Below are 56420 nucleotides of genomic sequence, written 5' to 3'. Positions count from 1 at the left end.
GTGCTGGATCTCACCACCGAGGAGTACACGGTGCTGCTCGCGGCGAGCCGTGCCTGGGACGCGGCCGCAGCCGGCGGAGCCGCCCGCAGGGTGCGCTCCAAGCTGCTGAGCCTCGGCCATGATGCCGACCCCGATCTGCTCCGGCGCACGCCGCGCGGCGCGGTCGAGTCACTGCCCGTGCTCTCGCCGCTGCTGGACTCGGTGGTGGGCGGCAGGACCGTCCGCTTCACCTATCGCGCCACCCACGGCGCCCCGTCGGAACGTCGGGTGGAGCCCTGGGTGGTCGGTGTGCACGAGGGGCATTGGTACGTCTACGGCTGGGACCTGGACCGTTCGGCTCCGCGTCTCTTCCGCGCCTCCCGCATCGAGTCCTTCCCTGCGGATATCTCCGCGGCCCGGCAGCCCCGTCCCGAGAACACGGATCTCTCGGGAGTGCTCGAGCGCATGCTCGACAGCGATGATCGTGACGCCGCCGTGCTGCGTGCGGCGCCGTACAAGGCGCTGTCGCTGCGTGACCGGGCCGGCGCGGCGCTCGAGGCGGAGCACCTCACCCTGCCGAGCCTTCCGCGTCCCGCCGCCCGGCGCCTGCTGCTGGGCGACATCCGCTGGGTCGAGCTGCTCGAACCGCATTCCTGGCGGGCTGAGCTCGCCCAGGTCCTGAGCGCGATCGCGGATCTGCACGAGCAGGAGCCGCAGCTCTCAGAGCTCGAGTCGGCGACCGGTCGCCCGACGCCCAGGATCCGGCTCACCCCGCAGAGCGGCGATCATCTCTCGCGACTGATCTCCGCGGCTTCCTATGTGCTCAGCCGTGGCGAGGCCGATCTTGCGGAGCTCGCCGAGGCCCTCGCCATCACCGAGAAGCAGCTGGTGACCGATCTGCAGGTGCTGTTCGTCTGCGGTGACATGGGCGACGGCTGGGAGGACCTGATCGAAGCGGAATGGGAGCACGGGACCGTGCGGGTGCGCAACGCCGAGCCGCTGCGCCGTGCCCTGAGCCTCAGCGCGGTGGAGATCACCGCGCTGCTGGCAGGGTTGGCGGCCCTCGAGCCTGTCGCAGGTCAGGCCGAGCAGACCGTGGCCGCGGCGCGAGCCAAGCTGCTGGCCGGCGCAACCGGCGGCCCCGCCGATTCCGTGGCGGTGCCCACCTTCTACGACCTGGCCGATGCGATCTCCGCGGACGAGATGGCAGCCCGCACCGCGGACCGTGCGGAGGCGGTCCTGGCCGCAGTGCACGCAGCGCTGCGTGCGGAGCCCGGCGCAGAGGACGGACAGCTCGTGATCCGCTACTCCTCCTCCGACCGGCCCGGCACCAGCGTGCGCAGGATCCGGCCGCTGCGCATCGAGAGCGATGGTGTGCGCTCCTACCTGCTCGCCGAGTGCGAGCTCGCCGGTGCCGAGCGCCGGTTCCGTCTGGATCGCGTGGTCGAGATCCTGCCCGCCGGCACCCCGATGAGCCGCGCCGGCGCGGGGGAGCAGCAGGCCCTGGCCGGGCGCGTCGAGGGGGAGGTCTGGTTGCGGCTCGAACCCGCCGGACACTGGATCGCCGAGTCGTTCGGGGCGGTCGAGATGCGCGACGGCGGGGACGGCGAGGCCTTCGCCCGGCTGGACTCGCCGGTGCTGGCGCCGCTGGTGGACGCGGTGCTGGAATCCGCCGGCGCGGCCGAGGTGCTCGTACCGCGTGATCTCAGAGACACGATCGTGACCGTTGCGCGGGACGGCGCGGTACGTCACACCTCGTAGGAGCCGCTACCCTGGGACGACCCGCCGTGCGGTGGGCCGAGTCGCCACCGTGGCGACCCGTCCGGCGCCCAGTCCGCTGTGGGATGATAGGTGCGCCCGCGCTGTCTCGTGGCGCTGTTGAAAGGGACTTCCATGAACTTCTTCCGCAACCCCTGGGCGATCGTTCTGCTGATCGTGCTGGTGATCCTTCTGTTCGGGGCCAACAAGCTTCCGGGCCTCGCCCGCAACATGGGCAAGTCGATGCGCATCTTCAAGAGTGAGGTCGAGGAGCTGCGCGGCGAGGAGAAGCCCGCCGACGAGGACGAGGAGGACGATCGTCCGGTCCGCTCCACGCGCTCGCGTGAGGACCGCGGCAGCCGTTCCCGCGATGACCGCGAGTACAATCCTCGCGATGACGCGGACCGCGACCGTGGCCGTGAGCCGATCCGCGCCAACGACGACGACGATTCCTACCGTCGCGACTGAGCATCTCGGCGCAGAGCGCGCCGTCGACAACGGGTCCGGGCGGGAGACCGTCCGGGCCCGGAGCGCTGGGAGGAAGCAGATCCGTGGCGAGTGATACGCAGGGACGCGGGCAGACCGAATCGGAGTCCGCGCAGAAGTCACGCAGGGACCCCGAAGGACGGATGTCGCTCGGCGAGCATCTCGTCGAGCTGCGCAACAGGCTGATGATCAGCGCGATCACGGTGCTGCTGCTCTCCATCGTGGGCTGGTTCCTGTTCCCGTGGGTCTTCGACGCCGTCAAAGCGCCGATCGAGGCCGCCAGCGAGGACTCCGACCTCCAGTCGCTGATCAACTTCCAGGGCGTGGGCCAGGGCTTGAACGTCAAGCTGCAGATGGCCGCCTACATCGGCCTGATCCTGTCCTCTCCGATGATCATCGCCCAGATCTGGCTGTTCGTGATGCCCGGGCTGCACAAGAACGAGCGCAAGTACGCGATCGGTTTCTTCGGAAGCGCGATCCCGCTGTTCTTCGTCGGTTGCGTGGCAGGCTACTGGGCCGTCAGCCAGCTGGTGCCGGTGCTGATGAGCTTCACGCCCACCGAGGGATCGGTCTCGCAGATCATCCCCTACGACCAGTACCTCGCGCTGCTGATCAAGACCATGCTCGCCTTCGGCGTCGCCTTCGTGATGCCGGTGGTGATGGTGCTGCTGAACTTCATGGGTCTGATCAGCGGCAAGGCGATGCTCAAGGCCTGGCGCTGGATCATCTTCCTGAGCTTCGCCTTCACCGCCGTCATGGTTCCCACCCCGGAGCCCATCACGCTGATCGCGATGTCCGCAGCGATCGCCAGCCTCTTCTTCGCGGCGATCGTGATCTCGCTGATCCACGACCGGCGCAAGGCGCGCAGATCCGGCGACGAGGACCTCGACGATGACGAGGCGAGCAGCATCGATGACGAGGTGGAGAAGATCGACGGCCCGTCCCGCCTGGACGACGCCGCCGAGGACGGACGGTGAGCAGGCTCCGTGTGGGTCTGCTCGCGAATCCCACCGCCGCGCAGGGAGCCGCACACCGGGTCGGCCGCCAGGTCGGCCATCTGCTGCGGCTGGCCGGGATCTCCGTGGTGGACCTCTCCGCCACCTCCGCCCACCTCGCCCGGGCCCGCGCCGAGGAGATCCGCGACTCCCTGACCGCGCTCGTGGTCGTCGGCGGTGACGGCACCGTCTCGCTCGGTGCCGAGATCGTGGCCGGCTCCCCGGTGCGGCTCGGGATCGTCCCTGCCGGCAGCGGGAATGACTTCGCGCGCGCCCTCGGGCTGACGATCAACGACCCGGAGGAGTCCACCCGGGCCCTCCTGCACGCCCTGTCGCGCCCGGTGGTGACCATCGACGCGATCGAGATCATCGCCGCCGGCGAGCAAGCTCTGCCGCACCGATCGCTCGCCCTGGGCAACGTCAATCTCGGCTTCGACGCCCTGGTCAACGCACGCGCCAACGGCTCCCGGGCACGGCACACCGTCCGCTATGCGGCCTCTCTGATGCGCGAGCTGCCGGCGTTCACCCCCCTGCCGTACTGGATGGAGATCGATGGTGGTGAGCGGATCGAGCTGGATGCCACGATCCTGACCCTGTGCAGCTCCGGGATCTTCGGCGGCGGGATGCGGATCGCCCCCGAGTCGCGGATCGATGACGGCACGCTCGAGCTCGTCACCGTCTCCGGGATCGGCCGCAGCCAGCTGCTGCGCTTCTTCCCGCGCGTCTACCGAGGCACCCACACCGCCCTGGAGGCCGTCGACATCCAGCCCGTGCGCGAGGTGACCGTCGGCCTGCGCCACGGCCGATCGCTGCGCGCCTACGCGGACGGCGAGCCGCGCTCGCTGCTGCCGCTGACCGCCCGGGTGCTGCCCGGAGCGGTGCGACTGCTCGCGGAGCTGCCGGATGCCTCGGAGACCGCCGACGACAGCGGAGGAGCGCAGTGACCTCTCCCTCCGAGCGCTACGCCCAGTGGAAGAAGGAGCAGCAGCAGGAGCAGTCCTCCCACGAGCTCACCGCCTTCACCGCCCGCTATCCCTTCGACCTCGATGAGTTCCAGCTGGCGGGCGGCCGGGCGCTCGAGGGCGGCAGCTCCGTCCTGGTCGCCGCCCCCACCGGTGCCGGCAAGACCGTGGTCGGAGAGTTCGCGGTGCATCTCGCACTGGCCCGAGGCCACAAGGTCTTCTACACCGCGCCGATCAAGGCGCTGTCCAACCAGAAGTTCGGTGAGCTGGTGGACTGGCTGGGTGCCGAACGTGTGGGTCTGCTGACCGGCGACACCTCGATCCGCCCCGATGCCGAGGTGGTCGTGATGACCACCGAGGTGCTGCGCAACATGCTGTACGCGGACTCCGACCTCCTGCAGGGACTGGGATTCGTGGTGATGGACGAGGTGCACTATCTCGCCGATCGCCTGCGCGGACCGGTGTGGGAGGAGGTCATCATCCACCTCGACCGCTCGGTGCAGCTGGTCTCGCTCTCGGCGACGGTCTCCAACGCCGAGGAGTTCGGTGCCTGGCTGCAGGAGGTGCGGGGAAGCACCGAGATCATCGTCTCCGAGACCCGCCCGGTGCCGCTGTGGCAGCACGTGATCGCGGGCGACGAGCTCCTGGACCTCTTCGTCGACGCCGATGGCGAAGCTGTCGTGTCACAGGGACCGGGCGCCCGCAGCGACCGCCAGGTGAACCCCGAGATCGAACGCATCACCTCGTTCTCCCTGCCGGTCGACGAACGCACCGGCGGCGCGCGAGGCAGGGACTTTCGAGGCAGGAAGGGCACCGGCGGGCGCCACCGCCCCCGCGGCTCCGGGCAGCACCGCCCGCCCCACAAGCGCAAGGGTCGCGGCCCGGGCCCCGGCACGCCTGCTGGCGCCTACGGCGGCAGCGGCTACGGAGGGGGCCGGAGCGACGGGAGTGGTCCGCACGGCGAGGATGGCCGTCGCCATGACGGGCGCGAGGACCCTCGCAGCAGGAGCCACGGCGGCCACGGGCCCGGGATGCCGCAGCGCACGATGCGGCGGCCCGAGGTGGTGGAGCTGCTGGACCAGGCGGCCCTGCTGCCCGCGATCATGTTCATCTTCTCCCGCGCCGGCTGCGAAGCTGCGGTGCAGCAGTGCGCCCGGGCTCGTCTGCACCTCACGGATGACCGCGAGCGACGGGAGATCCGCGCTGTGCTCGACGAGCAGCTGGCCGGCATCGGGATCGAGGACGAGGAGGTGCTCGGCATCGCCTCCTTCCGCCGCGCGGTGCTCGATGGCTTCGCCGCCCACCATGCAGGAATGCTGCCGCTGCTGAAGACCGTGGTCGAGCAGCTCTTCGCACGGGGACTGATCAAGGTCGTCTTCGCGACCGAGACCCTCGCCCTGGGCATCAACATGCCTGCCCGCTCCGTGGTGCTCGAGAAGCTCGTGAAGTTCAACGGCATCGAACATGCCGACCTCACTCCGGGGGAGTTCACGCAGCTGACTGGCCGCGCGGGGCGGCGCGGCATCGACACCGAGGGCCATGCGGTGGTCGTCGCCGGGCCCCGGTTCGACGCCCCCGCCGTGGCCTCGCTCGCGTCGAAGCGCACCTATCCGCTGCGCTCGGCGTTCCGCCCGACCCCGAACATGGCCGTGAACCTGCTGGATCGTTTCGATCTGGCCCGGGCACGCGAGACACTCGAGACCAGCTTCGCGCAGTTCCAGGCGGACCGCTCCGTGGTGGGGCTCGCCCGGCGCGCCCGGGAGCTCGAGGACACGATCGCGTCGTACCAGGAGGCGGTGACCTGTGAGCGTGGGGATCTTCTCGAGTACGCGCAGCTCCAGGAAGCCGTCTCCGAGCGGGAGAAGACCTTGGCCCAGGCTCGCGCGGCCGCGGACCGGGACCGCACCCGCTCGATCCTCGGGGACCTCCGTCGTGGTGAGGTGATCGCGCTGCCCGGTGGGAAGCGACGCGGGTATGCGGTGGTGCTGGAGGTGGACCGTGCCGTGCTCGGAGGGCCTCAGGTGGACCTGCTGGACACCGAGGGCCGACGTCGCAGCCTGCGCCCGGGTGACGTCCCCTCCCCGCCCGCTGTGATCGACACCCTCCGCCTCCCGCGTCAGGATGCCCTGGGCAGCGGGAAGGTGCGCAAGGACACCGCGGCCGCGCTGCGGCAGCGACTGGCCGGGCAGGGCGACGCCGCCGGCCGCGAGGCGCGACCCCGGACCGGCCGCACGCCGTCCGCCGCCGCCACCGACGAGCAGCTGCTCGCCCTGCGCGAGCAGCTCAGCGCTCATCCCTGCAGCGAGTGCCCCGACCTGGAGTCCCATCTGCGCTGGGTGGGCCGCTGGCGGAAGAGCCGCGGGGAGCTCGAGGGTGTGCAGCGCAGGATTCGAGGACGCACCAGTTCTCTGGCCCGCCAGTTCGACCAGCTCAGCGGTCTGCTGATCGAGCTGGGCTATCTCGAGCAGGTCAGCACCGAACAGGTCAGCACTGAACAGGTCAGCACCGAACAGGTCAGCACCGACGCAGCCGATGGTCTCCCCGGCGGCCCGGCGGGCCCTGGCCCCGTGGAGCTGCGCCCGACTGCGACCGGCCTGCGCCTGCGTCGGCTGTTCAGCGATCGGGACCTGCTGATCGCCGAGTGCCTCGAGCACGGGGCGTGGTCGGGGCTCTCCGCCGCCGGACTGGCTGCCGTGGTCTCCGCGGCGGTGCATGAGTCCCGCCGGGACGATCGCGCCCCGGAGCAGATCCCCGAGCCTGCCGTGGGGGACGCCCTCGAGGCCTCTGCCCGCGTCGCAGCGCGTCTGCAGGCTGCGGAGACCCGGTATGGGATCACCCCCACCAGCGCCCCCGATCCGGCGATCGCCGCGATCGTGCACCGCTGGGCGGAGGGCCTGCACCTGGCCGCCGCGCTGGAGGGCAACGATCTGCCCCCCGGGGACTTCGTGCGGCACTGCCGCCAGGTGATCGACATGCTCGATCAGCTCACCGCGGATCCCGAGCTGGGACAGCTCGCGCGCGAGGCGATCAGGGCCGTGCGCCGTGGTCTGGTGGCGCAGGAGATCGACCGATGAGCTTTCTCCCAGGCGGACGCGAGAAGCTTGGCCCCGTGAGCGAGAACGACCTTCATCAGACCCCTGCGGCCGGGCAGAGCGCCGCACCGATGCTCTACACCGGGATCGTGCTGTACAGCGCCGGCGACCCGGAGGCCTCAGCGATGCTGGTCGCTGACGGCCTCATCGCCTGGACCGGCCCGGAGGACACCGCGCAGGTGCTCCACGGCGATGCCCAGCAGGTCGATGCGACCGGCTGCCTGATCACCCCGGGCTTCGTGGACGCCGCCGCGACCGCCGACGGCTCCGAGCCCGACCCCTCGGAGGACGCCGCAGCGGCCGCGCTCGGCATCGTGCTGCGCCTGCCGGGCCCCACCGGGGTCCGGGAGGGGGTGCGCATCGTCGCCCCGGTGAGCGAGAGCGCCGACTATCTCGATCTGCTCGCCGAGGGCACCCCGCTCGCCTTCGCCTCCGCGGGAGAGCCTGCGGCGGCCGATCCCTGGGACTGGGTGCGCGGCGCAGCCCGCACCAGCCCCGCCGAGCAGCGCATCAGCGACCGCGCCGCCTTCCTCGCCGCCACCCGCGGTGGGCAGCGGGTGGCCGGCAACCGTCATCCCGGATCCCTGCAGACCGGCATCCCGGCGACCTTCGTGGTGTGGGAGCCATGGGACCTCACCGTCCGCTCCCATGCCGAGCGGGTCGACAGCTGGTCCACCGACCCCCGCTCCCGCACCCCGTTGCTGCCTGACCTGGACCAGGGGACCCCGCGCGCCCTGCGCACCGTGGTGGAAGGCCGCATCCTCCACGACCAGCTCGGGCAGGACGGCGGATGACGGCGACCACCCGGCCCGCGACGTCGCGCGAGCGCAGCCGTCGACCCCAGGACGAGTTCTCTCCCACGCCCTGGCCGGTCGCGCTGCTGTGCGGTGCAGCGGGAGGCTTCTGCGCGCTGCTCGCCTTCCCTCCCTACGGCATGTGGATGCTGCTGCCGGTGGGGATCGCGCTGCTCGGGGCGGGGCTGCTGGTCCGCTCCGCCGGGCTCGCGGTGCTCGTCTCGCTGGCCTGGGGACTGGCGTTCTTCGTCCCGCTGACGCAGTGGGCGAGCACCTACGCCGGCGCGATGCCCTGGATCGCGCTGGGCGTGTTCGAAGCGCTCTACATCGTGCTCTTCGGGCTGCTCGCCCGCACGGTGATGGTGCGCCGCGGCCTGTGCATCTCCAGCGCGCTGATCGTCGCGGCGCTCTGGGTGGGAGTGGAGACCCTGCGCAGCGCCGCCCCCTGGGGCGGCCTGCCCTGGGGAGCCAGCGCCTTCGCACTGGCCGACTCCCCGCTGCTGAACCTCGGCCCCTGGATCGGGATGGCCGGACTCTCGTTGGTGACCGCCCTGCTGGGACAGCTGCTGCTCTTCGGCGCGCTCGCTCTGCTGGGCAGGCGCCGTCGCGGCCTGATCGGCTTCTCCGGTGTGTGGCCGTGGGCGATCGCGGTGTCCCTCGTGCTGGTGACCGTGGTGGTCCCCTACCCGAAGAACCGCGCGCCGGTGGACCGTCCGTCCATGACGATCGCCGCCATCCAGGGCTCGATGGACGAGATCGACCCGATCTCGTTCACCATGCCCGACGACGTCTTCGACAACCACCTCGCCATGACCCGGCAGACGATCGAGCAGACCGCAGAGGACGGCACCCAGCTGGACCTGATCGTCTGGCCCGAGGACTCCACCGGCCGGGATCCTCGACAGGACCCGGTGCTGGCGGCGCAGCTGACCTCCGCGGCAGAGGACGCCGGTGCTCCGATCCTGATCGGTACCCAGGTGCGGGTGGGGGAGACCGAACGGCTGAACCAGTCGGTGCTGTTCACACCCCAGGAGACCACGCCCTACCAGTACTCCAAGCGCCATCCGGTGCCCTTCGGCGAGTACATCCCGATGCGCGGGCTGTTCAGCCAGCTCACCGACAAGGTCGACCTGGTCTCCCTGGACATGATCCCGGGGGAGGAGGTCGGAGTGATGGATCTGGCCACCCTCGACCAGGGCGAGGGCAAGGTGGGCATCCTGATCTGCTTCGAGATCGCCTACGAGTCCCTCGTGCACGACGTCGTCGATGAGGGCGCCGAGGTGATCGTGGTGCAGTCCAACAACGCGCTGTTCGGAGACTCCCACGAAGCGATCCAGCAGCTTGCCCAGGCGAAGGTGATGGCGGTGATGTCCGGCCGCAGCGTCGTCCATATCTCCACCGTCGGCCATTCGGCGATCTTCAGCCCCGAAGGACGCCAGATCGACTACGTCGACCACTGGGAGGAGGGTGCGCTGATGGCCGACGTCCCTCTGCGCACCGGCATCACCCCGGCGGTGGCGGCTGGTCCCTGGATCTCTGTCGCGATCGCCGCGGTGGGACTGCTGGGGCTGCTGTCCGCCCTGGCCACCGACCGCCGGGCCCTCGTCCGTACCGCCTCGACCCGCAGCACCTCGCGCCGCACCGCATCATCCCGCACCGCACCATCCGGCACCGCCGCCCGTACCCGTCGAGGACAGTGACATGCATCCCTCCAACGCCCCGCTGCCGCCCACCCTCATCGTCATCCCGACCTATGACGAGCGGGAGGCGCTGCCGGGCACCTTGGCACGGCTGCGCGCCGCCGTGCCCGCGGCGGATGTGCTGGTGGTCGACGACTCCTCTCCGGACGGCACGGGCGCATGGGCGGAGGAGAGGGCCGCGCAGGACCCGGCGGTGCACGTGCTGCACCGCGCCGGCAAGCAGGGGCTGGGGCCGGCCTATCTCGCCGGCTTCGCCTGGGGCCTCGAACACGGCTACCAGCAGCTGGGCGAGATGGATGCGGATGCCTCGCACCGCCCGGAGCAGCTGCCCGGGCTGTTGGAGGCGGTGCGGCGAGGCGCGGATCTCGCGATCGGCTCGCGCTGGATCCCCGGTGGGGCGGTGCATGACTGGCCGTTGCACCGGCAGGTGCTCTCCCGGGGCGCGAATGTCTACGTGCGCGCGCTGATGGGGCTCGGAGTCTCCGATGCGACGGCCGGGTTCCGGGTGTTCCGCGCGGAGCTGCTCGAGCAGGTGATCGCCGAGGACATCGCCTCCCAGGGCTACTGCTTCCAGGTGGACATGACCCGCCGCGCCCGTGACATGGGCGCAGCGATCGCCGAGGTGCCGATCGACTTCGACGAACGGACCGAGGGGGCCAGCAAGATGTCCTCGGAGATCGTCCGCGAAGCGCTGGTGAAGGTGACTCTCTGGGGACTGTCACGGCGTGCCCAGGCGCTTCGCAAAGCCCTGGACTAGGCTGGACGGGTTCGTCACCGCAGGAACCACAGGGAGGAAGTCGCCATGGCCGCACGGCAGCGCAGTACCTCAGGGGCTTCCTCAGGCTCCTCCACCGCTGAGGGTGCGCAGGCGTCTCTGCGCTCCGACTCGACCTCACGCTGGGGGACGCTGGTCCCGCTGGGGGTCGTCCTGCTGGGCCTCGTGGAGCTCACGATCCTGGTCCTGATCGGGATCAACACCAGTCTCTGGTGGGCGGTCCTCGCCATCGCCGTGGGCTGGGTCATCGGCATCGCGCTGCTGGTCGCCGCCGGTCAGCAGTCCTTCGTGCGCCTGCGCTCCCTGGTGAGAGCGGTGAGCGGCCGCGGAGACGTGCAGGAGCATCTGTCCCGCCCGGCCTTCACGCTAATCTCCGCGCTGTTCTTCTTCTTCCCGGGGATCCTCACCGATCTGATCGGGTTCATCCTGCTGCTCACCCCGGTGCAGCGCCGCTCCGTCAAGGCGATGGGGCTGAGCAGCGGCTCCGAGGGAGCGCGCAAGGTGCTCTACCGCCGCTCCGGCACCGGCGTCATCGATGGCGAGATCATCCTCGACAACCGCTCGACCGGCCGGCCACGGGATGACGGCAGCACGCCGCCCACCCTCACCCAGGACTCCACGCACCCCCAGGGTTAGAGATGGGCGGCCTGGAGAGGGGCGGGCTGGAGCAGTGCGAGGAGAGGGCTTGAGGGACCGGCCCGGAGGGAAGCCGTGACGCGGGGGCACCCACCGACTGGTGGATGCCCCCGCGTCACTGCTGCTCCATGCCAGGAGCGGTGCTGTTCAGAGAATGCTCACAGATTGCGACGCTGGTGGAGCTTTCCGGCACGCAGCAGCGCGAGGCGCTGATCGAGGAGGACCTGGAGGTCCTCCTCGCTGCGACGCTCGAGCAGCATGTCCCAGTGGGTGCGCACGGGCTTGCCCGGCTTCACCTCGGGCCGCTCGTGGTCACGCAGCAGTGCGGAGGCGCCGCATCGGCACTCCCACACGGCGGGCACGTCGGCCTCGACCGAGAAGGGGAGGACGATGGTGTGGCCGTTGGGGCAGTCGTAGACGGACTCCTGGCGCGGTGCTGCGAGGACGCCCTCGTCGGTCTCCATGGAGAGGGAGCCCAATCGGGTGCCTCGGAGGCTGCGGCTGTTCATGCGGTTCTCGCTTCCTGCCGGGGATGGCGGCCGGACGGTGTGCCGTCCGGTGAGGTGTGTGGGGTGGTGGCACTCGAAGGTGCCAACGCGCACGGGGCCGGTTCTGTTCCCGGACCCAGGTGGGGCCCTCGCGTCTCAGAGGCTGCCGGGAGAATTCGTGAGCAGCTCGGAGAGCAGATCGACCCGATTGGTGATAATACCATCCACCCCCATGACCAGGAGCTCCTGCATGGTCGGGGCATCATCGATGGTCCAGACATGCACCTCGCACCCGGCCCGGTGCGCAGCGGCGACATTCGCCGGGGTGACCACCGGGATCCCCTGGTAGACGGGAGGCACCTGCAGCGCGCCGTAGGGGGCGAGGATCCTACGGATGACGGGCGCGGGCGCCTCCACGGCACGGGCCGCGAGGAAGCTGCCGATCACGCCGCGGGAAGGGCTGCGCACCGGCAGCGTCCCGGTGGCGGCCTGGATCGTGGCGACGGTCTTGCGGACCACGTCACCCTCGAAGCTCGCCACGCAGACCCGGTCGGCGCTGCGGGTCCGCGCGATCGCAGCGACTGCAGGACCGATGGCGGCGGCATTCTTGATGTCCACATTGATCGGGACGTCGCGGAAGGTGTCCAGCACGTCCTCGAGCATCGCCAGCGGCTCGTCACCGGCGAGCCGCACCGCGCCGGCCTCCTGCGCGCTGAGCTGATCGATCCGGCGCTCATCTCCGGCGACCCGGATCAGATCCTCGTCGTGGAAGGCCAGGGCCAGCCCGTCACGGGTGGCGCGGGTGTCCGTCTCGAGCATGTCGGCGCCGGCCGCCAGAGCATCCTCGAAAGCGCGCATCGTGTTCTCCGCCCCATCGAGGGCGAATCCGCGGTGGGCGATGCGTCGCGGCCGGGGGCCCGGCAGGAACCGGGACCTCGGGTCGCTGCGACGCTCAGGGCGCTCAGGGCGCCTGTTGATCGATGAGGGCATCCTCTTCCTCCTCGTCCTGGCCCCGACGCCGACTGTGCGTCGCACGGCGGGGGCGGTGATCGGTGGGCCGACGGGTCGAACGTGCCGGGTCAGCAGCGGTCTCGCTGCCCGGCTCCGTCTCCTCGTCGTGGTCATGGCGGGTCAGCGGCGCCGCCGCTGCGGGACCGGGCTGTCCGGTCGCGGAGGCCTGCTCCTGCTCCTCGTCCTCAGCAAGTTCTCGGAAGAGCTGACGGGTGCGGTAGATCAGGGCAGCAGGGAAGAACAGGGCGAAGATCCACCACTGGAAGGCGTAGGACAGGTGCGGTCCGAGGGAGGTATCGGGCGCGGGGAGCGACGCGGGCCGCTCTGAGGCAGGGTCCTCCGCCACCAGCTCGCCGTAGGCCCGGGCGACCAGCTCCTGATCCTCCAGCCCCATCAGTCCGGCGGACTGCGCGGGGTTGACCGAATGGGTCTGCCCCGGCGGTGGCTCGCGGTCCAGGACCGGCTCGGCGGGACGCAGACGCACTGTGAGGGAGAGCTCGCCTGCGGGAACCGGGGCGAGCTGTGCGGGGGCGCCGGAGTCGGGCTCCTGCGGCACCCAGCCACGCACCACCAGCATGGTGGTGCCGTCATCCGCCTGGAACGGCACCAGCTGCCAGTACCCCACTTCACCGGAGAGCTGGCGATTGCGCACGTACAGCTCGCAGGCGCCCTCGGTGCAGTAACTGCCGTGCAGGATGACCGGCGTCCAGACGTCCTCGGCGCTCAGCGGTGCCTGCGGGTCGGGCATCACCTGGTCGAGCACCACCGGGGCGGACTCATAGTTGGCCTCCACCACGGCCGCCTCATCGCGGCGGTCCTCGTACCGCCCGAACTGCCACATGCCCAGCAGCACGCAGATCGCGGCCAGGAGCAGCACGGCAACCAGCCCTAGCAGGGTCTCGCGGCTGAACAGGATGCGTCGACGGGCGGAGCGGTCGGTCATTCGGCGACCGGTGCCGCGGCACCCGCCTCAGTCACCGGGGCGACGGTCTGCAGGTGCCCTGCGGACTCCGCCATCATCCCGGGCAGATCCTCGACCGCGAAGTCGACCAGCTGCACGAACATGACCGCGGTGAGCGCGGCGACCACGAACCCCAGAGCGGTGACCGAGATCGTCACCCCGAGCCGCAGCCGTGGCCGCTCCTTACGGGGCTTCGCCGGAGGGAAACCATAGTCCTCGGACTGCAGATGGTTCTCCGCCCACATGCCGGGGTTCAGCACGGCGACGGGATACTGCTCCACTCGCGACCGCGGGCGGGCGCCGCTGGCAGGGACATCCTCGGAGTCCTGCAGCGGCGCCTCGCCGTGGCCCGCGGGCAAGCCTTTCAGCCAGAGCCTCCATCCCGCCGGTACCGGACCCCAGGCGTGCTGGGGTCGGAAGTCCGCCGGCGGGATCCATCCGTCATGCGGAGGTTCCGGCCAGTGGGGCGGCGGATTGAAGCGCTGGCGCTGGGTCACGCAGGGACATCCCAGGAGTACTCATCGGCACGGGAGTCGAAGACCAGCTTGTTGCCGCCAGCACGCTTCACATCGAAGAGGAGCGTCTGCGTGTACTCCTCACCGGCCTGGAAGTCTGTCGGGCCGTCGGTCCCGGAGCCCTTGAGGCCGAAGCTCGCGGTGGCCGGTTCCACGGCGCCGCCGTAGGGGGTCTGGATGTCGAACTGGAACGGGTTCATGGACAGCTCACCTTCGGTGACAGTCATCTTGGCGGTGAGCACGACGTACTCGCCCTGCTCCGCGTCCTCGACAGCGCCTCCGTAGCTCCGCTCCAGCTCACTGCCGGGCATGTAGACCATGTGGACGGCCATGGTGCCGGTGCCATCCGGTCCCACGATGTCGATCGCCTCGGCCGCGGCGGCCGGATCGATCGTGTTGAGATCGGTCGGGATCGGAATCTCTTCCTCGGTGGTCTCCTCCTCGGCGGGCTCTTCCTCGGTGGTCTCCTCGTCCGTGGGTTCGTCCGTCGTCGGATCCTCCTCCTGCGTGGTGGTGGGATCACCGCCACCGGCCTCGTCGCTGCCCGCGCGGTTGAACAGGAAGATGCCGCCGACAGCGATCAGTGCGAGCACCAGCATGATCACGATCAGGCATCCGACCCACCAGAAGCGCTGGATGATGCCCTTCTTCGGCGGCTCGCCAGCGCCCGTCGACGCGGTCCAGCCGGAGCCGGTGTCGATGCCCGGTGAGTTCTGGCCGTAGCCCGGTGCGGGGTACTCCGAGGCAGAGCCCTGGCCCGGGTAGTCGGGGGCGGAACCCTGGCCGTAGCCCTGTGCGGGGGAGGCCTGCCCGTAGCCCTGCGCGGGAGAGGCCTGGCCGTAGGCGGGGGCGGCCGCATCCTGGCCATAGCCCTGGCCTGCGGACTGCTGGCCGTACCCCTGGGCAGGGGAAGCCTGTCCATAGGGCTGGCCGGAAGCGTCCTGCTGGCCGGAGGCGGCGGTGGCGCCGGCAAACCCGCCGGCAGCAGCGGCACCGGCTGCCATGCCGAAGCCGGCACCCTGGGAGCCGTCGGCGTTCTGGCTGCCGTCGCCGGTGGCGACAGGCTCCGCAGACTCATACGGTGCCTGCTGTGCGAGGTCTGCCTCGAGATCGGGGCCCTCGTACTCGGCGGTCTCGGAGGAACCCTCCGCCTGCGCAGCCTCGGAGCCGCTGGCGTCGGGCGTGATGCCATCGCGCTGCCCGGAGTCTGCGACGTGGGTGGCATCGTCGTGAACAGCCGCTGCCGGCTCCGTGCCGACGGCGGGCGCCGCAGCGATGTCGGGCTCGGCACCGACTGACGGCTCTGCCGCGTGGCGACCGGTCGACCCGGTCGGAGCGGAGGCGCTCTGGTCATCGGTCAGGGATGCGGGTGCGCCGTCGACGGACGGAGCGGCATCCTGCGCTTCGGGGTCCTGCCCGTAGGGGTTCACCGAGCCGTACTGCCCGGTGGATGCCTGCTGACCGCCGGCCCCCTGCTCGGCGGCGGGAGACTGCTCGGCAGACGGGGCCTGCTCGCCGGTGGAGACCAGGCGGGTGGCGTCGTCGTCTGCGGGAGAGGAAGGTGCCTGCTCATCGGTCGACGCGACGTGGGTGGCATCGTCCTCGAGGGGAGCTGCCGGCTGCGGTGCCGGTGCCTGCTCGGACGCGGTCCAGAAGTTCCAGCCGTCGGGAGCGGGGCCCCACGCGGGATCCGGCTGCCAGCCGGGCGGCGGGCTCCAGTTGGCATCGTCGATCGGCCAGTTCGGCGGAGGATTGAATCGATATGCCATCGGGCAGCACCTTCCGGGGCGAAGTTCGTGGACGGGTACCCCCCATGGATCCCGACGCTCTCTCGCCCCGTATCGTAGAGCACGAGCACATGCCGAGGCGTTCTCCCTCACCGCATGACATCGTCCTCTTGAGGGCATCCGCCCCGCCCCTCTCTCATCCAGGAGTCTGAATGTCCGACGCCACCACCGAACCGCGCAGTGTCCTGATCACCGGAGGGAACCGGGGGATCGGCCGCGCCATCGCCGAGGAGTTCCTCCGCCGCGGGGACAAGGTCGCTGTGACCAGCAGGTCCGGGCAGGGCGGGCCGGACGGCGCGTTGACCGTCGCCGCCGATGTCACCGATGGGGAGAGCCTGGATGCCGCCCTCAGGACGGTCGAGGAGGCCCACGGCCCGATCGAGGTGCTGGTGGCGAACGCCGGGATCACCGACGACCAGCTGCTGCTGCGGATGAGCGATGATTCCTTCGAGTCCGTGATCGATACGAACCTCTCCGGTGCCTTCCGCACCGTCAAGCGGGTCATCAAGTCGATGATGCGCAAGAAGAAGGGCCGCATCGTGCTGATCAGCTCGGTGGTGGGTCTGTACGGCTCGCCCGGACAGGTCAACTACGCGGCCTCGAAGTCGGGGCTGATCGGCATCGCCCGCGCACTCACCCGTGAGCTCGGCTCCCGCGGGATCACCGCGAATGTGGTGGCACCCGGATACATCGACACCGAGATGACGCAGGCGCTCTCCGAGGACCTCCAGGCCACCTACCGCACCGCGATCCCGGCCGGCCGCTTCGCGGATCCCTCGGAAGTGGCGAAAGCCGTGGCCTTCCTCGCGAGCGACGATGCGGCGTACATCTCGGGAGCCGTGATCCCCGTCGACGGCGGCCTCGGCATGGGACACTGACCCAGAACCCGCACCATCGATCCCGTAAGGCGTGAACGCATCTCCATGTCATCTTCCGACCCCGACAGTCGTCTGCTGCTCCTGATGCGTCATGGGAAGGCGGAGAGCGGATACGGCCAGCCGGATCACGCACGCGCCCTGGCCGAGAAGGGCGAAGCTCAGGCCCGCCTCGTGGGGGAGTACCTCGCTGCGCAGAGCGTGCAGGTCTCCCGGGTGCTGGTCTCCGACGCCCTGCGGACCACCCAGACCTGGGAGTCGGTGGCCTCGATGATGCCCGGCTTCGACGGCGAAGTCTCCTTCCATGAGGAGATCTACGCGGGCGGTGCCGCCGAGCTCCTCGCCCTGGTCCACGGTGTCGACGCCCGCCGTTCGGTGGTGCTGGTGATCGGCCATGAGCCGACGATCTCGACCCTCAGCGCGGTGCTGGCCGACGACGACTCCGACGCCGGCGCGGTCGCCCAGGCCCGCATCGGGATGCCGACCGGCGGCCTGGCCGTGCTGTCGAGCGGGGTGGACAGCTGGGACGAGCTGCAGGAGGAGTCGGCGACCCTGCACACCATCGTCCGCCCCTGATCTGAGCGAGGAGGGACCTTCACTCCCCGATCCGTGAGGCCGGGTGGTGAAGGTCTGACCTCAGCGACGGATCATCCGAAGGCGGTGGTCCCCGCAGCGCTCTCGAGGTGCGGCCAGGCGTCCAGGAGCGACTCCCCGTCGATCTCCACGTCGGCGATCTCCCGCAGTGCGGGCTTGGCCCGGAACGCGATCCCGGTGCCGGCCGCTTCCAGCATCTCGCGGTCGTTCGCACCGTCGCCCAGGGCGATGATCCGGGCGGTGGGCACCTGATGCTGCGCCGCGAACTCCTCGAGGGCGCGACGCTTGGCCGTGCCGTCGATGATCGGTCCGGACACCCGCCCGGTGAAGCGGCCGCCCGTGATCTCGAAGCGGTTGGCGCGCACGTGATCGATACCGATCTCCGCGGCGAGCTCATCGATGACCTCGTGGAAGCCGCCGGAGACCAGCGCCGTCACCCAGCCGGCCGCCTTCGCACGACGCACCAGCTCGAGCGCGCCCGGGGTCGGGATCAGCACTCCCCGGACAGCGGCGAGCACCGACTCGTCGAGCCCCTCGAGCAGCGCCACCCGGGCGCGCAGGGACTGGGCGAAGTCGAGCTCGCCGCGCATCGCCGCGGTGGTGATCTCCTCGACCTGATCCCGCACCCCGGCATGCTCCGCGACGAGCTCGATCACCTCCTGGGTGAGGAACGTCGAATCGACGTCGGAGACCAGCAGGCCGGTCACCGGGCGGGCGGTGGGATCGGTCGCCGCCGCAACGGTCACGGAGTGATGACCGTGCCCTTGCCGAGCACCGTGATGCCCGACTCCGTGACCACCCAGCCGCGCGCACGATCCTTCGCGGGATCCAGACCGATCTGGGTGCGCGGGGGCACCACGATCCCCTTGTCGAGGATCGCGCGGTGGATCTGGCAGTGGCGGCCGACGATCACATCATCCATCAGCACCGAGTCGGAGACGTTGGACCACGAGTTCACGCGCACACCGGGGGACAGGATCGAGCTGGAGACCTGCGCACCGGAGACGACCACGCCGGGGGAGATCACCGAGTCCACGGCGGAGCCGACGCGACCCGGCCCGGCATGGACGAACTTCGCCGGCGGCTCGTTGCGGTGGCCGGTGAAGGTGGGCCATTCGGAGTTGTAGAGGTTGAAGACGGGATGGATCGAGATCAGATCCATATGCGCGTCGTAGAAGGCATCCAGCGTGCCGACGTCCCGCCAGTAGTCGCGGTCCCGCTCGGTGGAGCCGGGCACGACGTTGTGGATGAAGTCGTAGACGGCCGCGTCGTTCTTCGCCACGAAGGCGGGCACGATGTCTCCGCCCATGTCGTGCTTGGAGGAGTCGTCTTCGGCATCGCGGGTGACCGCCTCGACCAGGGCGTCGGCGGTGAAGATGTAGTTGCCCATCGAGGCGAGGATCGAGTCGGGGTCGTCGGCCAGCCCCTCGGTCTCCGTCGGCTTCTCGACGAAGGCCTTGATCGTCGTGGGATCTGACGGGTCGGTCTCGATGACGCCGAACTGGTCGGACATCTCGATCGGCTGCCGGATCGCTGCGACGGTGCAGGACTTCCCGGACTCGATGTGGGCGTCCAGCATCTGCGAGAAGTCCATGCGGTAGATGTTGTCGGCACCGACCACCACCACATACTCGGGCTTCTCGTCGTGGATGAGGTTCAGGGACTGGGCGATCGCGTCGGCGCTGCCGCGGAACCAGTGCTTGCCCATGCGCTGCTGCGCCGGGACGGGTGCGACGTAGTTGCCCAGCAGCGAACTCATCCGCCAGGTCTGGGCGATGTGCTTGTCGAGGGAGTGCGACTTGTACTGCGTGAGCACCACGATGCGCAGAAACCCGGAGTTGGCGATGTTCGACAGGGCGAAATCGATGAGGCGGTAGATGCCGCCGAACGGCACCGCGGGCTTGGCCCGATCAAGGGTCAGCGGCATCAGCCGCTTCCCCTCGCCGCCGGCGAGGACGATGGCGAGAACCTTTTTTGACCACATGGTGCGAGGATAGTCCAGAAGTGGCACCTATCACGCCGGACTTCGTCCTTCGGACTGCAAAGCATCCTGGACGCTGTCCGACGGCCTGATCCTGCCCATGAGAACCCGTTCCAGCCCATGAGAAGGAGCCTGACATGCGTGTCGATCTGCTGACCAAGGAGTATCCGCCCGAGGTGTACGGCGGTGCCGGCGTCCATGTCGCCGAGCTGACGAAGGTGCTGCGCCCGCACATCGAGGTGCGCGTGCGGGCCTTCGGCGCCCAGCGTGACGAGGAGGGGACCACCTCCTACTCGACCCCTGCCGAGCTCGCGGGCGCCAATGCCGCGCTCTCGACGCTGGGCACGGACCTGCTGATCGCGGCGGACTGCGCGGGCGCAGACCTCCTCCACTCCCACACCTGGTACGCGAACTTCGCCGGCCACATGGGCTCGCTGCTGCACGGCGTCCCGCATGTGCTCTCCGCCCATTCCCTCGAGCCGCTGCGGCCCTGGAAGGCCGAACAGCTCGGCGGCGGCTATGCGGTGAGCTCCTTCGCCGAGCGCACCGCCTACGAGGGAGCCGCTGGAGTCATCGCGGTCTCGGCGGGGATGCGAGAGGACATCCTGCGGTCCTATCCGAGGGTGGATCCCGCGAAGGTCCACGTGGTCCACAACGGCATCGACATCGAGTCGTGGTCCCCGAACCCGGAGACCTCCGCGCTGACCTCCCGCGGGATCGATCCCGAGGCGCCGACGATCGTGTTCGTCGGCCGGATCACCCGCCAGAAGGGGCTGCCCTACTTCCTGCGCGCGGTGCGGGATCTTCCCCGCGACTACCAGGTGGTGCTGTGCGCCGGCGCCCCGGACACCCCGGAGATCGCACAGGAGGTCAGCACGCTGGTCGAGGAGCTCGCCGAGGAGCGCGGCAACGTGCACCTGATCACCGAGATGCTGCCCCGGCACGAGCTCACCCAGATCCTCACCCATGCCACCACCTTCGCGTGCCCGAGCATCTACGAGCCGCTCGGGATCGTGAACCTCGAGGCGATGGCCTGCGGCATCCCCGTGGTCGCCTCCGCCACCGGCGGCATCCCGGAGGTGGTGGTCGACGGCGAGACCGGCTACCTGGTCCAGCTCGAGCAGGTCACCGATGGCACCGGCACCCCCGTGGACCCCGAGAAGTTCATCGCGGACACCCGCGATGCGCTGGTGAAGATGGTCTCCGATCCCGTGCGGGCGAAGGAGATGGGCGAGGCATCCCGACGCCGGGCGGCCGAGCACTTCTCCTGGACCTCGATCGCCGAGCGCACCCTGGAGGTCTACCGGACGGTGCTCGCACAGAGCTCCTGAGCGCGTTCGCCTATGAGCGCCTCTGTCCCGGATGGCGGAGGGTCGGACGGCCGCAAGTGCGGCTGTCCGCCTCTCTGCTGCCCTCGGGGCGCGGTCAGCCCGTCTCCGCGGCGACGATCCGCTCGATGGTCTCGACGAGGGCATCACGGGCCGCCTCCTGCAGCTCATCGAGCAGACCGCGCCGCGCGAGCGCTTCGGCCAGGCCCACGGTGTGGCCGTGACCGTCGTCGATTTCCGAGCGGGTGAGCAGCAGAGTACGGGCCGCGAGCACCAGCAGATGCGCGGCCGACGGGTCCAGGTGCAGGGGGAGCGCGGTCGAGATCCAGCTGGGCGGGATGCGGGCCGGCTCGACCGGCTCGTCGGGCACCAGGTCCAGCTCGATGCTCCCCCCGGCGGCGCGGCGCAGGGCAAGCAGCAGCCCCTCCCGGGCACTGCCCGAACTCGCAGCGGGCGGGACCTGCGCCCCGAGCGGGGCGGGAACCTTCAGCCAGGTCACAGCGCTGACCGGCCGTCCCTCGACCTCGATATCGGTGAGCAGCGGGATCAGCGTGTGGTCGGCGATCCCCGCGGCGGTGACCACGAGCGCCTGCTCCGCCTCGAGCGCAGGTCCGATCGCCGCAGGCGGTCCCACCAGCCCGGCGAGCCGGCCGGGGACGGGCAGCACCAGTCGCAGCTGGGCCAGGGGCAGGCGGCGCAGGCCGCTCATCCACTCGAAGAGGTCCTCGCCCTGGCCGCTGGGACCGGAGCGGCCCACGCCGTAGCTCATCTGCGCCGCATCATCCGGCCCCAGGTCGCCGCGGAGATAGGTGGCGGTCCAGAGCATGAGGACCGCTGCACGAGGCAGGGCGACGAGTTCGCGGCCGGCGGCCGCTTCGGTCACGCCCGGTCTCCGTCGGCCGCTGGCGCGTCGGCCGCGACGAACTCGACCCGGCGCGTGGCCTGATCCACCGATGCCAGCCGCACCCGCACCCGCTCGCCGACCATCGCATCCATCGGCACCCAGGCGGTGACGGGCGGATCGGTCAGCTGCACCTCGACGCGGGTCGGGGCGCCGTCGCCGTTCTCCGACTCGGTCGCCTCGCGGCGCTCGATGACCGAGGCGTCGAGCTCCTCGCCTTCCCACGCGGCGAGCGCCATCGCCTCGACCAGCTCCAGGGCGGCCCGTTCAAGATTCCCGGCCTGTGCACCGGTGGCCCGCATCGCCCCGGGAATCTCCCCGAGCGCGGCGAGCAGCTCGGGCGCGGGCGCGGTCCCGCTCGCGTGGGCATGGCAGACCAGCAGCACGAAGCGATCCACCAGGCGACGCAGCGGCGCGGTGGTGTGGGCGTAGGGCGCGGCGATCGCCGACTGCGTGTGATCCTCGGACAGTTCCTCCACGGTGGTGAAGGCGGCGTAGGAAGCCCCGCGGAAGAGCGAGGTGGCCTGGTTCAGCAGCGCCAGGTGCACCGGCTCGCGCCAGTCCAGCGAGCGCAGGAAGTCGCCGTAGGTCTGCTCGGCGGGCCAGGGGTTGCCGAGCGCCTCTGTCTGACGGCGGAAGCGGTCCACGGCGGACTGCTCCGCGGGAGGCATGGTGCGCAGGATCCCCGCTCCGTGCTCGATCATCAGCCGGGCGGCGGCCATGCCGGTCATCAGGGAGATCTGCGCGTTCGCATCCTCGATCGGGTTCGGGCGACGCCACTGCAGGCGCACCTGACCGTTCTCCGCGACGACCTCCTGCTCGGGGACGTTGAGGCTCGCACCCCCGCGCTCCGCCTCGAGCGCGGTGCGCAGCGCCCCGATCTCCTGCAGCAGGAGCATCATCGGGTGCCCCTCGCCGCGGTCGATCTCCTCCTGCACCGTGTCATAGGCGAGCTTCCGGATCGAGCGGACCTGGGCCCGCTCGAGATCGATTCCGGTCAGCTCGCCGGCGGCGTCGAGGTCGAGCACCCAGACGAAGGCGGGGGTGGGCTGCTCGGGCAGCAGCGAGGCGACCCCCTCGGAGAGCACCTCGGGGTGCAGGGGGATCCGACGGTCCGGGAGGTAGAGGGTCTCGCCGCGACGGCGCGCCTCGTGGTCGACCGGGCCGTCGAGGTCGACGAACCACGGCACGTCCGCGATCGCATAGAGCACCCGGAAGCCGCCGTCCGTGCGCTCGAGGTGCATCGCCTGGTCGAGATCCGTGGAGGACTCGGGATCCAGGGTGAGGAAGGGGACGTCCGTGCGATCGGTGCGCTCCTCGAGCGAGGTGGCGCGGCCGGCCGCCTGCTGCGCGGCAGCGAGCACCTCCGGAGGGAACTCGAGCGGCACCCCACCCTCCTGGTCGGCGAGCAGGGCATCGATGCCTGCACGCAGCGCATCAGCCGCGACCGATCCACGTGGGGCGAGCAGGGAGACGGGTCGATGCGGCACGGGGACCTCCTGTGTGCGGTGGCTCAGGCCCGGTCAGTCTATGGGCGGCGCCACCGGCGAGTAGGCCGGATCGGGGCACCGGAACCGATAGGCTCGGGGCCATGTCCGTCGCCGCAGCTTCCTTGAACGATGTCACCGTCCGCCGCAGCGGAGCACCGATCCTCGATGAGGTCTCCCTCGAGGTCAACGAGGGGGAGCGCTGGGCGGTGCTCGGCCCCAACGGCGCCGGGAAGTCCACGCTGGTACGGCTGCTCTCCGCCCGTATGCATCCCACCAGCGGGACCGTCGACATCTTCGGCGAGCGGCTCGGCAGGGTCGACGTCTTCGAGCTGCGGCCCCTCATCGGGCTGGCCAGCCAGGAGCTCGCCGACACCATCCCGGCCGACGAGACGGCCGAGAACGTCGTCGTCACCGCCGGATACGGCGTGGTGGGCCGCTGGCGCGAGGAGTACGACGAGATCGATCTGGACCGTGCCCGCACCCTGCTGGCCGCCTTCGGCGTGGGCGACCTGGCCGCGCGGAGGTTCGGGACCCTCTCCACCGGCGAGCGCAAGCGCGTGCTCGCAGCCCGCGCCCTGATGACCGATCCCGAGCTGCTGCTGCTGGACGAGCCCGCCGCCGGTCTCGACCTCGGCGGGCGGGAGTCGCTCGTGCGCACCCTCGGCCGGCTCGCGAAGGATCCCGCGACCCCGGTGACCGTGCTGGTCACTCACCATGTCGAGGAGATCCCGCCCGGCTACACCCACGTCGCGCTGCTGCGCGAGGGCGCCGTGGTCGCCGCCGGCCCCATCGGCGAGACCCTCACCTCCCAGAACCTCACCCTCACCTTCGGGCTGCCCCTGATCGTCGAGCAGCGCGGCGAGCGGTACACCGCCCGCTCGCTCTCCCTGAACTGACCCGGCGGTGGAGCACCCTCAGCTGCAGCAGGTCACCGACCTCGCCGATCCGGCGCTGGACGACTACCTGCGGATGACCGACGTCCGCCTGCGCTCCCGCGTCGAGGTGGAGCGGGGCCTGTTCATGGCCGAGAGCTATGAGGTGATCTCCCGGGCGATCGAGGCCGGGATGGCGCCGCGCTCCTTCCTCATGAACGAGAAGTGGCTCGCGAAGTTCGCCCCGCTCTACGAGCAGTTCCCCGACGTGCCCGTCTACGCCGGGGAGGAGTCGTTGGTCGCCCAGCTCACCGGCTTCAACCTGCACCGCGGGGCGCTCGCGTCGATGCAGCGGCCCGAACTGCCGACGGCCCGCGAGCTGCTGCGCACTGCGCGCACCGTCGCGGTGATCGAAGACATCGTGGACCACACGAACGTCGGCGCCATGTTCCGCTCCGCCGCCGCGCTCGGAGTCGATGCGGTGCTGGTGACCCCGCAGTGCGCGGACCCCCTGTACCGCCGCTCCATCCGGGTGTCGATGGGCACGGTGTTCCAGGTGCCGTGGACTCGGGTGGAGGCCTGGCCCGCTGCGGGGGTGGACCTCTTGCACGAGGCGGGCTTCGACGTGCTGGCGATGGCCCTGACCGAGGGTGCCGTCCCGCTCGACGAGGTCGACCTGGGCGCGGACCGCAAGGTCGCCTTCGTGCTCGGCGCAGAGGGTCACGGCCTGAAGCCCGCGACGCTGGAGGCCGTGGATCAGCATGTCGTGATCCCGATGGCCGGGGGAGTGGACTCCTTGAACGTCGCCGCGGCCAGCGCCGTGGTGTTCTGGCAGCGGCGGTCGGTGCTCAGCTCCTCCGACGCGCCAGCAGGCTGAGGGCATTCGGCAGCCGACCGCCCCAGGCGGCGGCCGGCTCCTCGTCCTCGGGCCTCCAGAACGGCTGGGGATGCTCCGCCAGATGCAGCAGCTCGAAGCCGACGCCCTGCACCGTCATCACCATCTCGGCCAGCGTCCGCTGATGCTCGGTGGCCCCGCGGGCCGGGAAGGTGTCGTTGACGTGGTGCGCGGCGAAGTAGCTGCGGTCCTCTCGCACCCGTGCCTCGTCGTGATCCCAGGCCCACAGCGGCACCAGTGGATGCGCCTCGTAGACGAACAGATGTCCACCGGGACGCACCAGTCGATGCATCTCCGCCGCCCAGGCGTCGAGGTCCTCCATCCAGATCAGGGCACCCTTGCCGGTGTAGACCAGATCCGCAACCTGCCCGGGCAGCCCGGTATCCGGCAGCTCGGCCACCTCGTAGCGGCACGGGACGTCCAGTTCGTCGGCCCGGCGCTGCGCGGCGGAGACCGCCGTCGGGCTGTAGTCCAGGCCCCGCACGCTGCGCGCTCCGATTCGGAGGAGCGCGTGGTCGTCGAGCCCATGACCGCTCTGCGGGTGGAGCACCTCGACCCCGCCGATCAGGGGCCGCAGCAGCTCCTCCTCGATCGGCAGCAGCCGTGCAGTGCGGGCCTGCTCGAGGTGCTCCGCGTACTCCCGCACATGCTTGGAGGACGCGTCATCCCACGCTCGCCGGGTGTCGTCGTAGGTGCTCATCGCTTGAGGCTAGCTTCCATGACGCATGCTGGCATGCGCATTACGACAACCGTTGGACGCTGTTACTTGCCGGACTGCCTTTGGGTGTTGTCGGGCGAGAGGCCGTGAGCCGGATCGTCACGTCCACAGGCGGCTCGTGCGCCGTTGACGTCGGCCGCGGGATGATCGCCCCCATCCCGTGCCGGCATCAGCCCTTGTCCGACTCCTGCTCCTCGTGCAACAGGGAACCCAGGTAGCGGGCGATGTGCCGGGCGGCGGGGACTTCCAGAGATGCCTCGACCTCGGGGTTGTAGTTGGTGTTGGTGTTGATGTCGTAGGTGACGGTGCGGCCGTCGACCGTCGTCATGTACTCGATCCCGGCGATCTCGATACCCAGCTCGGCCAGCAGTGCTTGGTACCGGCGGATCAGAGGTGTATTTGCGGTCACTTCAGGGCGGATCCGGAACATCGGCTCCGCCGCGTCGTCCTGGCCGGGAACGGCGCAGGCCTCAGCGGGGCACAGCTCGAAGGCCCCACCGGAGGTGTCCACTCGCACCGCGTAGACGAACTCGCCGCCGACGAATTCCGCACGGGTGATGGCGGGCTCGTCGGCGATCAGCAGCTCCTGCAGCAGGGTGATCCCGTCGGCGGCGTCCTCGAAGTCGTCGCCGTGCACGTAGTCGGCGAAAGTGGCGTGGTCGTCGAAACGACGCACTCCGAGCCCCTTGCCGCCCTGGTTGTGCTTGGTCAGGAACGGAGCGCGGAAGCCTTCGGCCACCTCGATCAGCCCGTCACGCCCGAAGACGGCGAGGGTGCGAGGGACGTCGAAGCCGGCGCGACGCAGCTGAGCGTGCTGGATGACCTTGGAGACCTCGAGGTCCGCGACGTGCTGGCCGTTGACCACGCGGCGACCCCAGGAGGCGGCCCAGGCCGTGATCGAGCGGGCGGCGTCCTTGGCGAGCGGGGCGTTCCGGGTGTGCGAGGAGGCGCTCAGGCGCGACCAGATCACTCCGCGGGGCGGTTCGGAGTCCAGGTCGAGGTGACCTTCGCCGAGGCGCCATTCGATCAGCGGCACGCCCTCGGCCTCGAAGGCCCGGCGGAACGGTGGCAGCCACTCGGGATTGTCGTGCAGCACGTGCACCGCGTACTGCACCGGGGACTGATCCGGCATCGCGGCGGCGGGGGCGTCCGGTGCCAGATGCACGGCGGGCACGACGGTGACGGGAGAGGCGGACATCATCAGCTCCTATGGGGGTGCAAATCAGCTCTTGAGACTATCCCCTCCTGGCGCCTCCGGATAGTGGCGTCCGCGGATCACGCTGACGTCATGCGGCAAGGATCCGCAGGATCTCCCTGGTTGTCGAGGCGCTCAATGTCGGCTCCCAGGGGTGCGGCCAGATCTCCCCATGACTGACCCAGCCGGTCGAGCACCCGGCCGCGCGGCCACCCTCGATATCGGCCGACGGATGATCACCCACCATCCACGTCTCGATGCCGTTCTCGAGCCCGTCGATGGCAAGTGCGAAGATCCGCGGATCCGGCTTCTTCACCCCCACCGCCTCGGAGATCACCACTCGATCCAGGAGCGGGCCGAGCCCGGTGCGCTCGATCTTCGCGCTCTGCTGGAGGACGGTCCCGTTGGTGACCAGGATGAGCTCAGCATCCCCGTCGCGCAGAACGCGCAGCGCATCGAGCACCCCGGGATAGCAGTCGATGCCTTCGATCACCTCGAGCTGCAGGCGCTGCTCGAGACGGGTGGTGGAGTTCTTCGGCCCGAGTCGGTCGACGATGGCCGCGGCGAGCTCCTGGCGAGGGCGATAGCCGCCGCGGTCAGCCTGGATCAGCCAGGCGAGATCCTCCGCCCCGGCATCCATCTCCTCGACGAAGCGAGCAGCCCAGTCCTCGAAGGCACGCTGGCGGTCCACCAGCGTGCCATCGAGGTCCAGCAGCACCCGCAGGTGGGGCATCAGAGCGTGATCTGCAGCTTCACGTCCGTCGGCCGACCCTCGAGGAAGCGCTCGAAGGCCTGCACGGAGTTGTCGAAGGTGAAGGTCTCCGAGACGAAGCGGGAGAGGTCCACGGCGTCGGTCGCGGCGAGGTCGATCGCCTTCTGGTAGACGTTCGCGTAGCGGAACACCGTCTCCAGGGAGATGCCGCGGCTCTGCGCGGTGGCGATGTCGAAGGGCACCGGATCCACCGGCATGCCCACCAGCACGATGCGGCCGCCCGGCGCGGGCAGCGACCAGAGGTTCTTGTAGGCGGGAGTGGCACCGGTCGCCTCGAACACGACCTGCGGGCCCCAGCCACCGGTCTCCGCGCGCACCCGCTCGCCCAGGTCCTCCTTCGTGGCGTCGACCGTGACGATGCCCTCGAGACCGTCGAGCAGGGCGAGCTTCTGCGGCAGCACGTCGGAGATGAAGACGGTGCTGGCACCGCCCGCACGGGCGGCGAGAGCGGTCATGATCCCGATGGTCCCGGCGCCGACGACGGCGGCGACATCGCCAGGCTTGATCCCCGCCTTCGTCGCGGCATACATGCCCACGGAGAACGGCTCGATGAGCGCACCCTCGGCGAAGCTGAGGCTGTCGGGGAGCTTGAAGGTGTACGCGGCGGAGTGGATGACCTCGTCGACGAGGCAGCCGTGCACGGGCGGGGTGGCCCAGAACTGCACGCCGGGGTCCACGTTGTAGTTGCCCTCCTTCACCGCGCGGGAGGAGGGATCCGGTACGCCGGGCTCCATCGCGACGCGATCGCCGGGGGAGAGGTGGGTGACGCCCTCGCCGACCTCGACGACGGTGCCGGCACCTTCATGGCCCAGGATCATCGGCGCCTCGACCACGAAGGGTCCGATCTTGCCATCGGTCCAGTAGTGCACGTCCGAGGCGCAGATGCCGACGGTGTGCATCTTGATCCGGACCTCTCCCGGTCCAGGGGAGCCGACGGGCTCGACCTCCTCGATCGACATCCGGTTCTTCTCGTGCAGCATCAGTGCGCGCATACGGAGGCTCCTTCGCTCAGGCGTGGCGGGCTGTTCATGGCCCTATAGGAAACTCTGCCATACCGCTGCGCGGGGGACTTCGCCTGTTCGCGGCGGCGTCGTGGAGTGCTGTTCCGCGGCCGTTCATCGTCCTCCCGTCGCATTGAGCTTGATACCCCCAGGGGTATAGGATCAGAGCCCCGACCACCAGGAGCCTTCCGTGCAGCTGAACCTCGATGAGCTCACCCCCACCGTCCACCGCCTCAAGCGCGCCGAGGGGCAGCTGGCCGCCGTCGTGCGCATGCTCGAGGAGGGGCGGGACTGCAAGGACGTGGTCACTCAGCTCGCCGCGGTGTCCAAGGCGCTGGACCGAGCAGGATTCGCGATCATCGCCAGCGGCCTCGAGCAGTGCTTGAAGAACCCGGACGAGAGCCTGGACAAGAAGGACATGGAGAAGATGTTCCTGTCCCTGGCCTGAGCTTCGGCCGGTGCGGTGGAGGCCGCCCCGGCCACCGCAGTCATTCACCCATGCAGCATCATCCATTCCAGAACCGCAGGAGGAATCATGCTTCTCGAGCGCATCTACGATGAGGATCTCGCCCAGGCCAGCTACCTGATCGGCTGTCAGGCCAACGGAGAGGCGCTCGTCGTCGACCCCCGCCGCGATGTCCAGCAGTACCTGGACCTCGCCGCCCGCCATGGCCTGCGGATCGTCGCCGTGACCGAGACGCATGTGCACGCCGACTTCCTCTCCGGCACCCGCGAACTGGTCGCCGCGACCGGTGCGACCGGCTACGTCTCCGGTGAGGGCGGAGAGGACTGGACCTACCGCTTCGACGCCGAGGTCCTGCACGACCTGGACACCCTCACGCTCGGCAATCTCACCATCACCGCGCGGCACACGCCCGGCCACACGCCGGAGCATCTCTCCTTCCTGGTCACCGACGGCGCAGTCACGGACGAGCCCGGCTACTACCTCACCGGAGACTTCGTCTTCTCCGGGGACGTGGGCCGGCCGGACCTGCTGGACGAGGCCGCCGGCTTCGAGGACACCCGCTTCGCCGGGGCGAAGCAGCTGTTCACCTCGCTGAAGGAGTCCTTCCTCACCATCCCCGATCACGTGCAGGTCTTCCCGGGCCATGGCGCCGGCTCCGCCTGCGGGAAGGCCCTGGGGGCGCTGCCCTCGACCACCGTCGGCTACGAGCGCCGATTCGCCTGGTGGGCGCCCTATCTCGCCAACGACGACGAACAGGGCTTCGTCGACGAGCTGCTCGACGGTCAGCCCGACGCCCACGCCTACTTCGCTCGCATGAAGCGCCAGAACGTCCAGGGCCCGGCCCCGCTCGGCGAGCGGCCGCCGCTGGTGGAACTCGAGACCACGCAGATCGCTCAGGGACTGGACGACGGCAGCCTGGTGCTCGTCGACGTCCGCCCGCAGCATGAGGTCCACCGCGGCACGGTCGCAGGTGCGCTCACCGTGCCCAGCGCCGCCAAGGCGGCGAGTTTCGGGGCCTGGGCCTATGACCCCGAGTCCGAGGACACCCCCCTGGTGCTGCTCGCCCCTGACGCCGAGGCCGCCGAGGAACTCCGCGACCACCTCGTCCGCGTGGGCATCGACCGCATCGCCGGATACATCACGACGCTCGAGGGACTGCCGCACGCCGTTCCGGCAACGGTCGCGCCGGCGGACCTGCAGGGCTTCCTCGCCCAGCACGAGGGCACCCTGCTGCTGGACGTGCGCAACCGCACCGAGCATGCGAACGGGCACCTTCCCGGCTCTCAGCAGCTCAACGCCGGTAAGGTCCTCTTCCGCCAGGACGCCCTCCCCGCCCCGGAGGCCGGACCCCTGGTCACCTACTGCCAGTCCGGGGTGCGCAACGCCGTGGCCGCCGCCGCTCTGCGCCGAGCCGGCTTCGACGTGGTCGAGCTCGAGGGCAGCTACGCAGGCTGGGCCTCGTGGGCCGCCCAGAACGCCCCTGAGCAGCTCGTCTCCTGAGAAGCAGAACCCGCCTGACGCGAAGAGAGGACTCGCCATGTGCCGAGCCGTCACCTGCCGCACGTGCGGCAAGACCACCTGGGCCGGATGCAGTCAGCATGTCGAGACCGCCTTGGCAGGGGTCGCCCCCGCCGACCGCTGTCGCGGGCACGAGGATGCCCCCACCCCCGCCGCCGAGGCGGGGTCCGGGAGCGCCGGTCAACCCAGCGGATTCCTCGCGCGCCTGTTCGGTCGCTGAACTTCGGGAGACACTGGGAGCGGCTGCGCGTCGACCGTGTCAGGGACGGCGCCTCTGCTCACCGCGCGGATGAGGAGCGCCAGCAGGATCGTCGCGCCGGCGAGCAGCCACCACCCCCACCCGCCGCTCAGGGCGATCGCGGCACCGAGCATCGCGGGCGCCACGGAGGACATCAGCCCGTTGCTGATCCCGTAGAACGCGCCGTACTGACCCTGCTGCTGCGCAGGCGCCAGCCGGAACAGCAGCTCCATCGTCCCGGCGCTGTACAGCACCTCTCCGGCCGTGTGCGCCGCGAGAAAGACGATCATCACGAGCACCAGCACACCCGGTGAGGACGACCAGCCGGAGAGGAAGAACAGGTAGGAGAGCGCCAGACAGGCGGCGCCGATGACCAGCCGTCGGCTCGCCGCGCTGATGCTCTCGATCCCTGCACTGGCCGGCACCTGAAAGGCGGCGGTGAGCAGCGCATTTAACGCGACCAGGAGGCCGACGACCCAGATCAGCTCCGGATGATGGATCGCCGCCCACAGGGGGAGTGCGAAGGACAGCACGTGCAGGTAGATCCCGATCGCACCGTTGGCGAGCGAGAACACGGCGAACCGCCGATCGGGGAGCACCGGGCGCGACCTCCCCGGAGCCCCGGGTGGGGCAGGCGGCACCGTGATGCCCAGCAGCAGCACGGCGGCGATGACGAAGGTGAGCGCATTGCCGAGGATCGCGATCCGGAATCCCGTCAGGCCCCCACTTGCCAGGACCAGCCCACCCAGCAGGGCGCCGGCTGAGATCCCGAGGGTGAGCAGGGATCTGAGCGAGGCGCGGGCGAGGGCCGGATTCTCATGGGCGAGGCGCCGGATCAGGGTGGTGTTCGAGGACATGCACAGCCCCTGCCCGAGGCTGATCAGGCACAGCGCGACCACGAAGCTCGCCTGGTTCCCGACGAGCAGCAGCAGGGCGGTGGCGAGCGCGGAGAGGACGAGCCCGGCCAGGAGCACCGGCTTCGGGCTCGCGGTGTCGGAGAACTTCCCGGCCACGAGATCGCCCCCGATCGCGAGCACGGTCGCGAGGACCAGGGCACTGGAGATGACGCCGATCGAGAAGCCGAGCTGCTGGGTGTAGAAGAGGATGCTGACCGTCGCGAAGAGCCCGTTGCCCAGCGCATTGACCCCGGTCAGCAGTGCGAGCGAGCGCATCGCATGGGAGGCCCTCAACGTCGCGGTCGCGGCGGCGTAGGGGGTGATGAGCAATGTCCTGAGAGAGGGGCGGCTTCGGTCGCGGGCATTTCTCATGCGCCGAGAATAGCGGCGTACTCATCGAAAATGCGAACTTCTGCTCTGGCGAGATTCCGCACCGACCTGTGTTACCGTCCGGACGGCTTTGCTGAGGGGGTCCTGTATCAACTCGACGATTGCGCCAGAATGCGACGGGGCTTTTTGGTGGGTTCCAAGTGCATTAGTTCCGAGCTTCTGCATTCACCCCGGTAGCCCGTGCACGCGTCCGACCGTTCCTCCACAGTGGCTCCGTTTCCACAGCACAGAGCGTGACTGCTCCTCCACAGTGGTGACTTATCCACAGAAATCAGCGACACCGTTCCTCCCCATCATCTGCTTATCCACAATATCCACAGATTTGACCCTGGGGCTTGTACTCACGCCCGGTGTCGATAAAATAGCGATACGACGAAGTGTTGATCTGCCGACCGTTCATGAGCCTTCCCTCTGGTGAGCATTCCGCAGTAAATCCCGACGGGGGAGGTGTGTGCAATGGGTGATCTCCATGAGAGCGCGAATGTGCCGTTCGATGAGGACGGGACTGACGGGACTCCCGCACGGCCGGATCCCACTCCGGCCGCCCCCGTGCTCCCGGAGCATCTGCGGCCCGTCCACGCGGCTTCGATCGAGGAGAGCCACCGCCTGGCCGCACGGTTCATCGCACTCGCGCCGTCGTTCCATGACATCGAGAACGATGACTACGACGAAGACGTCGCAGAGGCCGAGCTCCTCTCCGTCGCTCTGGCTCTGCGCTGCACCCGGACCGTCGCGGACCGCATCGTCCATGACTCCCACATCGCAGTCACCCAGCTCCCGCGCACGCTGATCCGCCTGGGAAGCGGCGAGTTCCCCGCGGCCTGGTTCGATCGCATCCTGCGCCGCACCCGCCACCTCACCCCACGCCAGATGGAGCACGTGGACAGCGCCGCTTCGCTCTGGCCCGCCACCCTCACCACCGAGCAGTTCCATCAGCGGCTCTCCCGACTGCTCAGCCGGCTGGAATCCCAGCAGGAGACCCCGGCGCACCTCACGCCCGAGGGTCGGCGCCGAGTGGAACTGCTGCCCACCCGGGACGACGGGATCGGATGCCTGCGGGTGATCGGCCCGGCTCCGGAGATCCTTGCCCTCGCTCAGCGGCTCGATGCCGCCGCTCGCGCCGTCCAATCCGCCCAGAGCCACGCCCTGGAGGCGGGGGAGGCCCCGCCGGTGGACCCGCGCGGCACGGTCGCCGAAACGGCGATGACCGCTTCCCTCGCTCTCATCCAGTACGACCTGCTGGGCGGCGCCGCCTTCACCACCGACGGAGTCCAGGTCCCGAAGCCCCGCTTCCGGCTCAACATCACCGTTCCCGTCATGACCATGCTCGGCGGTTCCCAGGAACCCGGACTGCTGGAGGGGACGATCCCGATCCCCGCGACGATGGCTCGTGAGCTGGCCGGGCAGAGCGACACCTGGTACCGGGTGCTCACCGATCCGTGCAGTGGCGCATTCCTGCCGCTGCCTGCGGAGGTCTACACGCCGACCCGTGCCATGCTCGAACATCTGCGTCTTCGGAACACCACCTGCGCGGTCCCCGGATGCGCGCGCCCCACCTCTTGGGCTTCCGAGGCGGATCACATCGAGGAGTACAACCACGGAGATCCGGAGCGCGGCGGCCTCACCGAGATCGAGAACCTGCACCTCCTGTGCTGGCAGCACCACCGCGCGAAGACCGCCGGACTGATCGACCCGACCCGATTACCGTGCACCCCCGGCCTGCCGGGACGGACAGCCTGGTCGATCCAGGATCGAGTGCACGTGATCGTCCGCGACAACGAGGATCTCGCGAGTCCCTATATGACGCGTGAGCTCATGGACTCCTGGACCCGCTACCAGGAAGAGCTCGACGCTAAACGCCGGGCGCTCGAGCGGCTGAAGAACCCGCCGCTTCCGCCCTACTGATCGAGAACCAGGACTGGTGCACGGTCAGTCCTGACTCCGTGCAGGACTGCTCGCAGGCCCGCCGCCGGCATCATGGCCTTCGGTTCCGGAGCGCTGGTCTCTCTTCATCGGGCAGCCCTGAGAGGATCAGTCTGCCGGTTGGATGAGATGTCTCTTGCTGGGGTGGAAGAGCTTCGGGTCTCGATCCAGAGTGGTATATACGTGGCTCGGCTCCCAGGTCGCCCGGGCTGCTTCGTAGTCGGTGACCGCCTCGGTCAGGAAGTCGGCGACCATCTCCAATACTGGAGGCTCACAGGTGGGGCACGAGTTGACCTCATAGATGACGTACCCGCCGGTTTCCACATCTTCGCCGATGTCGACTCCCCCGATGAGCGTGTTCGCAGCTCGTGATGCGCGCGAAGCGAGGTCGGAGAGTTCCGCCGTGAGAGGGCACATTGCGATCCTGCCGCCGGCGGTGACGTTGGTGATCCAGGAACCGGGCGGTGCATATCGGTACATCGCGAAAACCGGGTGGTGGTTGACCGTATAGACGCGTATGTCCCGACCGGGGTTCTCCACCCAGGGCATCGCATAGTACGCAGAGTCGAGGGAGGTATCCATGCGTCGAAACATTTCGTAGTCGGACGTGCTCTCCAGACGTTCGATGCCCCGACCGCCGAATCCACGCAGTGGTTTGACGACAGTGGTCCCGTCGGGAGCGAACCCGGGATCCAGCGCCGTGCGGTCGTAGCCGGATAGCACCGGGTATCGCAGGAGGCCGCCCGTGTTGAGCTGTGAGCTGTCGAGCAGCTTGTTCGCGGTGCGGAACAGAGTCATCGTGTCATTGATGACGGGAATACCGGCTCTTTCGAAAACGTCGAGCTGGATCATTCCCGGCCACAGCAACTCGTCGAGGACCCAGCCGACAACCAGCTTCGGTCGGACCGGACGCCCATCGACGGTGAAGCGGGGACCGCTCGGCTTCAAGCTGATCATCAGGTCGATGGGGTGGACACGCACGACAGAGACGCCACTCTCCCGGATTTTGGGAAAGAGTACGTCATGGTCCTCGTCGTCGCGTTCATCGCCCAAGAACAGGATGAGAGGCCTACAGCTATCAAGGTCGTCTTCTAGTCGGCTACGCATGATGGGCTCCTTCCGTGGGATTGGAGCGGACACTTCTCGTCAGTGGATTAACGCTGTGGATGCAGTCTTGGCCCGGGGTCAGGGAGGCCCGTTCTCCTGGGCGAGCGAGAGTGAGCCCGCCACCACCCTCGATAAGCCAGCTCTTGACGTTGGCCTGCTGTATCAGGTGGACGCCGTCGACGATATTGCGAGCAGACATGTACCAGCCTCCTTGCCCAGGGGCTGTGATCTTCACCCGAGACCGCCGCCAGGTAAAGCGATCGAGGGGATAACATGCCGTTCGGTCGGGTTGCAGGGCATAGAAGGATTCCACCGCGGCGACGTCGCTCACGAGCGGGTAGAGCCTTTTCCCGGCAGGTTCGCCTGGGAGAGGTAGACGGCTGCGCGGTCACCTATCGGTGCGGCCTTCCCTCTCGACTGGCTGACGTTCTCGTGCGTTGTCAGTACGATCGGGGTGAGGCGCACGGTGGTTCTTCACGTGCGGCTGAGCAGCTCCGCTGGATGACCTCGCCGGCGAAGGGAGACGTGGTGGGTCACTCCATGAGTCTCGAGGAGATCGATTCCTCCTGCGGCCAACAGGTGAGCGTCATGGAGGACGGTAACCTCGGTGCAGTCCTCATTGCTGCGGTTCATGACGTTGTGGAAAGAGACGAAGGTGGCCCAGAAGAAGCCCGGCGCGGGGCTCCACCGACGGCGTATGCACATCGGTCGCCATGCCGTGGACGTGCACGGGACCTACGCCCTGGAGCGCCCGCCGATCGTGCTGGTGCATGGGATCGGGATGTCGGGAGAGTACTTCCTGCCGTACGCCGACGTGCTCGCAGCCACGCATGACGTGTACGCCCTGGACCTGCCGGGCTACGGCAGGACGCCCAAGCCGGCCCGTGCGCTCACCGTCCCAGAGCTGGGTGAAGTGGTCGCGGGGGTGGTCGAGGCTCTGGGACTGGATGCACCCGTCGTCGTGGGTCATTCCATGGGCTGCCAGATCGTCGTGGACGCCATCGCCGGCCATCCGGGGTTGTGCGCCGGCTATATGTTGATCGGTCCCACCGTGGACCCTGCCGGGCGCAGCCTGCCCGCCCAGGCCATGCGGCTGTTGCAGGACACCCTGATCGAGTCGCCCACCAGCAACGCCGTGGTGCTCCGAAACTACCTGCGGATGGGCCCGCTGCGATACCTGCGCACCGCCCGGCACATGATCGCCGACCGCACCGAGGAGACCATCCTGCGCTGCGCCGTTCCCGGACTGGTGGTCCGCGGGGCACGGGATCCGATCGCGTCCGCCGAGTGGGTGCGCCTGTTAGTGCGCCTGGCCCCGGACGCCGCTCTGCTGGAGATCCCCGGCGGCCCCCACAACGTCCAGCACAATCGGCCACACGATCTCGCCGCAGCCTGTGCACCGTTCCTCACCACCGTCAACGGCCACCGTCCCGGTCCGCGGGCGACCTTCCCGAGCGCGTGACCGGCCGGATGCGACACCTCATCGGGCTTTCCCGGGGCCGGCTGAGTCGCCTGACTGGGATGCTCGCCGAGGCAGGTACGAATCTCGACGCCTGGGCCCGCGACTACACCTACGCCCTCCGCTGGCAGATCGCCGCGCTGGTCCGCCAGCCCGACCCGCAGTCGTATCGCCAGTCCGATCCGGACAAACCCGTGATCGTTCTGCTGCCCGGAATCTATGAGACCTGGTCCTTCATGCGTCCGGTGGCCGATGTGCTGCGGGAACAGAGCTATGACGTGCGTGCCGTGGTCGACTTGGGGTACAACGGCGGCAGCATCGAAGACATGGCGAGCCTGGTGGACGGATATATCCACCGGGAAGGCATCAGTCGCTGCGTGCTGGTGGCCCACAGCAAGGGCGGGTTGATCGGCAAGCTGCTGCTCTCCCGGCATAATGCGGCCGGCGCTATCCAGGGGCTCGTGGCCGTCAACACGCCCTTCGAAGGTTCCTCCCTGGCCCGCTTGTTGCCACTACCAGCCCTCCGCGTCTTCCTGCCGCATTCCCCCGAGCTGGCCGAGCTGACTGCCAGCCGACACGTGGATCAGGACATCGTCTCCATCTACGGCCGTTTCGACCCGCACATCCCGGGCGGCAGCCATCTGGAAGGAGCGCACAACGTGCAGCTGGGAACGCGTGGGCACTTCCTGCCGCTGGGTGATGCCCGAGTGCACGAGGCGATTCTCGACGGAATTCGGTTGCTCACGCGCGGATAGTGGTGCCGGGCTCAGGCTTCGGGACAGTCCGCGGGTCACGTCCCTGGAAGTGGTGCAGCGATTGTCCCGGACGACCACGGGGCCGCCGCGCTGCACCACTCTGCGGGACTCAACTCCGCGGACAGCGGGTGACGCCCCCCTCCCGAAGACCTCCTATCCGCCCGAAGGCCCCCGGCTTCGCGGGGAGCCGGGGGCCTTCGAGGAAAGCGGTCGAGTGATCAGCTCGCCGGGGACTCGATCTGCTGGGGAGCGTTCTGCGTGGTGATCTCGATCTTGCGGGGCTTGGCCTTCTCGCTGATCGGGATCGTCACGCTGAGCACACCGTTGTGGTAGCTCGCGGAGATGTGCTCGGTGTCCAGTCCCTGTCCGAGGCTGAGCTGGCGCAGGAAGGTTCCTCCCGTGCGCTCGCGAGTGATCCACTGCGCCTGTTCATCGGTCGCGAGGGTCCGCTCGGCGCGAATGGTCAGCAGCTGTCCATCGACATCGACATCGACGGACCCGGGATCGATGCCCGGCAGGTCAGCGGAGAGAACGTAGTGATCGCCAGCGCGATATAGGTCCATCGGCATCTGCCGAGGGCCCCGTCGCCCGGTGTCGAGGAAGTTGCTCGCGAGACGCTCCATCTCACGGAACGGGTCGTAGGTAGCCATGGTGTCTCCTTCCTATCGCGGCCACCGCCTGGAATGGTGGCCTACCAACCTTGAGTCCCTTCGACTCAACTGCGAACAGATTAGCACTCTCACCCGGAGAGTGCCAGCCCCGAATCGGTGTCCGCCAGTGCTCGAGCGTGGCAGTGCGAGAGTGGACGACCGCGTGAGGGTATCGAGGTGGCGCCGATTCTCCTTGCTGAGACTCGGAACGAAACCCAGGGCGCTTCAGCGCTCGAGAAGGTCTGCTCGTCACAATGTTGGGAACGTGTCGAGTCTCTTGGGCAGCAGGACGTGCTCACGTCCCAGCTGAATCCGTGTCTGTCGTGGTCTCTTCCGTCGGCGCTTGTCCGCGGGGTGCTCCTTCTGGCGGTTGCCCGTCCCCGCCGGGGCTGCCCTGTCCGCCGCCGGCCTCTTCTTCGGTGCTCGTGTCGATCGGCACGTCGATCGTGGCCGTGTACCCGGCGTCGACGTCTCCGGTCATCGTGGCCATCTGCATGTCGGCGCCGTCCGAGAAGATGCCGTCGCTCTCGAGCGAGATCTCGGCCATGTTCTCTGCTGAACCGGAGTATTCCGAGCGCGCGTACACCGCGGCGCACGCTTCCTCCGGCAGAGCGATCTGCGAGGTCAGTACCGCGTTGGTCGCGTCCGTGAGGGAGGCGAGGTCGGGGAACACCTCGAAATGGATGTGCGGCCAGCGTCCGGAGTAGCAGCCCGGGAAGGTGGTGGTGAAGGTGACGGTGCCGTCCTCGCCGACGACCTGCACGCCGCGAAGGTAGGTCTCCTCGGTCAGGCCATCGCCGTACATCGAATAGCCGCCCTGGGCATCGCAGTGCCAGACGTACACCGCGGCACCGGTCATCGCCGCCCCGTCCTCGACGAGATCGATGATGTCCATCGTGAGGGTGAGGTCCACGCCCTCGGCGGTCGCTCCGCCGTCGATGCTCGAGCGGATGTCGCTGCGCTCCACGCCGCTGATCTCCAGAACGTCGGCGCCGTTGGAGCCGTCACCGGGGTACGGGCCCGCGGTCTCGGTCGGCATCTCAGCGCCGGAGCTCGTGGCGTTGATCGCGCCGCCTCCGTCAGATGCCGTGGCCCCGCCCGCATCAGAGGTGCCGGTGCTCGCGGACGTGCCGCGTGCGCAGGCTGCGAGGACCGCGGCAGCTGCGCCGGCGCCGAGCACCCCGAGCGTGCGGCGGCGGGTGACGACGGTGGCGATGTCGAAGGCGAGGCCCTGGTCCTCGATGTCCTCCGTCGGCCGGTCCAGCGGGCGGCCCTCGAACGTGGGTCGGTCAGCGTCGCCCGAGGGTGCAGATTTCCTTGTCATCAGTTTTCTCCCTGGTCTGGATGACGGCCGGTGCCGGAAGCGGTCCGGCCGGTCCCGGCGACCGCTCTGGGCCGGTGGGGACCAGAAGAACGGTAGGGCTGGGGTCTATGGCGCTTCTCGGTGCTTTCTATGAGTTCGCTATGAGAGCGGCGGGGCTATCGCTCGCTCACGAATAGCGCGGTAGCTTCTCCATATCGGTGAGTGTCTGCCAGTCGACACGACACGCCTTGGAGGACGGATGAGATGAGCACCATGACACCTGGCAGTCGGCCCCCGATGATGACTCGCCCCGACGGGTCGCCCGTGCGCGCCGTCGTCGCGGACGACGAGGTCTACCTCAGTGACCTGCTGCGTATGGCTCTGCGACATGAGGGATGGGAAGTCTGGACCGCTGCGAACGGGCAGGAGGCCCTCACCGCGATCCGGGAGTCGGAGCCTGACGTCATCGTGCTGGACGTGATGATGCCCGGCATCGATGGGATGGAGGTCCTCACCCGTCTCCGTGCCGCTCACGTCGACACGCCCGTCTTGTTCCTCACCGCGAAGGACGCCGTGGAGGACCGCATCGCCGGGATCTCCGCCGGCGGCGACGACTACGTCACCAAGCCCTTCATCCTCGAGGAGGTCATCGCCCGGTTGCGCGGTATGGTCCGCCGCCACGTCGCGACAGCAGCGCAAAGCGAGACTCGTCTCGTCGTCGGTGACCTCATCCTTGATGAGGAAGCCTACGAGGTCACGCGTGCCGGCATTTCGCTCTCGCTGACCGCGAAGGAGTTCGAGCTGCTTCGCTACCTCATGCGGAACCCGCGGCGCGTGCTCTCCAAGGGGCAGATCCTGGATCGGGTGTGGAGCTACGACTTCGGCGGGAAGTCGAGCGTCGTCGAGCTGTACATCTCCTACCTGCGCAAGAAGGTCGACACCGTCGGCGAGCCGATGATCCACACCGTCCGCGGCGTCGGCTACACGATCCGGCCTGCATGAGGGGCCGTTCGCTCTCGCTCCGCCGGCGCCTTGTGATCGGTGTGAGCGTCCTCGTCGCGGTCGCGTTCCTGATCATGGGGACAACGACGCTGCTCGCGGTCCGTGCCTCGGCCCTGCAACGTCTCGACGAGGAGGTTCTCGTCGGCCTCGATCTGGTCGTCCATCCCCGCGGCGGCCCCCGACCCGAAGATGCCAGCGACTCACCGGACGACACGCAGGAGTCCCCGGCGGGAGCGGTCTCGGAGGGCGGGCCGGCCCCGCGGATCGGCGCGCTCACTCTCGTCCTCGATGCCCAGGGTGCCGTGGTCGAGGCATCGGTGATCGGTGACGACGGGACCGCCTCCGTCCTCACCGACGCGCAGATCGCCGAGCTCACCGCTGACAGCCTGCCTGAACGCCGGCCCGTCAGCGTCGACCTCGAGGGTGAGCTGGGGCGTTTCCGCGTCGCCGTGGAACGCGGCGCGGATGGCACGGTGGTCTCCGGTCGCTCCCTGGCCGACGTCACGGAGAGCACCCGCACCACCGCTGCGATTCTCGGCGGTGTCATGGGCGGAGTGCTGCTGTTGCTGGTCGGAGGTCTGATCCTCGTGATCACGCAGAGCCTGCGCCCGCTGCGACGTCTCGCCCACACCGCTCAGCGGGTCTCCGAGCGGGAGCTGGCCAGCGGTGAGGTCGTCCTGCCGGACCGGGTTGACACCGTCGACACGGACCCCGCCACCGAGGTCGGCCAGGTGGGCGGGGCTCTGAACTCCCTGCTCGACCACATCGAGGATGCACTGACCAAGCGGCAGGCAGCGGAGGACCGGCTGCGACGCTTCGTCGCCGATGCCAGTCACGAGCTGCGCACGCCCTTGGCCTCGATCCAGGGGTATGCCCAGCTGTCCCAGGCCGAGGGGGCGCCCATGACCCAGACACAGCAGCGTTCCTTCACTCGCATCTCCTCCGAAGCGGTGCGCATGACCTCTCTGGTCGAGAATCTTCTTCTGCTCGCCCGGCTCGATGCCGGTCAGCCCCTGCGACAGGAGCCCGTCGACCTCGCCGTGCTGCTGATCGACGCCATCAGCGACGCCCATGCCGCGGCACCTGACCACCGGTGGGTGCTCGAGGTCGAAGAACCTGTCGAGGTGACCGGGGACGAGGACCGGCTGCGCCAGGTCCTGACGAACCTCCTCGGCAACGCCCGTGCGCACACGCCCGCAGGATCGACCGTCACCGCGTCGCTCGACAAGAATGTCGACGGGGGATCCGCGATCGTCCGGGTGGCCGATGATGGTCCCGGCATCCCCGAGGGACTGCGCGAGCGACTCTTCGAACGCTTCACCCGCGGAGACGAATCCCGCTCCCGCGCCCGCGTTGATGCCCCGGAGAGCGGTGAGGAGCTCGCGGACGAGGCCGACGGGGGAGGCGGTGCCGGGCTCGGCCTCGCCATCTCCCACGCGATCATCACCGCACACGGCGGACGCATCGACGTGCAGAGCACCCCGGGGCAGACGACGACATTCGCTGTTCACTTGCCGCTCGCCCCTCCCTCGCCCTGACGGCCTCGACCAACGGCCACTGAGCACAGCGTCACCGCACCGCTGCGCGAGAGCGCGTTGTTGACGGGGTGGAGCAGGCCTCTGTCAGCCGGCACGGCGACCTTCCCTCCCGTCGGGTCTCGGAAAGCGCCGCGTGCAGCCCCGTCAAGCCCGGCTCGCCCCGGAAGGGGCCACTGCGGGACGACGTCGCAGCGATCAGGTCGCCGTGGAGTCCGAGGTGGACCCGGTGGAAGAGCTGGAGTCCGGCTGCTGCCGGTCGGGAGGCGTGCCCATCTGCCCGCCTCCCGGGCCTGCACCCATCTCGGAGGCGAGGTCGTCGGCCGAGGTGATCTCGGTGCCGTTCGCGGTGAGGGTCACACCGTCGAAGGTGACCTCGCCGTTGGAGTCGACGGGGGAGTCGCCACCGTTGTCCGCGCTCGTGATCGTGATGGTGCCGCCGGTCAGCGAGGTGGAGCCGTTGGAGTCGAGACCGTCGACGTCGGCCTCGATGGTGACGGTTCCACCCGAGATCGACAGCCATGAGCCATCATCCTCCTCACCGCCGCCTCCCGGGCCCTGCTGGCGGGCGTCCGTGGTTTCGGCGGTCGCCTCCTCTGCGGTGGCGGCCTCCTCCGCAGTGGTCGCAGCGGTGGCATTGATCCCGTCGTCAGAAGCCGTGATGTCGACGGTGCCGCCACCGATCATGACGTTCGCGGCCTCGAGGCCCTCGGTCGACTTCTCGATAGTGAACGTGCCGTCGATCATCTCGATGGCCTGCTCGGCGTCGATGCCATCGTCTCCCGCATCGATGGTGAACGTGCCTGCAGTGATCAGAACCCAGCCGCGGTCCTCGTCCTCGTAGTTGTCGGACTTGATCGCATCACCGCCGCTGGTGATGTCGAAGGTCCCGCCGGTGATGTCCACGTAGTCCTTGCCGCGGAGCGCGTCGTCAGCCGCGGTCACCGTGAGGTCGCCACCCGCAATGACCAGGCCGTCGTTGCTCGAGATGCCGTCGTTCATGGTGCCGATGACGCTGAGCGCACCGGAGCCGGCGATCGTGAGATCGGAGGCTGAGGCGATCGCGGCGACCGGCGTCACGTCGTCGGCGACCTCGTAGTCCGAGCCGTCCTGGACCGTGTTCGAGGAGCCCTCTTCCAGGTACAGCATGGTCTCGTCGGCGCTGGTCACGGAGAGGGCCGGGCCGGTGCTGCTCGTGATCGAGGCGTTGTCGAGGATGATCGTGACGGTCTGGTCATCCGGGGCTGCGACGACGAGCCGGCCGTCGGTGAGTGATCCCGAGACCCGGTAGACGCCGGCCTGAGTGATGGTGATCGTGGAGTCGTCGACCGTGACGTCATCGGAGTCCGAGGAGGACCCCTCGTCGGCCAGGGTGATGCTCTGCTCCTCGGCCACCTCCCAGGTCAGATCGTCCTCGTCGAAGTGAGTATCCAGCGAGGTCAGGTCGAGGCTCGAGAGCATCGGGCTGCTTGCCGTGGACGTGGTGCTGCTCGTCGTCGTCGAGGCCGCGCTGCTCGACTGGGAGGCGGTGATCGCAGTCTCTGGGCCACAGGCGGCCAGGGCGAGGGCCGCGGCGCCGACCGCGACGGCGGCCATAGTGCGGCGGATGCCACCCCGGGTGCGTCCGGGGTGCCGGGTGGGATCGGTGGGGGTGCGGTGGGTGCTCATGATGATGGGTTCCTCTCACGGCCAGGGCCGAGCGGGTGTTTAGCGGGTGATTGGTGGGTTCTGTGGTGGGCAGCGGGTCAGAGTGCCGTGCGCAAGGCCTGCAGGGTGCGATGCCAGCGGTGGTGGGGCAGGCGCGGATCCAGCAGGACCAGGCCCGTCGCGTACTTCGACAGGCGCACGGGACGGTGCCCGTCGGCCCACAGCAGACGGTCTGCGGTGCACGGGCGGGTGCCGGCCTTGGTCTCGAGGACCACGAGCCCGTTCAGTGCTCGCGAGGTCGAGGGGAGCTCGGCGGCATGACGCCTGCTGTCGACGGGACGATTCGTTCCCGGGATCGACCACAGGAGGCCGGCATCGATCGTCAGCCGACTGTCCTCGTCGTCGATCAGCAGGGTGCTGCGGTCATAGCGGGTGGTCAGGACGGGGGTGAGCGGCATCGTCGGGACAGGGATACCCGCCGACTCGAGCGTGTGTGCCACGAAGGCGACAGATACCTCGTCCATGGGGCCGTCGGCCGCACCTGGTGAGAGTGGGATGCGTTGCTTGGACGACTCGCCGCGCCCGGTCGGGGTCTTCACCTCGAGAAATGCCGTGCCGGTGTCGAGGTACTCACGGCTGCGCACTTTCGCGCGGCGTCGGCGTGCGGTCGCGGCGGCCTGGAAGGCCGAGAGGTCGGCGGTGTCGTAGTAGGTGGAGCGGTACTGGAATGTGTGGCATCCGGAGATGGTCAGCACCCGCACTCGGTCCGCCAGTCCGTCGAGCAGACGGTGGGCGGTGGCGCGCGGGACCAGGTACTTGCGGTCCACCCGGGTCATGCGGCCGGCGCGCTCGGAGATCTCCTCGAGTCCGACGGCGGGCAGCGCGCTGAGGGCGGTCATCGGGACACCGCCGCGATCCCGGCGTCGGCCCCGCGGCTCGCGGTGCTCGAGGCGACCGCGCTCGCACCGTCCGGGGCGATGCGGTGCTCGCCCGGGGTGCGGAAACGCTCCTCGCCACTCACCGCGCTGAGCATCGGGGTCGTGGCGCGGGCTGCGCTGCGGGGGACGCGGAAGCGGACGTCCACGGTGGTGGTGTCGCTGACCGTGTCCAGACGCTGGACGATCAGTGCCGTGATCTGCGCTGTGAGCATCCGCTCGAGATGGGTGCGGAGCTCCTGCTCGTCGGCGATCGCACGGTCCACGACGACCAGCTGGCGGCGGTGACGACTCAGCAGGGCGGGATGGTCCACGACCACCATGGTCACGACGATCAGCGCCATGAACCCGGCCGCCACTGCGGTAGGCGTGACCGAGAGCCCGCCCACGAGACCCAGGGCGAGGAAGGCGAAGTAGTAGGCGATCTCGTGCTGGGCGAGTTCGTCGGAACGCAGTCGGATGATCGAGAGCACGCCGAACAGGCCCAATCCGATCCCGGCGCTCACGGCCGAGGTGGACAGAAGGGCGGACACGGCGAGCACGCCGACGTTGATTCCCAGAAAGGCGACGACGAGGTCACGACGATGATGGCGTGGCCAGTAGATGCCGAATGTCAGGACCGCGGCGGCGGCGAGATCCAGGGCGTACAGGGCGATGACGGACATAGGGTTGCTCCTCGATGTGTGATGTGACATCGAGGTTCCCGGGCGTACCTATGGAACTGCTATGTCTGCCCTGTGGCAGATGTATGTCCCGACGCGCCGGCCGTCACCCCGTAGCCCTGCCGGTTCACATAGTCGCCCCATAGCCATGCCAATGCTCAAGCACAGCTCGAGCCCGGACTCTTCCAAGCATGAGCACTCAGAGCGCCCCCACTGGAGACCCTGCTTCGCCAGGGGAGCCGTCCCCCGGACCCACCCCGCCCGAAGGACCCGGCGAGCGGTTCATCCGTCGACGAGTTCTGCTGGGCACCGGCGCTGCGCTGCTCGCTGGTAGCGGAGTCTCCGCCACCTGGGCCTATGACCGCTTCCTCCGAGAGAAGGTGCAGGTCTCTGACGTCTCCGCGGCCGAGTCCACCGCCGGCGCGGCCACCACGGCCGTCCTCGCCACCGATGGAAGCTACTCCAGTACGGGGTACACCTCCTCGACCACCACCCTCACCCTCATCTCGACCGCGACGGGCACTGGCTCAGAGGCTCTTGCCTGGTACGCCGCCGTCGTCGAGATCACCGATGCCACCGTGCTGCGCGCCGCCTTCGCCCAGGACGAGGTCGGGCAGAACATCACCGAGGAGCCGAGCGTGATCGCTGGCCGCCACGACGCCGTGCTGGCGATCAACGGCGACTACTACGGCTTCCGCGACAACGGCATCGTGATCCGCAACGGCGTGATCTACCGCGACGAGCCCGCCCGCGACGGCCTGGTCTTCTATCGCGACGGCCGCATCGAGGTCTACGACGAGACCAGCACCAATGCCGAGGAGCTCCTGGACGACGGTGCCTGGAACACCCTCAGCTTCGGCCCGGCCGTGCTCGTGGACGGCTCCGTGCCCACCGGAATCGAGGGCGTCGAGATCGACACCAACGTCGGCAACCACTCCATCCAGGGCGAGCAACCGCGCACCGCGATCGGTGTGATCGGGGACGACCATCTGGTCCTGCTCGTCGTCGACGGCCGCTCCGAAGGCTACTCCCGCGGTGTTGGGCTCACCGAACTCGGGGAGATCCTCGCAGATCTGGGCTGCACCACCGGCTACAACCTCGATGGCGGCGGCTCGAGCGTGATGATCTTCGACGGCGAGATCATCACCCAGCCCTCGAACCGCGGGGAGCGCGCAACCTCCGACATCCTTTACGTGGCCGGTTGAACGCGATGGCCACCATCCACCCCCGGGGAGTCACCACCACCTCCTCCGCCTCCGTGCTCGACGCCCCCCACGCGTCCGTCGGGTCCTCACGCGCCGTCGTGCTGATCCCGGCGCTCGAACCCGGTCACGAGCTCGTGACCCTGGTCGCCGGTCTGGTCGACCGTGACATCGACGTGCTCGTCGTCGACGACGGCTCCGGCCCCCGCTACGGTGCCGTCTTCGACCGCTGTCGGCATCGGGGCGCCGACGTGATGCACCTCGAGGACAACGAGGGCAAGGGAGGCGCGCTGCGCGCCGGTCTCCTCCGCGTGCGCCACACCCACCCCGGCTGCGGCGTCGTCACGGCCGACGCCGACGGCCAGCACACGCCCGCGGACATCGGCCAGGTCCGCGACGTACTGGACGGCACCGCCGCGGAGGACGGCGCCCGCCACACACCGGATCACGAGATCGTGCTCGGCGTACGCAGCTTCGACCACGACGTCCCGCTCCGCTCGCGCCTGGGAAACCTGGCGAGCTCGTGGGTTCTTCGCCTCGCTGCCGGTACCACGCTCAGAGACACCCAGACCGGTCTGCGCGGGGTGCCCTCGGAGCTCCTGGCCTGGGCCACGGAGATCCCCGGCGACCGGTACGAGTACGAGTACGCGATGCTCGTACGGGCAGGACGCGAGAACATCAGGATGCGCCAGGTGCCGATCGCCACCGTGTACCTCGATCAGAACGCCGCCAGTCACTTCCGGCCTGTGCGGGACTCCCTGCGCGTGCTCGCGCCGGTACTCGCGTTCTCGGTCTCGGGTCTGCTCGCCTTCGCCGTCGACACCGCGGTGTTCTTGGTGCTGGCCAAGCTCGGGTCCCCGCTGTGGCTGGCGCTCAGTGCGGCCAGAGCGCTCAGTGCCTCCGGGAATTTTCTTCTGAACAGGGCGTTCGTGTTCACCGGGGCCCGCTCGTCACACCTGATGCTGGCGGCCGTGCGCTACGCGGTCCTGGCCATCATGACCCTCGCGGCAGGAGTCTTGCTCATGGAGGCTCTGGATGATCGCGGGATGCCCCTGCTGGCGGCGAAAACGGTGACCGACCTGGTGCTGTTCGTCGTGAGCTACTCAGTTCAGCGTTTCGTGGTGTTTCGCAGCCGGTGATCCGCCTGCACGGCCGGCGGCGCAGCGCGCAGCGCCCGTGCAATCGCGCCCCCGGATACAGCGACGAGCGGACGGTGCCAGCGACGGGTCCTCGGCGCCGCTCATGGGTGACCGTCCCGCGATGGAAGGGATGGGATCCCGCTAGTGCACATGATCAACGTTATGCGCACTGGCTGCGCCCCCGTCCCCGCACATCACCATGCCGGGTGACCCGACCGGGGCGCTGAGGATCTGCAAGGAGGGGCACCCCGACTCCTGGAGCGACCTCGTGAACGTCAGATCCGTCCGCCGCCCCATCCAGGCAGCGATCTCCATGTGCATAGTGCTGGACTGAATAGCGCGATCCTCAACGAAGTGATCTTCACTGACTCTGCTTGCTGCTCCGTCCTGGACTCTCTCCATCGACCCGACGGGGTTCAGCAATGTGCGGAAGATTCACGCTGGTATTCGATCTGAGAATCATGAACAGGCATGACTGTGGACCGGGAATGCTTAGCGTCGATGCCGCACTGGGGCTGAATCCGCCACCTGGCGGCCGGGACCGGTAGCCACGATGGCGTCACCCGCCCGCAGGGAGCGGTGTGGTCCGACTCAGTGGCCGTCGCCGAGCTGACCGGAGAGGCGTTCCAGGCGCTGGAGGCTGGCGCCGTCGAGGCCGATGATGCGGGCCTCCGGCGGTGGTCAGCAGGTTGCTAGAGCATCCGCGTCTTGATCGACTCGGGAGCGGTGACTGCACATGTTGCAGCAGATTCGTCGCGTGTTCGAAAGTTGCGATGGAGCGCCAGGCCCGTTTGATCGCGTCTCTTTCTGCTCGCACACGGAAGCGTGCTCTGTGCACAGGGCCGCCCCGCAGTGGACACATACCGCGACCGCGGGCTCAACCCCAGGTCTCGACTTCGAGTGCTCCCAGCAGTTCATTTCCACAACCCCTTAGCCTCGATCTTTCACGGTGCTGCTGAGCGGCGGTGTCCGGCGGCGTTGCCGGTGTACGTGCGTTGATTCTGGCATGAGGGTGTGACGCTCCGCCGCGTGTCGGTCGCGGTGGTCGGGGTGTCCAGTTCCAGAGATCCTCAAGGAGTGCGGTCAACGACGGGCCGGAAGCTATCCGGCCGGGTCGGGAAGCTGGGCGAGGCGGGCGTGGCCTGCCAGGACGATCCCGGCCCAGAGTGACCGGTCCGAGAGATGCAGGACCCGCTGCCGGGCATGCCGAGCGATAGCCGCGGGGATCTGGAACAAGCGGTGGCGCACGCGTTTGGGCTCCCACCGCCGAGCGGGCTGGTCGGCGTAGCCGAGCAGCCCCATCCAGGCGGTGATCTCGCTGGCCAACGCCACGATCTGGCACCAGATCCGGTTCTGCGCAAAGGAGGTCAGGGGCAGGTTCCGCAGGCCCATGTCCTTCGCGACCCGGATCCGATCCTCGCAACGAGCACGCCGACGATGTCGAACCTCGAGGTCCGCGAGCTGACCCTTCATGGTGTTCGTCGCGAACGCGGTGAGCCGGTATCCCTCGACATCATCGAACCGCAGCTGCGCCCCAGGATGGGGTCGCTCGCGACGGACGATGACGCGCATCCCCTCCGGCCAGTCTTCGTCGAGATCGAGCAGTCCGGTCAGTTCAGCAACGTCCGCACCTTCCCGGACCTCGCCGTCGGAGTTGTAGGCAGGCTCCCACACGTCCTTCGGGATCAAGCGGAACAGCTCCGGTGTGTTCGCGGGCAGGGTGAACCCGACCGAGTACGAGACCCGCCGCTTTACCAGCTCCTGCAACGTCTTCTTCGTGCCACCGGCACCATCGATCCGGACCAGCACCTTCCGCCCCGGCCGCGAACCCATCCCCACCTGAGCCAGCGCATCGGCGATCACTCTCTTGTGGTCCGCTGCGGTGTTCGAACCGGCGTTACCGGGGCGCAGGAGGCAGGTCAGCATCTCCCCGCTCCCGCCGGTGCCGTGGTCGACGAACGCCAGCAGCGGATGGAATCCGAAGCCCTTCTTGAACGTGGGCCGTGCGAACTCCTTCTCGCTGTGAGACGTCACCAGTGATGCGTCCAGGTCGATGACCAGTGGATTCTTCGCCGTTGCGTTCGCATTGGGGGCGTGGTTCCCGGCCAGGGCCCAGGATGGTGTCATAGCGTCGTAGCAACACTCCCGGTCGGTGGGGGCTCGAGGCGAGGAGGCCTGGGATGGTGCGGCGGCGGCTCACGTTCACGGAGCGGATGGAGATCTCGACGGGATCGAAGGCCGGGTGGGGAATCCGTCGAATCGCTTCTCACCTGGATAGATGCCCGTCAGTGGTCTCCAGAGAGATGCGACGGAACTCGACGAAAACCCGTGGCTATCAAGCCGTGACCGCTGACGTGAAAGCGCAGCGTCAGCGCTCGCGCCCACAGGTCAGGAAAGTGGCGAAGGATCCGGTGCTCGAGGCCCGAGTGAACGCCGACCTCGCGGCGTCGTGGACGCCGAACGAGATCGCGGGCCGCTTGCGTCTGGAGGCCGCAGACCCGACCGTTGAACGCATGGCGAACTCTCCCGACGCTCAGGGCCGCACCGTCAGCGGAGAAGCGATCTACCAGTACATCTACGCGATCCCCCGCGGAGAACTCGCGGGGCGCGGGATCTTCCTGCAGTCCAAACGGACCAAGCGCCGGCCCCGCACCACCGGCCGGACCCGGGGCGGACCGATCGTGGGGATGGTCCCGATCGCGGAACGAGGCGAGGACGCAGCGAAGCGGCGGGTGCCGGGACACTGGGAGGGCGACCTGATCATCGGGAAGAACGGGACCTCGTGCGCCGCGACCCTGGTAGAGCGGATGAGCGGATTCACCGGCCTGCTCGCCCTGCCCTCCAAACAAGCCGAGGGCACCGCGGACGCGGTCATCGACTACTTCACCGAGCTGCCCAGGATGATGCAGGCCTCGCTGGCCTGGGACCAGGGCACCGAGATGGCGCAACACGCGAAGGTCACCCTGGCCACAGACATGCCCGTCTACTTCGCCGACCCCCACTCCCCGTGGCAGCGACCGTCCAACGAGAACACCAACCGGCTCTACCGGGAGTACCTCCCCAAGGGCACCGCGATCCCCGACCACCAGCCCTACCTCACCACCATCGCCGAAGAGATCAACAACCGACCCCGACGCCGACTCGGCTTCCTGACCCCGACAGAATCCTTCGCCCGACTACTTGCCGGCGAACCCCATGTTGCTTCCACGCTTTGACACCACCCAGGCGTTCTTGCGGGCTTTCCGGCGGGCCGTGCTGATCGCGTTCTCGACCGTGTCGACGTCGGCCGCGAGGGCGGTGAGCAGGCGGGAGATCGTTGGGTCTGAGGCCACGGGCCCATACACATCTGGTTCCGCCCGCAGCGTCGCGACGTCAGCCAGGCAATCCCCGCCGACCGCGAGCATGAGCGCAAGATCGGTGAGGATCTTCCCCGGATCATGCCGCGAGAACTGCTTCCTCCACGGCGCCAGCGCTCTGGACAGCTCGTTAGCCAGGCCCGTCGCCCGCAGCGTCTGCGTCAGCAGGATCCCGCCGGCTTGACCGACGGCGGGCACCGGCGCGACATCAACACGAGGACGTGGATACAACCCGGTAGTATTCACCCTGAAGGTGCTCCTTGGACTGCAATGAACTGGACTCTAGACAAGCCCTATTCTTCCAGCTCAGGAGCACCTTCACCCATTACGACCCGCCCCTCGGACACCTCAACGATGAAAGCCCGAGGTTAGATCGACAGTGATCAATGTGTCACGGTACTCTGCTGTCCGTCAAGGGTGTCTTGGGCTCGAAGCGATGTGGGTGTGGCGGATGGATGCTCTCTCGGGCCCGGACCGGCTTGTGATGAAGATGTCACGCCAGATGGGCCCTCCGTTCACCTACAGTTCATATAGATGCGGCTCTATATGTAGAGTTGTCGGTGACTCACCCGGGGTCGCCGCGCATCCACTCTTGGGAGACTCGCATGTTCGCTGTTCCTCGTCGAGCACTGCTCGGTGCTGCTAGCGCTGGAATGATCCTCGTCCTTGCCGCGTGCGGCGGTCAGCAGGCCTCCGAGACCGGTGAAGGGGGGCTTTCCGGTGATGTCGTGATCGATGGTTCCTCGACGGTCGAGCCGCTCAGCTCGGCAGCAGCCACGCTCTACCGGGATGTCGAGCCGGGCGTGAACGTCACGGTCGCGACGTCCGGCACCGGGGGAGGTTTCCAGCGGTTCTGCGCGGGCGAGACCGACATCTCCGATGCCTCTCGTCCCATTTCGGACGAGGAGGCAGCCGCCTGCGCAGAAGCCGGGGTGGAGTACACCGAGATCGTCATCGCCAACGACGGGCTGTCGGTGGTTGTGAACCCGGAGAATGACTGGCTGGAGTGCGTGACCACTGAGCAGCTCGCGACCATCTGGGGCCCGGAGTCGGAGGGGACTGTGACGTCGTGGCAGGACGTCGACCCGTCGTTCCCTGATGAGCCGCTGGCTTTGTACGGCGCCGGCACCGACTCGGGCACGTTCGACTACTTCACCGAGGCCATCAACGGCGAAGAGGGCGCGATCCGCACGGACTACTCACCGTCCGAGGACGACAACCTCACGGTGCAGGGCGTTGCCGGAAGCAAGGGCGGCATTGGATTCTTCGGACTGTCCTACGCCGAGGAGAACGCCGAGGCGGTCAAGCTCGTGCCGGTCGACAGTGGCGAGGGCTGCATCACGCCGTCCACGGAGACCGTCCAGGACGGGTCTTACTCGCCCCTGGGCCGTCCCCTGTACATCTACGTCAACAACGCGAAGTACACCGAGAACGCGGCCCTGCAGAACTTCGTGGACTACTACCTCGAGAACCAGGCGCCGATCGCCGAGGAAGCCCTGTTCATCCCCCTGACCGATGAGCAGCAGACCACTGCCCAGGAGTCACTGGAGTCCCTGGCGGGCTGATGATGACCGATACACGCACCCCCGCGGCAGGCTCACCTCTTCGGTCGAGCCTGCCGCCGGGCGACCCCCGGGCCCGTTCGATCACCCGCGGGAAGCCTCATCACGGCGAACGGGTCGTCAAGGTAGCACTGCGGCTGAGTGCCTGGCTGTCGATCGTGATCACCCTCGGAATCGCGATCTCGCTCCTGGTTCCTGCGCTGGAGTTCTTCGCTGAGGTACCGGTCACCGAGTTCCTCTTCGGTACCCGATGGGCGCCGACCTTCGCGGATGCGACCTTCGGGGTGCTGCCGCTGGTGACCGCGACGGCGTGGACCACGCTGATCGCTCTGGCGGTTGCCGTCCCGTTCGGGCTCGGCGCCGCGATCTACCTCGCCGAGTATGCCCGACCACGAGTACGGAAGATCATCAAGCCCGTGCTCGAAGTGCTGGCAGGGATTCCCACCGTCGTCTTCGGCTTCTTCGCGATCAACTTCGTCACCCCCAATGTCCTCCAGAGCCTGCTCGGGCTGAACGTCTCGACGTTCTCTGTCCTCGCGGCGGGCATGGTCATGGGCGTGATGATCATCCCGACCATCGCCTCGCTGTCCGAGGACGCCATGACCGCAGTCCCGCAGGCGATGCGTCAGGGATCGGCTGCGCTGGCAGCCAATCGGATGCAGACCAGTCTGCGCGTCGTGTTCCCAGCCGCGCTGTCCGGAATCATCGCCGCCATCGTTCTGGGTATCTCCCGCGCCATCGGAGAAACGATGATCGTCGCGATAGCCGCCGGGTCCAGAGCCCAGATGGTCACCGACCCGACGATGGAGGGCTCGACCATGACCGGCTTCATCGCCCGCGCAGCACTGGGCGACTCGCGCGTGGGATCCCTGGAATACAACACCCTGTTCGCTGTGGGACTCCTCCTGTTCGTGCTGACCATGATCGTCAACATGATCAGCGTTCAGATCGTCCGCCGATTCCGCCAGGAGTACTGATGACATCCACCGTCGCGGCGGCGCGCAAGGGCGCCTCCAGAACGCTCACGTCGACCGGCGGTGTCCGCTCGATGTGGGGGAAACTGCGTTCTCTCGGATTCCTGGTGTTCCTGTGGATCAGTCTGCTGGTCGCCCTGATCACTCTGGTCGTGCTGATCCTCGACACCATCCGCACCGGAGCCACCCGCCTCGATACGCGGCTTTTCACGGAGTATCCCTCCTCACGGCCAGCTGAAGCCGGGGCGAGGCCAGCGATCATCGGATCGGCCTGGGTCATCGGCGCCACCGCGGCCCTCGCGATTCCCTTGGGTGTCGCAGCCGCCGTGCATCTCGAGGAGTTTGCCAATCGACACAGCAAGGTCAACCGATACGTCGAGGTGCTCGTGCAAAACCTCGCCGCGATCCCGTCCATCATCTACGGCATGCTCGCCCTGAGCACCCTGGCACTGATGGGCGTGTCCAACAAGAACATCGTCATCGGTGGCGCACTGGCCCTTGCCCTGCTGATCCTTCCGGTCATCATCATCTCCACCCGCGAAGCATTGCGCGCGGTACCCCGGGAGATGCGCCAGGGATCCCTCGCCCTGGGAGCGACAGACGTGCAGACGGTCTGGCGCACGACGCTGCCGGCCGCCATCCCGGGGATCGCCACCGGCACGATCCTCGCACTGTCCCGGGCACTCGGAGAGGCCGCCCCGCTGCTCCTGCTCGGGGGGCTGGTCTTCATCTCGTTCGATCCCAATGGGCTGCTCAGCGGGTTCACCACCATGCCGATCCAGATCTTCGGCTGGACAGGAAACCCCCAGGCCGAGTTCCACGAGCTCGCTGCCGCTGCCTCGATCGTGCTGCTGGTCATCCTGCTGGCGATGAACGGACTCGCCATCGCTATCCGCAACCGCTACCAGCGTCGCTGGTGACCCAATCTCTCTGGAGCTGAACTGATGACAACTCATCCACACGCCGCCGCGATTTCCGTCCCCTCCCCGGCACGGTCGGCCACGCCCTTGAGCACCCGGCCGGAGATTCGGACCCACACCGAGGTGCCCGATGTGCCGGACCCGGTCATCGAATGCGAGGACCTCAGCGTCTACTACGGGGACTTCAAAGCGGTGACGGACGTGTCCCTGGCGTTTGGCCACAACGAGATCACGGCGCTCATCGGACCCTCGGGCTGCGGGAAGTCGACGCTGCTGCGGTGCCTGAACCGGATGAACGATCTGGTCGACTCCGCCCGTGTCGAAGGATCAGTGCGCTACTGGGGACAGGACATGTACGCCCCCGATGCGGATGCGATCGAGGTCCGACGACGAATCGGCATGGTCTACCAAAAGCCCAATCCGTTCCCGAAGTCGATCTACGACAATATCGCCTACGGCCCGCGTGTGACGGGCATGAAAGTCGACTCGATGGACGACCACGTCGAGCAGGCACTACGGGACGCGGCACTGTGGGACGAGGTCAAGGACAAGCTGAAGCAGAACGCGTACGGGCTCTCCGGAGGCCAGCAGCAGCGGCTCTGCATCGCTCGCACGATCGCGGTCTCACCGGACGTGATCTTGATGGACGAACCATGCTCGGCACTGGATCCGGTGGCGACGTTGCGCATCGAGGAGCTCATGCTGCAGCTGCGCGCGGACTACACGATCGTGATCGTCACCCACAACATGCAGCAGGCAGCCCGCGTCGCGGATCGCACAGCATTCTTCACCGCCGGGGTCAATGAGATCACGGGTGATCGGACGGGAGTTCTGGTCGAGTACGACAAGACCTCCAGAATTTTCGGGAATCCCGCAAACTCCCGCACCGAGGACTACATCAGCGGCCGGTTCGGATGACCCATGTCGACTTCTTCTATCAGCCGCAGCGCTGAGGCGCGACGACCCCTGCCTTGGAGCGCGGAAGCAGCCCACGACGGCGGAGAGCGCACCATCTCGTTCTTTGACCCCGGCCTGGATGCCGCCGCGCCGCTAATCGGGGAACTGCGGGGCCTCGGAGTCGGCGTCAGCGTGCACCACGATGCCTTCAACGCCATAGTCGAGGTGGCCACCCGGCCCCCCTCCCTGCTCGTGATCAGCTCGTCGGCATGGGGTGCACAGGCAGTCCGGCTCATCGACGTCGCGCGGGAGAGGTTCGAGCTGCCCGTCGCGCTGGCGATGGCACGAACAGATGACCCGCAGGACTTCGCCACCGCAATTGTCGCGGGGCTCAGCCCGCTGCTCGAGCGCCCCTACCGCCTGGATCCCCTACTCACAGCGCTGCGGCACATCACCAACCGTCACCAAGCCGATGCGCTCTTCCAGGTCGGCGACCTCAGCCTGGATGCGACTGCGCTCAGCGCCCACTATAGAGGGCGCCGTATAGAGCTCAGCACCAACGAGTTCGCCGCCATGTGGCTGTTGGCGCAGCGTTGCGGACGCGGCCTGACCCCCCTCGAGCTCAGTGCTGTGGTGTGGCCTGATCGCGGTACCACGCTCGCCTCCACCCGCACTCTGATCCGACGCCTGCGCGTGCGCCTTGCTGAGGCCGGCGTCCCCGTATCGGTCAGTACCGTGCGAGGGATCGGCTACCGGCTTGACGGATGCGGAGTCGAGGGCTGTGAAATCAGCTCGGGGTGACGAGTGTTCTCAGGAGGTCCCGTACGCGCTGTTCAAGGTGATCGATGATCTCATCGATCTCAGGGTCGCTGAGACTGGCGGGATCGGGCACATCCCAATCCAGGTACTGGCGACCAGGCAGGATCGGACAGGCGTCACCGCAGCCCATCGTCACGATGACGTCCGAAGCGCGCACGATCTCGTCCGTCAGCGGCTTGGGGAACTCGCGGAGCAACGGCAGGTCCCGGCGGCGAAGAGCCTCCGCGACCCGGTGATTGATGCGTGGCGCTGGGGTGGAGCCCGCGGTTCTCACCCGGACGGCGGCACCGCCGAACGTGCGGGCGAGGGCCGCCGCGATCTGTGAGCGCCCGGAGTTGTGGACGCATACGAACAGGATCTCGACCTGCGCGCGGTGTCGCAGGCCTTCAGCCTGAGCTAGCGCGGTCAGGCGATCCATGGCGAACTGGGTCAAGTCCCCGGAAGTGGTGTAGCGATCCTTCGGCGATAGGGATCAGGCTGTCAGCGCGGGAAGTGCATCGGTGC

51 protein-coding genes and 2 pseudogenes (1 of these 53 running past the window's edge) are annotated in these 56420 nt (G+C 68.6%); 29 read left to right on the top strand and 24 right to left on the bottom strand.

All coding sequences use genetic code 11. The features are described 5' to 3' along the window. The 9 genes from Q0937_RS14965 to Q0937_RS14925 form a co-directional block, all read left to right on the top strand. Positions 1-1740, top strand: the 3' portion of a protein-coding gene (locus tag Q0937_RS14965; protein ID WP_299305246.1) for a WYL domain-containing protein. It extends 252 nt beyond the left edge of the window; the window shows 1740 of its 1992 coding nt (coding positions 253-1992); its start codon lies off the left edge, out of view; it ends in the stop codon at positions 1738-1740. Between the two features lie 132 nt (positions 1741-1872). Continuing rightward, complete coding sequence (gene tatA / locus Q0937_RS14960) at positions 1873-2205, top strand: Sec-independent protein translocase subunit TatA (RefSeq protein WP_299305243.1); 333 nt, start codon at positions 1873-1875, stop codon at positions 2203-2205. Between the two features lie 83 nt (positions 2206-2288). Next, positions 2289-3200 (top strand): twin-arginine translocase subunit TatC, encoded by a 912-nt coding sequence (gene tatC, locus Q0937_RS14955; protein WP_299305240.1) that lies wholly within the window; start codon positions 2289-2291, stop codon positions 3198-3200. Continuing rightward, the gene (locus Q0937_RS14950; RefSeq protein ID WP_299305237.1) at positions 3197-4162 is read left to right on the top strand and encodes a diacylglycerol kinase family protein; all 966 of its coding nucleotides are present in this window, start codon (positions 3197-3199) and stop codon (positions 4160-4162) included. Before tatC ends, Q0937_RS14950 begins: the two co-directional genes overlap by 4 nt. Next, positions 4159-7254: an RNA helicase gene (locus Q0937_RS14945; protein ID WP_299305234.1), complete on the top strand. Its 3096-nt coding sequence runs from the start codon at positions 4159-4161 to the stop codon at positions 7252-7254. The genes Q0937_RS14950 and Q0937_RS14945 overlap by 4 nt, the downstream gene beginning before the upstream one ends. A gap of 35 nt (positions 7255-7289) precedes the next feature. Further along, positions 7290-8066: a hypothetical protein gene (locus Q0937_RS14940; protein ID WP_299305231.1), complete on the top strand. Its 777-nt coding sequence runs from the start codon at positions 7290-7292 to the stop codon at positions 8064-8066. Next, positions 8063-9766, top strand: coding sequence for an apolipoprotein N-acyltransferase (gene lnt, locus Q0937_RS14935; RefSeq protein WP_299305229.1), 1704 nt, complete (start codon positions 8063-8065; stop codon positions 9764-9766). Before Q0937_RS14940 ends, lnt begins: the two co-directional genes overlap by 4 nt. A gap of 1 nt (position 9767) precedes the next feature. Next, positions 9768-10523, top strand: a complete 756-nt coding sequence (locus tag Q0937_RS14930; RefSeq protein ID WP_299305226.1) for a polyprenol monophosphomannose synthase — start codon at positions 9768-9770, stop codon at positions 10521-10523. Positions 10524-10568: 45 nt separating this feature from the next. Continuing rightward, entirely contained in the window at positions 10569-11177 is a 609-nt protein-coding gene (locus Q0937_RS14925) for an FxsA family protein (RefSeq protein ID WP_299305224.1), read from the top strand. Positions 11178-11335: 158 nt separating this feature from the next. On the opposite strand, the gene Q0937_RS14920 is transcribed toward Q0937_RS14925, so the two are convergent. From Q0937_RS14920 to Q0937_RS14900, 5 genes are all read right to left on the bottom strand, one after another. Further along, positions 11336-11686, bottom strand: coding sequence for an RNA polymerase-binding protein RbpA (locus Q0937_RS14920; RefSeq protein ID WP_299305221.1), 351 nt, complete (start codon positions 11684-11686; stop codon positions 11336-11338). Positions 11687-11821: 135 nt separating this feature from the next. Continuing rightward, positions 11822-12655: a glycerophosphodiester phosphodiesterase family protein gene (locus tag Q0937_RS14915; protein WP_299305219.1), complete on the bottom strand. Its 834-nt coding sequence runs from the start codon at positions 12653-12655 to the stop codon at positions 11822-11824. Then, positions 12627-13619 (bottom strand): SURF1 family protein, encoded by a 993-nt coding sequence (locus tag Q0937_RS14910; RefSeq protein ID WP_299305216.1) that lies wholly within the window; start codon positions 13617-13619, stop codon positions 12627-12629. Before Q0937_RS14910 ends, Q0937_RS14915 begins: the two co-directional genes overlap by 29 nt. Further along, positions 13616-13996: a hypothetical protein gene (locus tag Q0937_RS14905; protein WP_299305213.1), complete on the bottom strand. Its 381-nt coding sequence runs from the start codon at positions 13994-13996 to the stop codon at positions 13616-13618. The genes Q0937_RS14910 and Q0937_RS14905 overlap by 4 nt, the downstream gene beginning before the upstream one ends. A 134-nt stretch (positions 13997-14130) precedes the next feature. Then, on the bottom strand, positions 14131-15921 hold the full coding sequence (locus tag Q0937_RS14900) for a hypothetical protein (protein WP_299305211.1): 1791 nt from the start codon (positions 15919-15921) through the stop codon (positions 14131-14133). A 170-nt stretch (positions 15922-16091) separates the two neighbouring features. Here Q0937_RS14900 and Q0937_RS14895 point away from each other — a divergent pair, with 170 nt between their 5' ends. Both Q0937_RS14895 and Q0937_RS14890 read left to right on the top strand, forming a co-directional pair. Then, positions 16092-16817, top strand: a complete 726-nt coding sequence (locus tag Q0937_RS14895) for a beta-ketoacyl-ACP reductase (protein WP_299305209.1) — start codon at positions 16092-16094, stop codon at positions 16815-16817. Between the two features lie 45 nt (positions 16818-16862). Then, positions 16863-17390, top strand: a complete 528-nt coding sequence (locus Q0937_RS14890) for a histidine phosphatase family protein (RefSeq protein ID WP_299305206.1) — start codon at positions 16863-16865, stop codon at positions 17388-17390. A 71-nt stretch (positions 17391-17461) separates the two neighbouring features. Here Q0937_RS14890 and serB read toward each other — a convergent pair whose 3' ends face one another. Continuing rightward, complete coding sequence (gene serB, locus Q0937_RS14885; RefSeq protein WP_299305203.1) at positions 17462-18154, bottom strand: phosphoserine phosphatase SerB; 693 nt, start codon at positions 18152-18154, stop codon at positions 17462-17464. Further along, complete coding sequence (glgC, locus tag Q0937_RS14880; RefSeq protein WP_299305200.1) at positions 18151-19392, bottom strand: glucose-1-phosphate adenylyltransferase; 1242 nt, start codon at positions 19390-19392, stop codon at positions 18151-18153. Before glgC ends, serB begins: the two co-directional genes overlap by 4 nt. 134 nt (positions 19393-19526) lie before the next feature. On the opposite strand from glgC, the gene glgA reads away from it, so the two are divergent. Further along, on the top strand, positions 19527-20720 hold the full coding sequence (glgA, locus tag Q0937_RS14875) for a glycogen synthase (RefSeq protein WP_299305197.1): 1194 nt from the start codon (positions 19527-19529) through the stop codon (positions 20718-20720). A gap of 94 nt (positions 20721-20814) precedes the next feature. Here glgA and Q0937_RS14870 read toward each other — a convergent pair whose 3' ends face one another. Then, a complete protein-coding gene (locus tag Q0937_RS14870; protein ID WP_299305194.1) occupies positions 20815-21600 on the bottom strand; it encodes a hypothetical protein in 786 nt (261 codons plus the stop codon). Continuing rightward, positions 21597-23108, bottom strand: coding sequence for an RNB domain-containing ribonuclease (locus tag Q0937_RS14865; RefSeq protein ID WP_299305191.1), 1512 nt, complete (start codon positions 23106-23108; stop codon positions 21597-21599). Before Q0937_RS14865 ends, Q0937_RS14870 begins: the two co-directional genes overlap by 4 nt. A 101-nt stretch (positions 23109-23209) precedes the next feature. Here Q0937_RS14865 and Q0937_RS14860 point away from each other — a divergent pair, with 101 nt between their 5' ends. Together Q0937_RS14860 and Q0937_RS14855 are read left to right on the top strand one after the other, a co-directional pair. Next, complete coding sequence (locus tag Q0937_RS14860; protein WP_299305188.1) at positions 23210-24004, top strand: ABC transporter ATP-binding protein; 795 nt, start codon at positions 23210-23212, stop codon at positions 24002-24004. Positions 24005-24011: 7 nt separating this feature from the next. After that, entirely contained in the window at positions 24012-24857 is an 846-nt protein-coding gene (locus tag Q0937_RS14855; protein ID WP_299305185.1) for an RNA methyltransferase, read from the top strand. Here Q0937_RS14855 and Q0937_RS14850 read toward each other — a convergent pair. From Q0937_RS14850 to Q0937_RS14835, 4 genes are all read right to left on the bottom strand, one after another. Next, positions 24829-25575: a bifunctional 2-polyprenyl-6-hydroxyphenol methylase/3-demethylubiquinol 3-O-methyltransferase UbiG gene (locus tag Q0937_RS14850; protein ID WP_299305182.1), complete on the bottom strand. Its 747-nt coding sequence runs from the start codon at positions 25573-25575 to the stop codon at positions 24829-24831. The two genes, Q0937_RS14855 and Q0937_RS14850, sit on opposite strands and share 29 nt — an antisense overlap. Before the next feature lie 187 nt (positions 25576-25762). After that, positions 25763-26791 carry a RimK family alpha-L-glutamate ligase gene (locus Q0937_RS14845; protein ID WP_299305179.1) on the bottom strand — a complete coding sequence of 343 codons (1029 nt, stop codon included), beginning with the start codon at positions 26789-26791 and terminating at the stop codon, positions 25763-25765. A gap of 88 nt (positions 26792-26879) precedes the next feature. Continuing rightward, positions 26880-27521 carry an HAD family hydrolase gene (locus tag Q0937_RS14840; protein WP_299305177.1) on the bottom strand — a complete coding sequence of 214 codons (642 nt, stop codon included), beginning with the start codon at positions 27519-27521 and terminating at the stop codon, positions 26880-26882. Further along, positions 27521-28552 carry an NAD(P)-dependent alcohol dehydrogenase gene (locus Q0937_RS14835; RefSeq protein ID WP_299305174.1) on the bottom strand — a complete coding sequence of 344 codons (1032 nt, stop codon included), beginning with the start codon at positions 28550-28552 and terminating at the stop codon, positions 27521-27523. The genes Q0937_RS14840 and Q0937_RS14835 overlap by 1 nt, the downstream gene beginning before the upstream one ends. A 199-nt stretch (positions 28553-28751) precedes the next feature. Between Q0937_RS14835 and Q0937_RS14830 the strand changes: the two genes are divergently transcribed. Together Q0937_RS14830 and Q0937_RS14825 are read left to right on the top strand one after the other, a co-directional pair. Next, on the top strand, positions 28752-29009 hold the full coding sequence (locus tag Q0937_RS14830) for a metal-sensitive transcriptional regulator (protein ID WP_299305171.1): 258 nt from the start codon (positions 28752-28754) through the stop codon (positions 29007-29009). An 87-nt stretch (positions 29010-29096) separates the two neighbouring features. Further along, positions 29097-30527 (top strand): rhodanese-like domain-containing protein, encoded by a 1431-nt coding sequence (locus tag Q0937_RS14825; RefSeq protein WP_299305169.1) that lies wholly within the window; start codon positions 29097-29099, stop codon positions 30525-30527. Positions 30528-30725: 198 nt separating this feature from the next. Here Q0937_RS14825 and Q0937_RS14815 read toward each other — a convergent pair whose 3' ends face one another. Further along, positions 30726-32051: an MFS transporter gene (locus Q0937_RS14815; RefSeq protein ID WP_299305163.1), complete on the bottom strand. Its 1326-nt coding sequence runs from the start codon at positions 32049-32051 to the stop codon at positions 30726-30728. A gap of 474 nt (positions 32052-32525) precedes the next feature. Between Q0937_RS14815 and Q0937_RS14810 the strand changes: the two genes are divergently transcribed. Further along, the gene (locus Q0937_RS14810; RefSeq protein ID WP_299305160.1) at positions 32526-33974 is read left to right on the top strand and encodes an HNH endonuclease signature motif containing protein; all 1449 of its coding nucleotides are present in this window, start codon (positions 32526-32528) and stop codon (positions 33972-33974) included. Between the two features lie 126 nt (positions 33975-34100). Here the strand turns inward: Q0937_RS14810 and Q0937_RS14805 are convergent, their stop codons facing one another. Further along, entirely contained in the window at positions 34101-35099 is a 999-nt protein-coding gene (locus Q0937_RS14805; protein WP_299305158.1) for a RimK family alpha-L-glutamate ligase, read from the bottom strand. Positions 35100-35754: 655 nt separating this feature from the next. Between Q0937_RS14805 and Q0937_RS14800 the strand changes: the two genes are divergently transcribed. Then, entirely contained in the window at positions 35755-36561 is an 807-nt protein-coding gene (locus Q0937_RS14800; RefSeq protein WP_299305157.1) for an alpha/beta fold hydrolase, read from the top strand. Positions 36562-36620: 59 nt separating this feature from the next. Continuing rightward, entirely contained in the window at positions 36621-37313 is a 693-nt protein-coding gene (locus Q0937_RS14795) for a triacylglycerol lipase (RefSeq protein WP_299305154.1), read from the top strand. Between the two features lie 218 nt (positions 37314-37531). Here the strand turns inward: Q0937_RS14795 and Q0937_RS14790 are convergent, their stop codons facing one another. Together Q0937_RS14790 and Q0937_RS14785 are read right to left on the bottom strand one after the other, a co-directional pair. Further along, positions 37532-37963 (bottom strand): Hsp20/alpha crystallin family protein, encoded by a 432-nt coding sequence (locus tag Q0937_RS14790; RefSeq protein ID WP_299305152.1) that lies wholly within the window; start codon positions 37961-37963, stop codon positions 37532-37534. A gap of 295 nt (positions 37964-38258) precedes the next feature. Further along, a complete protein-coding gene (locus tag Q0937_RS14785) occupies positions 38259-39287 on the bottom strand; it encodes an intradiol ring-cleavage dioxygenase (RefSeq protein ID WP_299305149.1) in 1029 nt (342 codons plus the stop codon). 252 nt (positions 39288-39539) lie between these two features. Here Q0937_RS14785 and Q0937_RS14780 point away from each other — a divergent pair, with 252 nt between their 5' ends. Together Q0937_RS14780 and Q0937_RS14775 are read left to right on the top strand one after the other, a co-directional pair. Beyond that, complete coding sequence (locus Q0937_RS14780; RefSeq protein WP_299305469.1) at positions 39540-40268, top strand: response regulator transcription factor; 729 nt, start codon at positions 39540-39542, stop codon at positions 40266-40268. 41 nt (positions 40269-40309) lie between these two features. Beyond that, positions 40310-41806: a cell wall metabolism sensor histidine kinase WalK gene (locus Q0937_RS14775; protein WP_299305147.1), complete on the top strand. Its 1497-nt coding sequence runs from the start codon at positions 40310-40312 to the stop codon at positions 41804-41806. Between the two features lie 195 nt (positions 41807-42001). Here the strand turns inward: Q0937_RS14775 and Q0937_RS14770 are convergent, their stop codons facing one another. From Q0937_RS14770 to Q0937_RS14760, 3 genes are all read right to left on the bottom strand, one after another. Beyond that, positions 42002-43471 (bottom strand): carbohydrate-binding domain-containing protein, encoded by a 1470-nt coding sequence (locus Q0937_RS14770; protein WP_299305144.1) that lies wholly within the window; start codon positions 43469-43471, stop codon positions 42002-42004. A 77-nt stretch (positions 43472-43548) separates the two neighbouring features. Further along, positions 43549-44349, bottom strand: coding sequence for a polyphosphate polymerase domain-containing protein (locus Q0937_RS14765; RefSeq protein ID WP_299305142.1), 801 nt, complete (start codon positions 44347-44349; stop codon positions 43549-43551). Then, on the bottom strand, positions 44346-45050 hold the full coding sequence (locus tag Q0937_RS14760; protein WP_299305139.1) for a DUF4956 domain-containing protein: 705 nt from the start codon (positions 45048-45050) through the stop codon (positions 44346-44348). Before Q0937_RS14760 ends, Q0937_RS14765 begins: the two co-directional genes overlap by 4 nt. 188 nt (positions 45051-45238) lie before the next feature. Here Q0937_RS14760 and Q0937_RS14755 point away from each other — a divergent pair, with 188 nt between their 5' ends. Together Q0937_RS14755 and Q0937_RS14750 are read left to right on the top strand one after the other, a co-directional pair. After that, positions 45239-46252, top strand: coding sequence for a phosphodiester glycosidase family protein (locus Q0937_RS14755; protein ID WP_299305136.1), 1014 nt, complete (start codon positions 45239-45241; stop codon positions 46250-46252). A 5-nt stretch (positions 46253-46257) separates the two neighbouring features. Beyond that, entirely contained in the window at positions 46258-47388 is a 1131-nt protein-coding gene (locus Q0937_RS14750) for a bifunctional glycosyltransferase family 2/GtrA family protein (protein WP_299305133.1), read from the top strand. A 681-nt stretch (positions 47389-48069) separates the two neighbouring features. Here the strand turns inward: Q0937_RS14750 and Q0937_RS18040 are convergent. Both Q0937_RS18040 and Q0937_RS14745 read right to left on the bottom strand, forming a co-directional pair. Beyond that, positions 48070-48306, bottom strand: coding sequence for a DUF2180 family protein (locus tag Q0937_RS18040; RefSeq protein ID WP_363323240.1), 237 nt, complete (start codon positions 48304-48306; stop codon positions 48070-48072). A 183-nt stretch (positions 48307-48489) separates the two neighbouring features. Further along, positions 48490-49503: pseudogene (locus tag Q0937_RS14745) on the bottom strand (IS1380 family transposase); the annotation flags it as partial. Between the two features lie 65 nt (positions 49504-49568). On the opposite strand from Q0937_RS14745, the gene Q0937_RS14740 reads away from it, so the two are divergent. Beyond that, positions 49569-50603, top strand: a complete 1035-nt coding sequence (locus tag Q0937_RS14740; protein ID WP_299305130.1) for an IS30 family transposase — start codon at positions 49569-49571, stop codon at positions 50601-50603. A gap of 69 nt (positions 50604-50672) precedes the next feature. Here Q0937_RS14740 and Q0937_RS14735 read toward each other — a convergent pair. Next, positions 50673-50990: pseudogene (locus Q0937_RS14735) on the bottom strand (transposase); the annotation flags it as partial. A gap of 359 nt (positions 50991-51349) precedes the next feature. On the opposite strand from Q0937_RS14735, the gene Q0937_RS14730 reads away from it, so the two are divergent. The 5 genes from Q0937_RS14730 (at position 51350) to Q0937_RS14710 (ending at position 55898) form a co-directional block, all read left to right on the top strand. Next, complete coding sequence (locus Q0937_RS14730) at positions 51350-52309, top strand: PstS family phosphate ABC transporter substrate-binding protein (RefSeq protein ID WP_299305127.1); 960 nt, start codon at positions 51350-51352, stop codon at positions 52307-52309. Between the two features lie 155 nt (positions 52310-52464). After that, positions 52465-53283: a phosphate ABC transporter permease subunit PstC gene (gene pstC / locus Q0937_RS14725; RefSeq protein WP_299305124.1), complete on the top strand. Its 819-nt coding sequence runs from the start codon at positions 52465-52467 to the stop codon at positions 53281-53283. Next, on the top strand, positions 53283-54200 hold the full coding sequence (pstA, locus tag Q0937_RS14720; RefSeq protein ID WP_299305122.1) for a phosphate ABC transporter permease PstA: 918 nt from the start codon (positions 53283-53285) through the stop codon (positions 54198-54200). Before pstC ends, pstA begins: the two co-directional genes overlap by 1 nt. Before the next feature lie 24 nt (positions 54201-54224). Further along, positions 54225-55118, top strand: a complete 894-nt coding sequence (gene pstB / locus Q0937_RS14715; protein WP_299305119.1) for a phosphate ABC transporter ATP-binding protein PstB — start codon at positions 54225-54227, stop codon at positions 55116-55118. Positions 55119-55121: 3 nt separating this feature from the next. Next, entirely contained in the window at positions 55122-55898 is a 777-nt protein-coding gene (locus Q0937_RS14710; protein WP_299305117.1) for a winged helix family transcriptional regulator, read from the top strand. Here the strand turns inward: Q0937_RS14710 and Q0937_RS14705 are convergent. After that, entirely contained in the window at positions 55885-56334 is a 450-nt protein-coding gene (locus Q0937_RS14705) for an arsenate reductase ArsC (RefSeq protein WP_299305116.1), read from the bottom strand. The genes Q0937_RS14710 and Q0937_RS14705 overlap by 14 nt on opposite strands. Positions 56335-56420: the final 86 nt, after the last annotated feature.

The sequence above is a fragment of the uncultured Brachybacterium sp. genome, assembly GCF_947500705.1.
Taxonomy (GTDB): Bacteria; Actinomycetota; Actinomycetes; order Actinomycetales; family Dermabacteraceae; genus Brachybacterium.
The sequence above is the reverse complement of the archived record's forward strand: the minus strand, read 5'-3'. Positions and strand labels throughout refer to the sequence as shown.

Excerpts from the sequence above, each read along its gene's own strand:
- tatA (WP_299305243.1), top strand. The coding sequence starts at position 1,873 with ATGAACTTCTTCCGCAACCCCTGGGCGATCGTTCTGCTGATCGTGCTG.
- lnt (WP_299305229.1), top strand. The coding sequence starts at position 8,063 with ATGACGGCGACCACCCGGCCCGCGACGTCGCGCGAGCGCAGCCGTCGA.
- Q0937_RS14930 (WP_299305226.1), top strand. The coding sequence starts at position 9,768 with ATGCATCCCTCCAACGCCCCGCTGCCGCCCACCCTCATCGTCATCCCG.
- Q0937_RS14925 (WP_299305224.1), top strand. The coding sequence starts at position 10,569 with ATGGCCGCACGGCAGCGCAGTACCTCAGGGGCTTCCTCAGGCTCCTCC.
- Q0937_RS14920 (WP_299305221.1), bottom strand. The coding sequence starts at position 11,686 with ATGAACAGCCGCAGCCTCCGAGGCACCCGATTGGGCTCCCTCTCCATG.
- Q0937_RS14915 (WP_299305219.1), bottom strand. The coding sequence starts at position 12,655 with ATGCCCTCATCGATCAACAGGCGCCCTGAGCGCCCTGAGCGTCGCAGC.
- Q0937_RS14910 (WP_299305216.1), bottom strand. The coding sequence starts at position 13,619 with ATGACCGACCGCTCCGCCCGTCGACGCATCCTGTTCAGCCGCGAGACC.
- Q0937_RS14900 (WP_299305211.1), bottom strand. The coding sequence starts at position 15,921 with ATGGCATATCGATTCAATCCTCCGCCGAACTGGCCGATCGACGATGCC.
- Q0937_RS14895 (WP_299305209.1), top strand. The coding sequence starts at position 16,092 with ATGTCCGACGCCACCACCGAACCGCGCAGTGTCCTGATCACCGGAGGG.
- Q0937_RS14890 (WP_299305206.1), top strand. The coding sequence starts at position 16,863 with ATGTCATCTTCCGACCCCGACAGTCGTCTGCTGCTCCTGATGCGTCAT.
- glgC (WP_299305200.1), bottom strand. The coding sequence starts at position 19,392 with ATGTGGTCAAAAAAGGTTCTCGCCATCGTCCTCGCCGGCGGCGAGGGG.
- glgA (WP_299305197.1), top strand. The coding sequence starts at position 19,527 with ATGCGTGTCGATCTGCTGACCAAGGAGTATCCGCCCGAGGTGTACGGC.
- Q0937_RS14860 (WP_299305188.1), top strand. The coding sequence starts at position 23,210 with ATGTCCGTCGCCGCAGCTTCCTTGAACGATGTCACCGTCCGCCGCAGC.
- Q0937_RS14850 (WP_299305182.1), bottom strand. The coding sequence starts at position 25,575 with ATGAGCACCTACGACGACACCCGGCGAGCGTGGGATGACGCGTCCTCC.
- Q0937_RS14845 (WP_299305179.1), bottom strand. The coding sequence starts at position 26,791 with ATGTCCGCCTCTCCCGTCACCGTCGTGCCCGCCGTGCATCTGGCACCG.
- Q0937_RS14840 (WP_299305177.1), bottom strand. The coding sequence starts at position 27,521 with ATGCCCCACCTGCGGGTGCTGCTGGACCTCGATGGCACGCTGGTGGAC.
- Q0937_RS14835 (WP_299305174.1), bottom strand. The coding sequence starts at position 28,552 with ATGCGCGCACTGATGCTGCACGAGAAGAACCGGATGTCGATCGAGGAG.
- Q0937_RS14825 (WP_299305169.1), top strand. The coding sequence starts at position 29,097 with ATGCTTCTCGAGCGCATCTACGATGAGGATCTCGCCCAGGCCAGCTAC.
- Q0937_RS14815 (WP_299305163.1), bottom strand. The coding sequence starts at position 32,051 with ATGAGAAATGCCCGCGACCGAAGCCGCCCCTCTCTCAGGACATTGCTC.
- Q0937_RS14810 (WP_299305160.1), top strand. The coding sequence starts at position 32,526 with ATGGGTGATCTCCATGAGAGCGCGAATGTGCCGTTCGATGAGGACGGG.
- Q0937_RS14805 (WP_299305158.1), bottom strand. The coding sequence starts at position 35,099 with ATGCGTAGCCGACTAGAAGACGACCTTGATAGCTGTAGGCCTCTCATC.
- Q0937_RS14795 (WP_299305154.1), top strand. The coding sequence starts at position 36,621 with ATGCTCGCCGAGGCAGGTACGAATCTCGACGCCTGGGCCCGCGACTAC.
- Q0937_RS14790 (WP_299305152.1), bottom strand. The coding sequence starts at position 37,963 with ATGGCTACCTACGACCCGTTCCGTGAGATGGAGCGTCTCGCGAGCAAC.
- Q0937_RS14785 (WP_299305149.1), bottom strand. The coding sequence starts at position 39,287 with ATGACAAGGAAATCTGCACCCTCGGGCGACGCTGACCGACCCACGTTC.
- Q0937_RS14780 (WP_299305469.1), top strand. The coding sequence starts at position 39,540 with ATGACACCTGGCAGTCGGCCCCCGATGATGACTCGCCCCGACGGGTCG.
- Q0937_RS14770 (WP_299305144.1), bottom strand. The coding sequence starts at position 43,471 with ATGAGCACCCACCGCACCCCCACCGATCCCACCCGGCACCCCGGACGC.
- Q0937_RS14765 (WP_299305142.1), bottom strand. The coding sequence starts at position 44,349 with ATGACCGCCCTCAGCGCGCTGCCCGCCGTCGGACTCGAGGAGATCTCC.
- Q0937_RS14760 (WP_299305139.1), bottom strand. The coding sequence starts at position 45,050 with ATGTCCGTCATCGCCCTGTACGCCCTGGATCTCGCCGCCGCCGCGGTC.
- Q0937_RS14755 (WP_299305136.1), top strand. The coding sequence starts at position 45,239 with ATGAGCACTCAGAGCGCCCCCACTGGAGACCCTGCTTCGCCAGGGGAG.
- Q0937_RS14750 (WP_299305133.1), top strand. The coding sequence starts at position 46,258 with ATGGCCACCATCCACCCCCGGGGAGTCACCACCACCTCCTCCGCCTCC.
- Q0937_RS18040 (WP_363323240.1), bottom strand. The coding sequence starts at position 48,306 with ATGAACTGCTGGGAGCACTCGAAGTCGAGACCTGGGGTTGAGCCCGCG.
- Q0937_RS14740 (WP_299305130.1), top strand. The coding sequence starts at position 49,569 with ATGGTGCGGCGGCGGCTCACGTTCACGGAGCGGATGGAGATCTCGACG.
- Q0937_RS14730 (WP_299305127.1), top strand. The coding sequence starts at position 51,350 with ATGTTCGCTGTTCCTCGTCGAGCACTGCTCGGTGCTGCTAGCGCTGGA.
- pstA (WP_299305122.1), top strand. The coding sequence starts at position 53,283 with ATGACATCCACCGTCGCGGCGGCGCGCAAGGGCGCCTCCAGAACGCTC.
- pstB (WP_299305119.1), top strand. The coding sequence starts at position 54,225 with ATGACAACTCATCCACACGCCGCCGCGATTTCCGTCCCCTCCCCGGCA.
- Q0937_RS14710 (WP_299305117.1), top strand. The coding sequence starts at position 55,122 with ATGTCGACTTCTTCTATCAGCCGCAGCGCTGAGGCGCGACGACCCCTG.
- Q0937_RS14705 (WP_299305116.1), bottom strand. The coding sequence starts at position 56,334 with ATGGATCGCCTGACCGCGCTAGCTCAGGCTGAAGGCCTGCGACACCGC.